The sequence below is a fragment of the Gordonia sp. CNJ-863 genome (genome assembly GCF_001942325.1).
Taxonomy (GTDB): Bacteria; Actinomycetota; Actinomycetes; order Mycobacteriales; family Mycobacteriaceae; genus Gordonia; species Gordonia alkanivorans.
Window position 1 is genome coordinate 57,672 of record NZ_MKKG01000009.1, and the last position, 53,329, is coordinate 111,000.

A 53,329-nucleotide genomic window follows, 5' to 3' on the forward strand; every position below is an offset into this window, starting at 1 on the left:
CCGCCCGAGCGTCGGAAGATGCTGGGCGAGTGAGATGTCGGGGTGGACGAGATCCGCGAAGTGTTCGGACAGCATCCCGGCCAGGCGATCGGTCAGCCCGATCAGGACCACCGACCGCGACGGCAGCAACGGCTCGCCGTCCGCACCCGGCAGCCACGCGACGTCGCGGAGCTGTACGCGCACGGCCTCGATCAGCCTGGCGTCGTCGCGATTTCGCGCGAGATGCAGCTCCGGCACGAGCTGTAGCCGACGAACCGGGTCGACGAGGAGCAGAAGGTCCACATAACCGGCTGCGGCATCGCCGATCTCGGCACCCGGGTGAAGGTGCCGACGGTCGGGGGTGAGCGCGAGGTCGGTGATGCACCGGCACGGCAGGCTCAGTTCGATGTCGGTGGGCGTGGGTGCGCGCAGCACATCGTGCTCAGGTGCGCGACCGCCGTCGGCGTCGACGAGCCAGCGCGTCCCGCCGCGGGTGACCTCCAGCCAGCGTTGGGTCGACACCGAACCGGAGCCGTCCACGGACACGGTGACGATCGCGGACGAGGCCTGATCGTCACCGATCTCGGGCCCGGCGGACCGCTCGACCGTGACCTCCACGCCGTCCACGGTGATCCGTTGCAATGCAGCGAGTTCCACGACAAGATCCGGCGCCTGGACGAGCATCGCGTCGATGAGCGGCCCGGACGGCTCACGCAGACTCAGGACCACCTCGGTGTCGAAGCCCGCTGTGCTGGAACCCACCCCCGCCCCCGGCACGGCATCGGTCGGCCACACAAGCCGTAGGACCGGAACGGTGTCCGCCGAGAGCCCGGCATCGTCGACGGCTTCGGCGGTGGCGGCGCGGTCGAAGACGATCGACCCGGTACGAGACCGGACCTCGACGCGGTCGGCGACCGTTGCGGTGGCGGTGAATCCGACGCCGAATCGTCCGATCTGACCGTCGGTGGGCGCCTTCGCCGACACCCGCAGCGCGGCCAGCGATCGGACGCCGTCGACACTCAGCGGCTCACCGGTGTTCGCGACATGTAGCTCGTCACCGTCGACCCAGACGGCGAGCTCCCCCGCGATCCCCGCCGCGGCCGCGGCATCGGCGGCATTCGCGGCGAGTTCGGTGAGCAGCCGATCGCGGTATCCGACGGTCACCAGATCCGACTCGGCAGCCGCGTCCTCGGCGAGACGGGTCGGCGAGGCCGTCCAGGCGTCGAGCGTCGACGACCGCAGTGCGGCGGTGCCAAACGGGTCCGGGCCGAACGGATCGGCGCTCATGGATGGTGGCGAGTCGTTCAGGAGCGGGCCGGTTCGGCGTCCCGGGTGACCGAGATGACCTCGAGGGCGCCGTCGTCGTAGGCGTCGTAGGCGGGTGAGCCCTCACCCTTGGGCGCCTGGACATCGGAGTGCGCTCCGCAGCCGTACTCGGCGGAGACCACCCGGCCGTCGGCTGCGTATTCGTTGGTGCAGGCACCGAATCCGGCGCGCAGCGCACCCGCGAGGGGCACATAGAAACCACAGGTGCAGCAGGGGAACGGGGCCGCCTGAGCCATCTCCGACGACGGACCGAAGTCGCCGTCGTACCAGCGCTGCGCGGCGTCGGCGCGACCGTCGTAGCTCAGCAGTCGGCGACGGCCGAGGCCGATCTCGCCGGCGATCTGACCGATGTCGTCGGGGTCCTCGGACTCGGAGTCGAAGCGGAACTCGTCGCCGGTGTCGATCTGGTTGGGCACCAGACGCGGATCGTCGGGTTCGGCGGCCAGCAGGTCACCGGGCGCGAGGTCGCCGGAGGCGACACGCTCGGCCCACGGCACCCACGGCGGTGCGAGCAACGAGCCGTCGCCCGGCAGCAGCACGACCTCACTGAGGGTGATCTCGTCGCTGCCCGGGGAACCGGCCAGCACGACGCACCACTGCCATCCGCGATAGCCTGCGAGCTCGGCGTCGAAGTAATGCGCAGCGGCCCACTCGCCCTCGGCGACGCTGCGCCGATGCGCGCCGGGCTGCTGTCCTTCGTCGACCAGCGCGGCTCGTGCGATGTCGACGGCCGCCAGCAGTCGTCCGCCCTCACTTACGTCAGTCACGCTTCCAGTGTGCAATATCGCCGACGTGTGCCACACAACGACCCGCTTCAAGCGGCACCGGCACGAGATGAGGAACAATCGGGGGCGTGATCCCACGGAGTTCCCGACACGACGATGGGCGCGGGGCCCCCAGGGGTCCGGCGAGCCAGCATTCTCGACCGCCGACAGACGATCGCGGCCGTCGCGCCGCGCAGCACCCCGGGTCGGCCAACTACCCGGCCGACGAGACCCGCCAGATGCGCGGCCGCCGGCCCGCACCCGGCTGGGGACCGCCACCCGGACCGGGTCCCGGCCGCAATGCCTACCTGCCCCCGCCCACCCACAATCCGCATCTGCCGCCGCTCGACGAGCGAGGTCAGCCGCAGTACGACGAGTCGGCGACCCGGGCGATGCCCGCCGACCACGGGCCGCGAACGCCCAAGAAGCTGACCGTGATGCGCGTCGCCGCGATGCGCAGCCGCGAGCTGACGGGCAAGGGCATCGGCAAGATCCACCGGGCCGCGACCGCCGACGGCGCCGACCAGTCCGGCCTCACTGCGCTCACCCTGCCGGTGATCGCGAACTTCGCCGCCGACGCCGCGATGGCCGTCGCGCTGGCCAACACCCTGTTCTTCGCCGCCGCGTCGGGTGAATCCAAGACCAACGTCGCGCTGTATCTGGCGCTGACGATCGCGCCGTTCGCACTCATCGCTCCCCTGATCGGTCCGCTGCTCGACCGACTCCAGCGCGGGCGTCGTATCGCGATGGCCACGACCTTCGGTCTGCGCGTCATCCTGGCGCTGCTGATCATGTCGAACGTCCAGTGGAACGACGCCACCCAGCAACTCGAGTACGACCCGTGGGTGCTCTATCCCTGCGCGCTGGGCCTGCTGGTGCTGTCGAAATCTTTCGGCGTGCTCAAATCGGCGGTCACCCCACGTGTGGTGCCCCCGACCATCGACCTGCCGCGGGTGAACTCCCGCCTGACCACCTTCGGCCTGATCGGCGGCACGATCGTCGGCGGTGCGGTGGCCGCGCTGATCGAGATGCTGCTCGGCAAACTGCTGCCGCTGCATCTGCCGGGAGCCATGGTGTGGCTGGCGATCGTCGCCGCGGCCGGCGCCTACCTGTGCATGCGCATCCCGTCGTGGGTCGAGTCGACCGAGGGCGAGATCCCCACGACCCTGACCTATCACGGCGAACCGGCCCGCTCGGCGATGCCCGAACACGAGCCGACCAGCGCTCGCGAGGGTGCCAAGATGCTCGCCGCGAAGATGCGTCAGCCGCTGGGCCGCACGGTGGTGGCCGGTCTGTGGGGCAACGGCACCATCCGCATCCTGACCGGCTTCCTGACGCTGTTCGTGGCCTTCTACGCCAAGGCCCAGCAGGGCGACGCATCGGACTGGACGCAGCTGCTGCTGCTCGGCGCCGTCGGTGCCGCCGCCGGCGTCGGCAACATGATCGGCAACGGCGTCGGCACCCGGCTGGAGCTGAAGAACCCGCCGGGCATCATCGTCTGGGCCACCGTGGCCTGCTTCGTCGTCGCGGTCCTCGCGGCGATCTTCGGCAACATCCTCTTCGCGGCGGTCGCCGCGCTGGTCGCCTCGGGCGCCAGCGCGATCGGCAAGGTGTGCCTCGACTCGTCGATCCAGGACGACCTGCCCGACGAGTCACGCGCCTCGGCCTTCGGCCGTTCGGAGACGGTCCTGCAGTTGTCGTGGGTGTTCGGCGCCTCACTCGGGGTGCTGCTGCCCCCGACCCTGTGGATCGGCTTCACCGTCGTCGCCGTGCTGCTCGGGCTGGGCCTGCTCCAGACCGTGATGACGACCCGCGGCACATCGCTGGTGCCGGGTCTGGGCGGTCGACGCCCCGACCACGCCGCACCGACTGTCGCCTTCCGGGCCGCCGGTTCGGACGATGCCGCACGCCGGACCGGACCGGGGTCGGCACCGACCCGGGCGCATTCCCAGCGGCCGACGACCACGCGGATGCCGTCGACGGCACCGTTCCCGAACTCCGGTCACCGGCCACCCGGTGACCGCTCCACCCCCGACGAGACAGGACAACGCCGACCGTGATCAGCAGTGGTGAGAAGAAGGCACTTTCGATCATCGCGATCGTCGTGGTGGCGTTCGTCGCAGTCGTCGGCGTCTCGGTGTTCCTGCTGACCCGCAACTCCACGCACGACGACCGGCCGTACGTGCACCTCGCCGTCGGCAAGAACCTCTACACCGTCGAACCGGTGCGGTGGTGCGACCTGATGCTCGACGAGTGCGACCCGCCGCTCGGCACGTCGCAGCGCGAGGCGCCCCGGGTTCCGGTGGCGGTCGGCGACACGGTGATGCTGTCGGTCTCCGGCGACATCGCGAAGGGACCCTGGAACCTCGCGGCCGTCTACTGGACGCCGAAGGGGCTCGTCGAAGACGAGCAGCCCCAGGCGTCGGGTGAGACGTACACGGTCACGCTGAAGACGGCACCCGAATTCGTCCTGCTGGGGGTCACCGTCTACCCGGCGTCGGCCCGGTTGACGCAGAACGACGAGATCATCCCGCGCGGAGTGCTGGCAGCACAGACCGCACCGGAGAATTTCCTGCAGTACCTCGGCTGACACCGCGGCGTCGAGGTCGGCGCTCGACGACCGGGGTTCAGCTCTCGAGTTCGCGGGCGACCGCGCGCACGACCTCGGAGATCCGCTGCGCGGTCTTGCGGTCGGGGTAGCGCCCCTTGCGCAGGTCCGGCTGCACCTTGCCCTCGAGCAGGGTGATCAGATCGGCGACCATGCCGTGCAGTTCATCGGGGGTGTGCCGCTTGGTGTCCTTGCGGGCGGCCTCGCGCACGTTCTTGGACACGCTCGGCGCGGGTTCGAGAACCTTGACGCTCAGTGCCTGCGGCCCGCGGCGACCGGCGGCCATGCCGAACTCCACCCGCTGCCCCGGCTTGAGGGCCTCCACCCCTTCGGGCAGGGCGGACGAACGGACGTAGACGTCCTCACCGCTCTCCTGAGCGAGGAAGCCGAAGCCCTTGTCCGCGTCGTACCACTTCACCTTGCCGGTCGGCACTGTGCTCACCCTCATCTGTACGTCGTAGATCTCTTGCGGATCTGCCTGTCACAACAAAAGACGCCGTCACCCATCACACGACCCACGGCGGAAAGTCCGTATGGGCCCAGACGGATGCAAGGCGCCTGCTGCGCCCCATGGTAGCCAACACCCCACCCCGCGGTCACACCATTACCTCAGCCCAACCCGTCACACCCTTGCGCGACGTCGCCCTCCCGGAGAGTGCACTACCGTAGACGGCATGCAGAAGACGACGTCCCCGCGGCTGCTGCAGGTGGCCATGGTGATCTTCGCGATCGGACTCATCGCCCTCGTGGCCTTGTTCGTGACCCCGCTGGTCACCGACGGCGACACGGCACCGACCTTCGTCTACCTGCTGACCATGTGCGCACCCCTGGGTTTTCTCCTCGGCCTGGTGTACGCACTCCGTGCCGGACGCCGAGCCAGGTGAGGACCCCGTGACAGCGACCATCGACACCACCCCAGACCTCGCCCCCGTCTCCGACGCCAAGGCTCTCCGGGCAGCGTTCAGCTGCTTCCCCAGCGGCGTCGTCGCGGTGTGTTGCCTACAGGGTGAGGGAGATTCGACCACGCTGATCGGAATGGCGGCGAGTTCTTTCACCACCGTCTCCCTCGACCCTCCGCTGGTGTCGGTGTGCGTTCAGAACACGTCGACGACGTGGCCGCAGATCCGTACCGCGCCGGCCATCGGGGTCAGCGTCTTCGCCGGCGACCAGACCGACGTCTGCAAACAGCTCGCCGGTCCGTCGGAGCGCCGTTTCGACGGCATCACACCGCTGCGCACCGACGCCGGGGCCGTCTTCGTCCCGAACGCCGCCGCCCATCTGTCGTGCACCATCCACAACGAGATCCAGGCCGGCGACCACACCGTCGTGCTGCTGGAGATCAGCACCCTGCGCGCCGATCCCGGCGTCGAGCCGCTTGTGTTCCACGCCAGCACCTTCCGTGCTCTCGAGGCCCGTAAAGACCCGAACGCCACGTGATCTGCAGGACAGCATGAGCACGGTCGGCCTCGGGATCCCCACGCCACGGTCGATGACGGCCGCGGCACCATCGGACGTGCCCACGCAGGGACCCCTGCGCGACACGTTCGGGCGGGTCGCGAAGGACCTGCGGGTCTCGGTGACCGACCGATGCAATCTGCGCTGTACCTACTGCATGCCGGCCGAGGGACTCGACTGGATGCCCAACGACGCGGTGCTGAGCGCCGACGAACTGATCCGTGTGCTGACGGTCGCGGTCCGGGATCTGGGGATAGAACGCATCCGCTTCACCGGCGGGGAGCCCCTGCTGCGCCGCGACCTCGAGCAGGTCATCGGCGCCGTCGCCGCCCTGCCCCGGCGACCCGAGATCGCGATCACCACCAACGGTCTGGGTCTCACGCGGCGGATCGACGGTCTCGTCGCCGCCGGGCTCAGCCGCATCAACATCTCCCTCGACACCGTCGACCGGGAACGGTTCGCCCAGATCACCCGGCGCGATCGGCTCGACGACGTGTTGGCCGGTCTCGCCGCCGCCAAACGCGCGGGTCTCGACCCCGTCAAGGTCAACGCCGTGCTCCCCGACCGCGCCGACCTCGACGCCATCCCCGACCTGCTCGCCTACTGCCTGGAACAGGGCTACGAACTCCGCATCATCGAACAGATGCCCCTCGACGCCGACCACGCCTGGCAACGGGCCCGGATGGTGACCGCCGACGAGATCCTGGCGACGCTTCGCACACGGTTCGATCTGCTGCCCGATCCGGCACCGCGCGGCAGCGCCCCGGCGGCCACCTGGATCGTCGACGGCCATCGGACGTCACGGGGCCCGGCCAAGGTCGGGGTGATCGCCTCGGTCACCCGCCCGTTCTGCGGCGACTGCGACCGCACCCGGCTCACCGCCGACGGGTCGCTGCGCAACTGCCTGTTCGCGTCGTCGGAGACCGATCTGCGCGCTGTGCTGCGCACGCTGCCCGACGACGAGGTCGACGCCGCCATCGCGGCGCTGTGGCGCACCGACATGTGGCAGAAGGCTCCCGGACACGAGGTGAACGCGGCCGGCTTCGTGCAGCCGACGCGGCCCATGTCCGCCATCGGCGGATAGGCTCGCCCCGATGAACCTCACCGTCCGCTTCTTCGCCGCTGCTCGCGCCGCCGCCGGCACCGAGTCGCGCGTCGTCGACATCGAGCCCGCGGCCACCCTCGGAGACCTCGAGTCGACGCTGTCCGCCGGCAACCCCGAATTGGCGACGGTCCTCGAGCGGTGTTCCTACCTCCGCGACGAAACGGCCTTCACTGACCGTTCACTACAGCTCGGCATCTGCTCGACACTCGACGTCCTCCCCCCGTTCGCCGGTGGTTGACACCACAGCCGCCCTGTGACCTTTCTCACATAACGGAGCGGTAACGAGATGGCCACGGGACCGCATCCGGCGCGATGAACTGCGAGGACGCCGAAAGTTGGTCGGGAGACCAGGTTCTGGAGAAAAAATAAGTTGTGGACAAGCAGGTGAATCGGCCGATCGAAGGACGTACTGTACGAAGCGACCTTCTCGAAGGTCACGGTAAGGAAACAGAACATACGTCCCGCCGGCCGCGCCGAGCCTCGCTCCGCCGGTGGGAACGACCGCACGAAATCTAGGAGCGAGGACGGGGGACCCAACCTCATCCCCTGAGACCGGGCACCACACACGGTGTCCTCGGGGTTAAGTCCCAGGCGCAGAACCGTGGTTAACAAATCATGGTGACGCACTGGGGCCGAGCAGCCTCTCGCTCGAACCCGACAGCTGACTTCGTAGGCGCGTGGAGAGAGGAATTCGATCTATGTCCGGACGTCACCGCAAGCAGACGACCAACTCGACCACCAAGACCATCACCAAGGTCGCCCTCACCGGCGCCGTCCTCGGTGGCGGAGCCGCACTCCTGGGCACCGGTACCGCGAATGCCGCGACCGACGCCGAGTGGAACCAGGTCGCCCAGTGCGAGTCCGGCGGTAACTGGGCCATCAACACCGGCAACGGCTACCACGGCGGCCTGCAGTTCTCGCCGAGCACCTGGAGCGGCCACGGCGGCGGCGAGTTCGCCCCGACCGCCGAGCAGGCCACCCGCGAGGAGCAGATCGTCGTCGCCGAGCGCGTGCTCGCCTCGCAGGGCAAGGGCGCATGGCCCACCTGTGGCGTCGGCCTGTCGGGCCACACCCCGCGCACCGCGCCGAGCGATGTCCCGGCCCCGATCGTCAAGAAGCTCCAGGACGGCAACGGCAGCTTCAGCCTCGTCAAGGCCCCTGAGGCCAGGACCACCGACGACGTCGCCAAGCAGGTCACCTCGGTTCTCACCGATGCCGGTGTGAGCCCCGAGGTCGAGAACCTCTGGAACGCGGCCAAGAACAGCGGTGTCTCGCTGAGCCCCGATCAGATCAAGATGTTCAACGACAACAAGCACCTGCTGCCCAACCCCTGACGAGTAGCAACCCTTACCTGTAGCAGCTCGGACACAATCCGCAGCGCACAGAGGGACCCAGACGAAGGGCCCCGCACGATGACTGATCCGTGCGGGGCCCTTTTCCAATTCTCAGCTGGTTTCCGACAACCCCGCAGCGTCGGATCCCAGAATCTGCAGTAGAGCGAGTGCCTCGGCGTCCGCCGAACCCGCCGGCGCACTGTAGAGAACCAGGTGCTGGTCCCGTTCGGCGAGCTCCAGCGAATCGCAGTCGACCGTGATCTTCCCGACGACCGGATGCTGCAGACTCTTCCGGAGCGTCGGCGCGGCCGCGACGTCGTGCTGGTCCCACAGCCGCGCGAACTGTTCGCTGCCCGCCCGGAGGTCCTCGACGAGACCGACGACCGCCGGGTCCGACGGATAGCGGGTCGACGCGAGCCGCAACCTGGCGACGACGTGATGCCGGAACTCCGCGCCGTCGGAGATTCCGTACAGCGCTGCCGATGCGCCGTCCCCGAGGAACGCGCGACGCGCGAGATTCCGTTCGTCCGGGCCGAGTTCGGCGAAATCCTCCATGAGCGCGGCGGCCAGGTCGTTCCACGCGAGAACCTCGAAGATCGCCGACATCACGAATCCCGCGGTCTGCGGCATGCGGTCCAGCAGTGCGACGATGCTCGGACGCACATCACGCCGGTGGAGGGCGGTCCGGGGTGGGGCTGTCCCGGCGAGCATGTGCAGGTGATCGGACTCCTCATCGGTGAGCAGCAGCGCACCGGCGATGCCGACGAGTACCTCCGCCGACGGCCGGGGCGCGCGGCCCTGCTCGAGCCGCACGTAGTACTCGGTCGAGATGTGCGCGAGCACCGCGACCTCCTCCCGCCTGAGCCCGGGAGTCCGACGCCGGGTACCGGCCGGCAGACCGACGTCCTCCGGCTGCAAACGCTCACGTCGACTCCGCAGAAACGAGGCGAGTCCGTGCTTGTCCATACGTCGAGTGTGCGTGCAATCGGCCGGCGGAGAGTAGTACAGCCTGTGCCTGAATGAGCTCGGCGGCCGCAGCAACGCTGGGGTCATGACCCACAACACCGACACCCGGTCCACCCCGTCCACCGGCCTGCTCACCGGCAAGGTCATCTTCATCAGCGGCGCCAGCCGCGGGATCGGCGCGGCTGCCGCGCATCTTTTCGCCGATGAAGGCGCCTCGGTCGTGCTCTGCGCACGCGGCGTCGACGCCCTCGATCGAATCGTCGACGACATCCGGCAGACGGGCGGCACCGCTCACGCGGTCGCCCTCGACCTGGCCGACGATGCGAGTGTGCACGCCGCGGTCGCCCGCGCCGGGGAGCTCCACGGCCGCCTCGACGGCGCGTTCAACAACGGCGCCGTCGTCCAGGAGGAACCCGGTCCGCTGCAGAACACCACGGAAACCGACATCGAGCGGCAGTTCACGGTGAACTTCCGCGCGCACTGGATCGCGATGAACGCCCAGGCGGCGCTGATGCGGCGCAACGGCGGCGGCGCGATCGTGAACACCTCGAGCATCGGGGCACGACGCGCCAACCCCGACCTTCCCGCCTACGGCGCGATGAAGCGCGCGCTGAACAGCATCACCGAGACCGCGGCCGTCAGCTGGGCCCGCGACGGTATCCGCGTCAACGGACTCACGCCCGGCGGCACCGCCACCGAGATGATCGACGAGTGGGAGGCGGCCAGCCCGGGCGTCACCCGATGGATCAGCGACACCACCCCGCTCGGCCGGATGGCCGCTCCGCGGGAGATCGCCGAGGTGGCCGCATTCCTGCTCAGCGACCGCGCCTCGTTCGTCACCGGCGCGATCGTGCCCGTCGACGGTGGCGCCGGGGCCTAAGCCGAGTTGATCCACTCCTCGGTGCCGTCGTCGTAGTACTGGTGCTTCCAGACCGGCAGGCGCGCCTTCACCTCGTCGACGAGCCGCGCGCACGTCTCGAAGGCCGCGCGACGATGGTCGGCGGCGACGGCGACCACGAAGGCGACATCACCGATCTCGAGCTCTCCGACGCGATGCGAGACGGCGACCGCGCGGACTCCGTCGACCGCCGACACCTCTTCGACGACCTCGGCGAGCACCTTCGGCGCCGTCGGATGGGCGGAGTAGTCCAGTTCGGCGACGGTCCGGCCGCCGTCGTGATCGCGGACCGCCCCGGCGAAACCGACGATCGCGCCGGCCTTGCCGTCCGAGGCGTCGGCGACCATCGCCTCGTGGTCGGCGAGCCCGATGGGCTTATCCGACACCGCGGTGTGTACGACTACGGTCATTCGTCGATCCTGTCTTGTCGCGGTGATCGGGGGACGATCAGTGATCCCCGCCGCGGATCTGATCGAGGGCGTGGTGCACGACGCCGGAGAGGACGCTCAGGCCGTCCCGCACGCCGCCGGTCGAGCCGGGCAGGTTGACCACCAGTGTGGTCCCGGCGACGCCGGCGAGGCCACGCGAGAGCACGGCGGTCGGCACGTCGGGCAGTCCGGCGGAGCGGATGGCGTCGGCCAGGCCGGGGATCTCGACGTCGAGCAGCGGCCGCGTCTCCTCGGGCGTGCGGTCGGTGGGTGACAGACCCGTTCCGCCGGTGGTGAGCACCAGGTCGACGCCGGCGTACACAGCGGCGCGGATCGCGGCGCCCACCGGTGGACCGTCGGCCACCACATCGCGTTCGGCGACGCGGAAACCCTGCTCGGCGAGCCAGTCCTCGATGATCGGGCCGGTGCGGTCGGGATAGACCCCGGTGCTCGCCCGCGTCGAGGCCACGACGATCTGCGCGACGCGTTGCCGCGCGGGGTCGGGCGAGGGGTTCTCAGCCATCGGCGGGGTCGTCCCGCAGCCAATCGCCGGATTTGCCGCCGGTCTTCTCGAGCAGACGGATGCCGTCCATGTGCGCACGCTTGTCCACGGCCTTGACCATGTCGTGCAGCGTCAGCCCGGCGACGGCGACCGCGGTCAGTGCCTCCATCTCGACGCCCGTCTGGCCGGAGGTGGCTACGGTCGCGGTCACGTCGATGGAGTCGGTGCCGATGGTGAAGTCGACCTCCACCGACGACAACGCCAGCTGATGGCACAGCGGGATCAACTCATCGGTGCGCTTGGCCGCCATGATCCCGGCGATCCGGGCGGTCGCCAGCACATCGCCTTTGGGCAGCTTCGACTCACTGAGGAGACCGATCACCTCGGCCGTGGTGTGAAAGGTGCCGCCGGCGATCGCACGACGCTTCGTCGGCGCCTTGTGCCCGACGTCGACCATGCGCGCCGTGCCGCTGCTGTCGATGTGCGACAGGCGGCCGGCACCTTCCCTCGGAGATACCGACCCGCCGCTGTTGGTTCCGGTGGTCGGCATCGGCGTCAGCGGTTGACGACCGTCTTCGACTGCACGAACGGCAGGTCGTCGACCGGGAGCGGGAACTGGGTGTCACCGAACGGGGACAGCGCACCCGAGATGTGCGTCGCGAGCTCGGAGACCGCGTGGTCGGGATGGTTGCCGTCCTCGTCCTTCGGCCAGCCGTTGTCGACGTAGTGCTTCTTGTCGGCTTTGTCACCACTGTTGTTTGCCACGGGAGCATTGTGCCACGCCATTCGAATGAAAGAAGTGCGGTGTCCGGGCATGGCGGCCGGACCGGGGCTATCGTCGTCGCATCACAGGTCACGCCACCAGGAGGCGCTGATGGCCCACCACCCGGAAGAGGTCGCCGGCTACCGCGTGATCAGCCGCCTGGGCACGGGCGGCATGGGCACGGTCTACCTGGTGGAGAACCGGCCACTCCGACGCCGCGAGGCACTGAAGGTCATCTCGGTCGCCGAGACCGTCGACGAGGATTTCGTCCGCCGGTTCAGCCGGGAGGCACAGACCGCGGCATCCCTCGACCACCCGAACATCGTCACGATTTATCACTACGGCGTCACCGACGACGACCCGTGGTTCACCATGGCCTACCTCGACGGACGCGACCTGCGGAGCAGCTCGTTCCGGCCGGACGAGATCCTGACGATCGTCGACCGCGTCGCCGACGCCCTCGACTACGCGCACGCCCACGGCGTCGTGCACCGCGACATCAAGCCGGGCAACATCCTCGTCACCCGGCGGGCGATGGACGACGCTCTCGACCGGGTCGTGGTCCTCGACTTCGGGATCGCGAAACTGGCCACCGCCACCACGCTCACCGCACCGTCGTCGTTCGTGGGCACGCTGGTCTACGCCGCGCCGGAGATCCTCGACGGCAAACCGGCCGGTCCGGCGTCAGATCAGTACGCGCTCGCCTGCACCGCCTACGAGCTGTTGTCCGGCACGACGCCGTTCGAGGCCGACACCCAGACCCGGCACATCGTCGCGAAGCTGACGTCACCGCCGGAGCGGATCAGCCGGTACCGGCCCGACCTCGCCGCACTCGATCCCGTCTTCGACCGCGCCCTGGCCCGCGGGCCGCTGGACCGCTACCCCACGTGCACCGACTTCGCCGTGGAACTGCGGCGGGCACTCACCGCGGCCGGAGCCGGCACCGCGGCGACGCAGATCGTCCCACCGCCCTCCGGTCCGGAGACCCTGCCACCGGAGTCCCAGCAGCGGCGGCCGTATCCCGGTCCGCCGCCGCCTCTGTACGCGCAGGGCCCGCCGCCGGATACGCATCACCTCTCCGCACCGGGCTTCACTCCCCCGCTGCCCGCCCACTCCGCACCCACCCGGGCCGCGACGCCGGGCCGCCGACGCCGCCTGCCGTTGCTCGCCGGCGCGATCGGCGTGGTCGCGCTGCTGGCGGTGGTCGCGGCCGTCGTCCTGCTCACCCGCGGCGACGACAAAGGCGGCGACGGTGGTTCGAGCCCGCAGGCAGCCGCAACCGAGGAGATGCGACTCAGTGCCGGTCTCGGTGCCTCCTGTTCGATCCGGGACGGCACCGCCTGGTGCTGGGGTGACAACCAGGCCGGACAACTCGGCGACGGCACCACGACAAACCGCTGGACACCCACCCGCGTCGCCGACCTCACCGGCGTCACCTCGATCACCACCGGCGGCCCCAACACCTGCGCCATCGCCGAGAGCGTCGCCTACTGCTGGGGCAACAACGACTACGGACAGATCGGCGACGGCACGACGACCAGCCGCTGGAAGCCGGCCCGGGTGGCCGACCTCGCCGACGTCACCGCGATCTCCACCGCGAACTGGGCCACGTGCGCCATCGCGGCCGGAACCGCCTACTGTTGGGGCACAAACGATTTCGATCAGCTGGGCGATGGATCGACGGCCAACCAGTACCGTCCGGTGCGCGTCGCCGGGCTGGCGGACGTGACCTCGATCAGCGTCGGCGTCAACTTCGCGTGTGCGGTCGCCGGCGGCGACGCGTACTGCTGGGGACTCAACGACAACGGGCAGGTCGGTGACGGCACCACCTACAACCAGTCCAAGCCCACCCGCGTGGCCGACCTCGACGCCGCGACCTCGGTGTCGGCGGGCGATCAGGCTGCCTGCGCCGTCGCCGGCGGCAGCGCGTATTGCTGGGGCAACAACGCTTTCGGGCAACTCGGTGACGGCACCAAGGACTCCCGCACCTCCGCGACGCTCGTGTCCGGCGTCGACGACGTGACCGCGATCAGCACCGGAACCGGGCACACCACCTGCGCGATCGCCGGCGGCGTCGGCTGGTGCTGGGGCGCCAACGCCTGGGGGTCGGTCGGAGACGGCACCCTGGAGGACCGCCCGAATCCCACGCGGCTCAACGGGTTGTCCGATGTCACCGCGATCTCGACGGGCGAACGGACGACGTGCGCACTCGCGTCGTCGAACGTCTGGTGCTGGGGCTTCAACGCGACCGGTCAGCTCGGCATCGGCACCACCGACGACAAGCTCACACCCACGCAGATCGGGTACTAGACATGGCCGTCATCGGATCGGCAGTCATCCGGTTGAAGGGTGCCCCGCACCAACGCCGCTTGGGTATCGTCCCAGCGTACGTCCGCCAGGAGTCCGAGTTCTCCCCGTAAGTGATTCTCACCGTAAGAAAGAGGTGTCGCCGTGCCACTGAGTCCGGGCACCCACATCGCCGGCTACCGCGTGATCTCCCAGCTGGGTGCCGGTGGCATGGGCGAGGTGTATCTCGTCGAGAACCTGCAACTCGAACGGCGAGAGGCGTTGAAGGTCATCTCGACCGCCGTCAGCGCCCAGCCCGGGTTCAACCAGCGCTTCACCAACGAGGCGAAGACCACCGCGAAACTCGACCACCGCAGCATCATCACGATCCACCAGTACGGCATCGAGGACGGTTCGCCGTGGTTCTCGATGAGCTACGTGGAGGGCAAGGACCTCACCGAGGAGCGCCTGAAGCCGGCCGAGGTCTCGACGGTCGTCACCCAGGTCGCCGACGCCCTCGACTACGCGCACCGTCATCAGGTGGTGCACCGGGACATCAAGCCCGCCAACATCCTCGTCACCCGCGACCCCGCCTCCGGCACGATCGACCGTGCCTGGTGCTCGACTTCGGCATCGCGAAACTCGCCGGCTCGGCCAACCTGACCGGCACCCACTCGTTCATCGGGACCGTCGCGTTCTCCGCACCGGAAACCCTCGAAGGTGCCGACGCCACAGCACGTTCCGACCAGTACTCGCTGGCGTGCACAGCCTATGCACTGCTCGCCGGACAACCGCCGTTCGTCGGGCAGTCCGAACCGTCGGTGATGCTCGGCCACATCCAGCGGCCGGTCCCCCACATCGGCCAGTTGCGCGGCGACCTCGCGCACCTCGACCCGGTCTTCCAGCGCGCACTCGCCAAGGACCCGGCGGCCCGCTACCCCGACTGCCGCAGCTTCGCCGCCGCCCTGAAGTCGGCGATCGAATCGCCGTCGGCACAGGGCAACACGATCGCGGCCGCACCGGTTCCCCCACCCACGCTCGTCGGCGGCAGCACCGGCGCACCGTCGGCACCGCAACCGCCGTACGGCCGGCCCTACGGGCAGTACACCCCGCCGCCGCAGCCGACGATGACCGGACCGTCCGGCCCACAGCCGCTGATGAACCACCCCTCGGGGCCCGGCGCGACCGCGAACATCTCCGGGCCGCAACCGCTTTACAGCTCACAGCCGCACGGCGCGATGCCACACGCGCCGGCCGGCCATCCGGGCGCAACGGGTACACCGCCGAAGAAGAAGCGCACCGGCCTGATCATCGCCGGCGTCCTGGGCGCCGTGCTGATCGTCGTCATCGGTGCGATCACCGGGCTGGTCCTCCTGAGCAGCACCGCCGACGATCCCGAAAAGGCCACCGTCGCACAACCGTTGGTCAGCACCAACTTCGGCACCAGCTGCGCGATCGTCAACGAGGCCGTGAACTGCTGGGGTGACAACACGACCGGCCAGCTCGGCGACGGGACGACCACTCCGCACAGTCGTCCGGCCACGGTCGGCGGTGTCACCGACGCGACGTCGGTCTCCGTCGGCGGCTACCTCACCGGTGAGAACAAGTACGTCGGCACGGCGTGCGCGGTCGCCGCCGGCGAGGCGTGGTGCTGGGGCAACAACCACTACGGCGAGGTCGGCAACGGCTCCGACGGCAACACCGTCGAGACCGCGACCAAGGTCGGCACCCTCTCCGACGTCAAGGCGATCACCACCGGCTGGGGCACCAGCTGCGCGGTCGCCGGGACCGACGCCTACTGCTGGGGCAACAACGAATACGGACAGCTGGGCACCGGCGGCACCGAGGCCGTCTCGGTCCCCGCCAAGGTCCCGGGCCTCGGAGTCGTCACCGAGATCACCACCGCCTACGGCACCACCTGCGCGGTGTCCGACGGTTCGGCGTTCTGCTGGGGCAACAACGACAGCGGCCAGATCGGCGACGGCAGCACCACCGAACGGTCGGCGCCGGTGAAGGTCGGCGGGCTGGGCGAGGTCACCGACATCTCCCTCGGCGGCTACCACGAGTCGGCCCCCGACGACGACAACGACCCGAGCACCAACACCAGCACGTACTTCCAGACGGCCTGCGCGATCGCCGGCGGAGACGCGTACTGCTGGGGCGCCAACGCCTACGGCCAGATCGGCAACGGCACCGCCGAACCGCGCAAGACACCCACCAAGGTGAACGACATCTCCAAGGCCTCGGCCATCTCCACCGACTGGGGGACCACCTGTGCGGTCGCCGACGGAAAGGCCTGGTGCTGGGGCGACAACGACCGCAGCCAGCTCGGCTCCAGCGGCGGCTCGGTGAAGATCCCCCGCGAGGTCAGCAGCCTGACCGACGTCACCTCGATCTCGACCGGCAACGGCACGTCGTGCGCGATGGCTTCCGGGTCGGTCTGGTGCTGGGGCTTCAACAACGACGGCCAGATCGGTGACGGCTCGAGCGGCGACTCGGCCAATCGCACGACGCCGACGAAGCTCACCATCTGACACCACCGCGCGATTCTGCGTCGGCTACGACTCCTTCGCGCCGACGAGGGCTTCGGAGATGGTCTCGGCCGCTGCTCGCAGGGCGCCGACCGCCCGCGTACGCAGGTCCTCGTCGAACCGGGCGACCGGCCCCGAGATGCCGACCGCCATGGGCGTCGGCGCACCGGGCACCGCGACGGCCATACCGCAGACCCCGACCTCGTACTCCTGTTCGTCGGTGGCGACACCCTCTGCGCGCACCTGTTCGACGGCCGCGAAGACGCCGGACAGCGAGGTGACGCTCCACTCGGTGGCGGGCGTGAGGCCGGCCTGGGTGACGTGCTTGAGGATTCGCGCGTCGTCGAGTTCGGCGAGGACCGCCTTGCCGACCGCGGTGTTGTGCATCGTCACCCGACGCCCGACCTCGTTGTTGGTGCGCATGCTGTGTGGCGACGGGACCTGCGCCACGTAGATGACCATGTCGCCGTCGAGCACGGCGAGACTCGCGGTTTCACTCAGTCCGGCGACGAGCGAGCCGAGTACGGGCGCGGCCACCGCGCCGAGTTGCCGGTTGGCCACCTCGCCGAGTCGGATGAGGCGCGGGCCCAGCGCATATGACCGGTTCGGCAGTTGCCGGACGTATCCGATGCCCACGAGAGTGCGCAGCAACCGGTGGATGGTCGGCGGCGGCAGCGGCGACTCCGACGACAGATGGCTCAGGGAGCACTCACCACCGGCGCGTCCGATGAGTTCGAGCAGCTCGAAAGCCCGCTCGACCGACTGGACACCACCCGAGTTCCCCGCCATTGCCACCTCCACAGTTCGGCGCAAGATTACGTTCCATGATGTGAAACCGCAATCGGAGTCCATGCCCACCTGCGACTGGCGACGTGGACTATTTAAGGTAAACTCCACTCTGCGGAATTATTTTTCCATCAGATCGACGGAGGACTCCTCATGAGCGTGCAGCCCGGCCGCCTCGGTGCGGCCTTCCTGGCCGAGGTCGAGGCAGCCCTCGCCCCGGCGGACGCCCTCCTGTCCGAGAGGTACCCCGGTGACGACGGCAGCCGGCAGCCGGTCCACACCGTCTACGTCCCCGCCGACCGGTATTCCGCGGACCTCGCCCGGGAGTGGGGCCGCACGGCGCTGGAGACGGCCGCCGAACACGGTGGCCTCGACGCGATCGCCCGCGCGACCGTCGCCCGAACCGATTCGACCGCAACCGAACTCGCGACTCTCGTCGAGGCGAAGCTGCGCACCGAGCCCATCGAGGATCTGCGCGTCGACTTCGAGGACGGTTACGGCGTCCGCGCCGACGACGAGGAGGACGCAGCCGTGGCGGCTGCCGTCGCCGCGATCCGCGACTCCGGCGACAGCTCGCCGCCGTTCCTCGGTATCCGCTTCAAGTGCTTCGAGGCCGATGTGCGAGCTCGTGGCCTGCGCACCCTCGACCTGTTCGTCTCCGGACTCGCCGACACCGGCGACCTCCCGGCCGGCCTGACGCTGACACTGCCGAAGGTGACCTCGACCGATCAGGTGGCCGCGATGGTCACCGTCGCCCGCGAGCTCGAGCGCGTCCATGGACTGCCGGACGGACGGATCGGGTTCGAGATCCAGGTGGAGACCCCGCAATCGGTGATGGGCATCGACGGTTCGGCGCCGGTCGCGAAGATGATCCACGCCGGCGAGGGTCGAGTGACCGCGCTGCACTACGGAACCTACGACTACTCCGCGTCCCTCGGCATCGCCGCCGCCTACCAGTCGATGGAACATCCGGCCGCCGATCACGCGAAGGCCGTGATGCAGCTGGCCGCAGCCGGCACCGGTGTGCGCCTGTCGGACGGATCGACCAACATCCTCCCGGTCGGCGACCGCGAGGCCGTCGAAGCCGGTTGGGCATTGCACTCGCGACTGGTCCGCCGCCACCTCGAACGCGGTTTCTATCAGGGCTGGGATCTCCACCCCGCCCAGCTGGTGACCCGCTTCCTGGCCACGTACGCCTTCTACCGTGACGGATTCGATTCCGCCGCAGAGCGTCTGCGCAACTACGCCCACCAGATCACGTCGTCGGTGCTCGACGAACCCGCGACCGCCCGCGCCCTCGCCGGCTTCATCCGCCGCGGTGAGGTGTGCGGCGCGCTGACCGTCGACGAGGTGGAGACCGCAACCGATCTGCCCATCGCGAAGGTGCGTGAACTCGCACTCCACCGGCCGCCAGCACCGAGTAACTGAGCCGAGACCAACAGCCCGACATGACCATTGACCCATCCATCGAGAAGGACACCCCGATGACCGCGTCGCCGTACCACACCCCCGCGGGCGGACTCCCGCCGCAGACCGATCTGCTCTCCGACCGCGCAGTGGTCACCGAGGCCTACACCGTGATCCCGCGCGGCGTGCTCCGCGACATCGTCACCTCGGTCTTCCCCGAGTGGACCGGCACCCGCGCGTGGGTGCTCAACAGCCCGGTACCCGGTGGCGCGCAGACCTTCTCGCAGTCGATCGTCGAGGTCGCGCCGGGCGGCGGATCGGAGGCACCGGAGCCGCAGCCGGAGGTCGAAGGATTCCTCTTCGTCACCGCGGGCACGCTGACCGTCTCCGTCGACGGCGTGGAACACACACTGACAGAGGGCGGGTTCGCCTTCCTGCCCGCGGGCACCGCATGGTCGGCGCACAACCGCAGCGACGCCACCACGACCTTCCACTGGATCCGCAAGCGCTATCAGCCGATCGCGGGCCACGCCCCGGCCCCGAAGTTCGGCAACGAGCGCGACATCGAACCCTCCCCGATGCCCGACACCGACGCGTGGAGCACCACCCGGATGCTCGACCCGCAGGATCTCGCGTACGACATGCACGTCAACGTCGTCACCTTCAAGCCCGGCGGCTCGATTCCCTTCGCCGAGACCCACGTGATGGAGCACGGCCTGTACGTCCTCGAGGGCAAGGCCGTCTACCGGCTCAACGAGGACTGGGTCGAGGTCCAGGCCGGCGACTACATGTCGCTGCGCGCCTTCTGCCCGCAGGCCTGCTACGCCGGCGGGCCGTCGAACTTCCGCTACCTGCTCTACAAGGACGTGAATCGGCAGATCGTGCTCTGAGTCAGGCGATTGAAGAACAATGAGGCGCCCCGGTGTGGGTCGACGGCCAGATCGTCGCGGTGGGCGAGGTCACGGTAGTCGCGCTCGGTGTCGAGGGCCTGGCGAGCGTGTTCCCGGGGTCGTTCACGACGTTCTCCCCTTCGTTTAGGTATGCAGCGCCACAGTCAGTCAGGTGCGATATGCGTGGGCACGGTGGTCGATTCTGACGACGACGATGGTGTGGTTGGGGTCGTCGATGCGCAGCAGGACCCGGTAGTCACCGCGGCGGGCGCTGTGGAGGCCTCCGAGGTCGTCGCGCAGCGGTTTGCTGAGCCGGTGCGGGTTCTCGGCGAGGGGTCCGGAGATGAACTCGATGACGGCGTGGACGATCCGGGATGGAAGGCGTTGAAGGTCGCGGCGAGCTGGGGATGCGACCTCGACCCGGTAGGGGGCGGGCGAGTCTGTCGGAGCGTCGTTCATTTCGGCGGCAGGCCGTGTTCGGCGCGCAGGTCGTCGATGGAGACGGTGTGGCCGGCGGCGTACTCGGCGTCGGCGGTGGCGACGTCGTCGCGGAGACCGGCACGTGAGAGCCAGTAGATCGTCTCGTGCAACGATTCGAGGTCGTCGGCCGACATCAGCACCGCGGCGGGTTTGCCGTGCTTGGTGATCGTGATGATGTCGTGCGTGGTCTCGGCGCTGTCGATGAGCGCGGAGAGCTTGTCCTTGGCCTCGCCGAGTGGCACTGTAGTCATGGTTACAGTGTAGCCGCGATACTGGCCTTCCATTAGCCAGACTTTTAGCCGGGCGGTGCGGCGTGTGGCTGGCGGCGAGCGGCGGCCGCCGCGCCCACCTGTGACAACAACAGTTCGCGGCGCATCGGTCCGAACTCATGCGCATGAGGGATCTCACCGACGAACCCCACTTCGTGGTCGTCAGGATCGGCGGTTTGGACCGACACCGTTATCGAGCTCCCGTAGAGGATGTCGAGAGCGTTGGATCGTCTCGCGCAGCGATTCGAGGTCGTCGGCCGACATCAGCACTGCGGCCGGTTTGCCGTGCTTGCTGATCGTGATGATGTCGTGGGTGGTCTCGGCGCTGTCGATGAGCGCTGAGAACTTGTCCCTGCTTCGCCGAGTGGCTGTGTCGTCATGGCTACAGATGGCTTGTCTCGAGAGACAACGACAGCGCCCGGTTTCGGCCACCGGGGCGCTGTCGTGTTCAGATGTCCGTCAGATCTTGAACGGCCACCCCGTGACCTTCTTCTCCCGCGGCTTCGCGTAGGTCCGGACCTTCGACGTCGAGAGTCCCATCCGGACAAGCCCTTCGGCGATCGTGACGGCCGAGCGCACACCGTCGACGATCGGGACGCCGGTCGCGGCGCGGACCTGCTCCTCGAGCTCGGCCATGCCGCCGCAGCCGAGGCAGATCACCTCGGCCTTGTCGTCGGCGACCGCCTGCCTTGACTGTTCGACGATCGCCTCGACCGCCCGCACGGGATCCGACTCGAGTTCCAGCACACCGAGTCCCGACGCCCGGACCGACGCACATCGCGCATCGAGGCCGGCGAGCTTGAGCCTGTCCTCGATCAGCGGGACCGTGCGGTCCAGCGTCGTCACGACCGAGAACCGGTGTCCCAGATACATCGCCGTCGACGCCGCAGCCTCGGTGATGTCGACGACCGGGACCTCGAGGAGTTCTTGCAGACCTTCCCGACCGTGTTCGCCGTACCCGGCCTGGATGACGGCGTCGTACGGCTCGGGGTAGGCGAGGATCGCGTCCATCACCGCGATCGCCGCGAGATAGGACTCGAAGTTGCCCTCGCACGAGTCGGCGCCGAATCGCGGTGTGATGCCGACGATCTCAGTACCCGGTGAAGCGACCGAACGAGCCGAGGCGGCGATCGCCTCGGTCATCGACTCGGTCGTGTTGACGTTGGCGACGAGAATGCGCATCGGGATCTACCTCCTGGCGATCAGTGGGTGCTGGCGACGGAGATCGGCTCGCCCGACACCTCGGCGAACGGTCCGCGACGGTCGGCGACCAGCAGGTAGACGACCGCGCCGAGACCGGCACCGATGAACCAGGAGAACTCCGAGACCACTTCGAAGGCCGGAACGAAAGCCATCACCAGGGCGAAGGCTGCCGTCGGGACCAGCGCGACGATGGCCCGCAGGTTCACGCCGTTCCGGTAATGGTAGGCGGCGTCGGGCGCTTCGGAGAACAACGCGGGCACGTCGATCCGCGAACGGCGGACGAGCCAGTAGTCGGCCATGACGATGCCGAACAGCGGTCCGAGCAGCGCACCCAGCCCGCCGAGGAAGTAGTTGATCACCGCAGGCGAGTTGTAGAGATTCCACGGCAGGATGACCAGCCCGATGATGGCGGTCACGAGCGCCGCGCGGCGGAAGTCCAGGTAGCGCGGGAACAGGTTGGACAGTGCGTAGATCGGCGCGACGAAGTTGGCCATCAGGTTCACCGCGACCGTGAGGATCAGCAGCGCCAGGCAGGCCAGCACCAGCAGGAAGGTGTTGGGCACGGTCTGGACGATGTCCGACGGCGACTCGATGACCCGGCCGTCGATCCGGAACTGCGCGCCGGCCAGCACGACCACGATGCCGCCGAAGAGCAGCATGTTGAGCGGGATGCCCCAGAAGTTGCCGCGCACGATGGCTTTTCGCGATTCCGCGTTGCGGGTGAAGTCACAGAAGTTCAGGACGAAGGTGCCGTAGATGGCGACCCACAGGCTCGCGCCGCCGATGATCTGCAGCCACATGTCCACGCCGGTCAGCGAGTCGGGAGTGGTCCACGCGATGGTCCAGTCCGCGTTGCTGAGCATCCAGATGGCCAGCGCCACCATCGTGAACAGGATGACCGGGCCGGCGAAGGCCTCGTACCGACGGATCATCTCCATGCCGTAGCTGACGATGATCACCTGGATGACCCACAGCGAGACGAAGGAGATCCAGCCCAGGGTCGAGAGGCCGAGGAAGCGGTTGGCGTCCAGGTCCTCCGCGCCGGGGAACAGCGCGACCAGCATGATCCGGAGGACGACCGACGCGAGGTAGGTCTGGATGCCGAACCACGCGATCGCCACGCCACCGCGGATGAGGGCGGGGATCTGCGCGCCGCGGATGCCGAACGAGATGCGACTCATCACCGGGAACGGGACACCCGTCTTCTCGCCCATGAAGCCGGACAGGTTGAGCAGCAGGAAGAGGAAGACACCGCCGAGCACCAGCGCCGTCAGGATCTGCCAGCCGCCCAACCCGAGGGCGAAGAGTCCGATGGCGAAGGCGTAGTTGCCCAGGCTGTGGACGTCGTTGGCCCACAGCGTGAAGATGTTGTAGCTCTTCCAGCGACGACCTTCGCGGCTCGTGGGCGCCAGGTCGTCGTTGTACAGCTTGGGACTCAATCCGGCCGGGACGGTTCCGGTCACGCCGTGGCTCTCCTCGCCGGCGGACACGCCGATCGTGGACGTCATCGGCGTCGCCTCGTCACGTTGGATCGTGGGCGGTTCAGTGCTCATCTCTGCACTTTCGTCGGACGGTCATCGATGACCGCGCTCCTACACTCGTGGAACTTCCGTGATGTGGAATCAGGGTTCCGCGTTGGTGAAGGTTAGCGCCCGCGTGCGGGGCGTTGTCAATAGCATCGCTCAGCGCTACTCGCGAGTCACGTTTCCGAAATCGCGACGCGACATTCCACGATGAGGAATCTGCTGGGTTAGTCTCTGGAACGAACCCAGGACACGGCGATCAGCAAGGAGTCCCGCCCCATGACCTCAGAAACCGGTGCCCCGGCCCCTCTCTCCGACGCCGCCACGGACTCGACCGCTGCGCCGTTCGACCTGGTCGTCCGCGGTGAACAGACCCTGACGACCGCGGGCATCGTGGCGCGCGAGATCGGAATCCGCGACGGCCGCGTGGTCGCCATCGAGCCGCTCGGCAGCGGGCTCGTCGGCACCGAGGTCATCGAACTGGCCGACGACCAGGTGATGATCCCCGGATTGGTGGACACCCATGTCCACGTCAACGAGCCCGGCCGCACCGAATGGGAGGGCTTCGACTCGGCCACCCGCGCGGCCGCCGCCGGTGGCGTCACCACGCTCATCGACATGCCGCTCAACTCGATCCCGCCGACCGTCAACGTCGACGCCCTCGCCGAGAAGCGCGCCGCCGCGCAGGGCAAGACCCACATCGACGTCGGCTTCTGGGGTGGCGCCATCCCCGGCAACGAGGACGACCTGCGCGGCCTGCACGACGCGGGCGTGTTCGGCTTCAAGTGCTTCCTGCTGCATTCGGGCGTCGACGAGTTCCCGCACCTGACGGCCGACGAGATGGAAGCCGACATGGCCGAGCTCGCCGAGTTCGACTCGCTGATGATCGTCCACGCCGAGGACTCCCGCGCCATCGACCACGCGCCGTCCCCCGAGGGCGACGAGTACGCCCGCTTCCTCGCCTCACGCCCGCGCGGCGCCGAGAACCTGGCCATCGCCGAGGTCATCGAGCGTGCCCGCTGGACCGGCGTCCGCGCACACGTGCTGCACCTGTCGTCGTCGGATGCCCTGCCGATGCTGGCCAGCGCCAAGCGCGACGGCGTGAAGATCACGGTCGAGACCTGCCCGCACTACCTCACCCTGCTGGCCGAAGAGGTCCCCAACGGCGCGACCGCCTTCAAGTGCTGCCCGCCCATCCGCGAGGCCGGCAACCGTGAGTTGCTGTGGGAGGGACTGCTCGACGGCACGATCGACTGCATCGTCTCCGACCACTCGCCGTCGACCATCGACCTCAAGGACCCCGAGAACGGTGACTTCGGCGTCGCCTGGGGCGGGGTGGCCTCACTGCAGCTCGGACTGTCGCTGATCTGGTCGGAGGCCAAGAAGCGCGGCATCGGCCTGCCGCAGGTCATCGAGTGGATGGCGTCGAAGCCCGCTGATCTCGCCGGCCTGCCGACCAAGGGCCGCATCGCCCTCGGCTGCGACGCCGACTTCGCCGTCTTCGAGCCGGAGTCCGCGCAGATCGTCGACGTCAACCGACTGCACCACAAGAACGCGATCAGTCCGTACGACGGCCGCGCACTGGCCGGCGTGGTCAAGGGGACCTGGGTTCGCGGGCAGAAGGTGGACTTCGAAACGGCTCGCGGCCGGATGCTGCGCCGCGGCGACGTCTGAGGGCTGCCGCACCGGAGGTGGCGATTACACACCGACCGGTAAAGTCGATCGAATGAGTTCGGATGACCAGCACGCCGGCCTGGCCGAGGAGTTGGCCGCGCGTTCCGACGACGAGCTCACCGAGCTGCTGATCGAACGCCCCGACCTCGCCTCCCCCACCCCGCAGGGCACGCGTGTGCTGGCGCAGCGTGCGCTGTCCGCGGCGTCGCTGGCGCTGGCCGGTGAGGATCTCGACGTCTTGGCGATCGCCGTCCTCGAGCAGGCGATCGCCCTGGGCAGCCGCAAGGCCACGAAGACCAAGCGCCCGTCGGAAACCATGATCGTCAAGTCGTTGTCCGGGCGCGCCGCGGCCAAGGACGTCCGCGCCCGCATCGACCTCCTTCGACGCCGCGCGATCCTGTGGGGCGACAAGACCTCGCTCTGCGCGGGCGAGCACGTCGACTCCGCGATGCCCTGGCGGTCACCACATCTCACCGGACCGCTCGCGGGCCGGAGCGGCGAGGAGATCGCCGCGATGGTCGCCGACCTCGACGAGCGGCCGAAAGAACTCCTGGAGACCCTCGCCCGCGGTCCGGCGCTGGGCCGCAGCCGCGACGCCGATCCCGACGCCGACCCGAGCACACCCGTCGCGCAACTGATCTCGTCGGGTCTGCTGGCCCGCGTCGACAATCAGACCGTCGAACTCCCGCCGATGGTCGGCGCGGTGATCCGCGACGAACCCGCTTGGCGCACCGACGATCTCACTCCCCCACCGCTGCACGAGGCCGGCCTCAAGCCGCGTTTCCCGGCGAAAGCGGTCGACGCCGCGGCGGGCGGCGAGGCACTCGAACTCATCCGCCACCTCACCTCGCTGATCAACATCCTCGGCGCCACCCCCGCGACGGTCCTGCGGTCGGGGGCGCTCGGTGTCCGCGAACTCCGGCGCCTGTCGAAGCTCTCCGGCATCGAGACGCAGCGCGTCGCATTCCTGATCGAGCTCGCCGGCTACCTGCGGATCATCGACGCCGGGTTCCCGGAACCGCCGCCGCCCAACGACTCCGGCGAACAATCCTTCGCGCCGACCTCCACCGCGGACACCTGGCTGCACCAGCCACGTGAGCGTCAATGGTTGTCCCTCGCCGACGCCTGGCTGCACATGCCCCGACGCGCCTGGCAGGTCGGCGACCCCGACCGCGACGGCAACGCGATGGCCACCCTGTCCGCCGATCTCCACGACGCGTACGCGCCGATCCAGCGGCAGCTCATCCTGTCGACGCTGGCCCACGCCGACCCCGCGGTCGCGGTGACGCCCGACGCCGTGCTGGCGAGCCTGCACTGGCACCGTCCCCGCCAGATCCGACGCTTCAGCAAACGCCTCGTCGCCGAAACCCTGCGTGAGGCACGCGAGATCGGGCTCGTCGCACACGATGCGCTGACCACCGTCGGCCGGGCATACACCGTCGATCCGCCGGACGATGCCGATCCCGCCGACGCCGACGCAGCGGTGCTGGCGGCGATGCGCGCCGTGCTGCCCGAACCGGTGGACCACTTCCTCACCCAGGCCGACCTGACCCTCACCGTGCCGGGTCCGATGACGCCCGAACTCGCGGAGCAGGTCGAACTCGTCGCCGACCTCGAATCCGGCGGCGCCGCATCGGTGTACCGGATCACCCCGGAGAGCGTTCGACGCGCCCTCGACGCCGGACGCAGCAGCAACGAGCTGTTGTCGATGTTCACCACGCACTCGAGAACTCCGGTGCCGCAGTCGCTCTCGTACCTCATCGAGGACGTCGCCCGGAAACACGGGCAACTCCGCGTCGGCGTCGCGTCGGCGTTCATCCGCTGCGAGGACCCGACGGTCCTGGCCGCGGTGCTACGCAGCCCGGCCGCCGAGCCGCTCGCACTGCGGGCACTCGCCCCAACCGTGGCGATCTCACCGTCCGAGGTGCGCGAGGTCATCGACCAGTTGCGTGCCGCGGGTTTCGCTCCGGCAGGCGAGGATTCGACAGGCGCCGTCGTCGACCTCCGCGAACGCGGCAGCCGCGTCACCGTGTCGCGGGCCCGCCGCCAGGCCCAGCCGCGTCGCAGCGCGCCGTCGGAGGAACAACTCCGGTCCGTGGTCGGCCGCATCCGTTCGACCGACCGCGCCGCCGCGGCCACCCCGGTTCGCAGCACCTCGGCGTCGACGCCGGTGCGCGCCACCGGCAGCGGCGAGTCGGCCACCGCACTCATCCAGCTCGCACTGCGCGCCAAGCGCCGGCTCCGCGTCGGCTATGTCGACGCCCAGGGGTCGGCCAGCCGCCACGTCGTGACCCCGAAGGTCCTCGGCGCCGGTCAGCTCGTCGCCGTCGAAGAGGGCAGCGACACCGAGCAGCGATTCTCGCTCCACCGCCTGACCAGCGTCGAACTGCTCGACGCCTAGCCTCCGAGGGCCGATCCTCACCCGCTGCCCACCCAACCACCGGTCGACTTCAACCCGACCTGCAGACTTCGATCGACGTCCACCGGTCGAGTTGAGGTTCGGCAGTCGGGATCCCCACCGCAATGACACGACCTGTGACATCCGTCTCACAATCTTGGTAGGCTCGCGGATACTCAGCGCCGAGGAAAGCTGGCCCGTCATGACCGCTGTACGCCACCTCACCGACGCCTCCGCCGGGGTACTGGACACCTACCAGCACGATCTCGTACATCGGATCAAGCCACCGTCACGACGCCGCCGCGTGAAACGTCCGGTCGACCTCGTCACCGTCATCGGTCCGACGCTCTCCGTCGCGAACGTGATCATGCAGCTGTCCAACCCTAAGGTCGGGTACGGCGTGCACGAGAGCCGCGTTCCGCAGGGCAACGCCATCAAGCGCCCGGTCAAGCGGGCCCGCACCACCGGTACGTACCTGGCCGTCGCGCTGGTGGGCAGCGACTCCGACAAGGAGTACATCCACAACTGCGTCGGCCGTGTGCACGACCAGGTGTATTCGACCGGGACCAGCCCGGTTCGCTACAGCGCCAACGACTCGCGCCTGCAGCTGTGGGTGGCGGTGTGCCTGCTCAAGTACTTCATCGACCAGTACGAGCTGATCTACGGACCGCTCTCCGCCGCCGAACGGCACATGGTCCTCACCGAGGCGCATCCGCTCGGCACCGCGCTCAACGTGCCCCGGGACAAGTGGCCGGCCACCTACGACGAGCTCCTCGTCTACTGGAACAGCCAGCTGGCCGAACTCCGGATCGACGAGCCGGTGCGGCAGGAACTGCAGAGCCTCGCCGACCTCTCGTTCCTCGAGTTCCGCGCCGGCGTCGTCGGCACCATCGCCCACAAGACCCTCGGTGGTTTCCTCACCTATGCCATCAACGCCGGGCTCCCACCGGAGTTCCGGTCGATGATGGGCTGGACGTGGACCGAGGACGACGCCCGTCGCTACCAGGCACTTCTCTCCGCACTGCGCGTCGTCGACCCGGTCGTGGCGCCGGTATTGCGCGGCATCTTCCGGCTGAACATCGTCGACCTGCGGGTGCGCCGCCGCCTCGGCATCCCCGTGTTCTGACCCACAAAGAGGCCCGTCGCTGACAATCACCGCTCCTATCTGGACAATGGAGCGGGTGACCGATGGACCCCTGATCGTGCAATCCGACAAGACCCTGCTGCTCGAGGTCGACCACCCCGATGCGCAGGCGGCTCGTCAGGCGATCGCACCTTTCGCCGAACTCGAACGTGCCCCCGAGCACGTCCACACCTACCGGGTCACCCCGCTCGCGCTGTGGAACGCCCGCGCCGCCGGTCACGACGCCGAACAGGTCGTCGACGCGCTGGTCACCTTCTCGCGCTACGCCGTCCCGCAGCCGCTGCTGATGGACGTCGTCGACACGATGGGACGCTTCGGCCGGCTGCAGCTGGTCAAGCATCCCGCGCACGGACTGACCCTCGTCAGCCTCGACCGTGCCGTGCTGCTCGAGGTCATGAGGCACAAGAAGGTCGCCCCGATGCTCGGTGCGCAGATCGACGACGACACGGTCATCGTGCATCCGTCCGAGCGCGGACGCCTCAAACAGGTCCTGTTGAAGGTCGGCTGGCCGGCCGAGGACCTCGCCGGGTACGTCGACGGCGAGGCGCACCCCATCGAGCTGGACCAGGACGACTGGCACCTGCGCGACTACCAGGAGATGGCGGCCGACTCGTTCTGGGCCGGCGGCTCCGGTGTCGTCGTGCTGCCGTGTGGTGCGGGTAAGACGATGGTCGGCGCGGCCGCGATGGCCAAGGCCGGTGCCACCACCCTCATCCTGGTGACCAACACCGTCGCCGGCCGGCAGTGGAAGCGCGAGCTCATCGCGCGGACCACGCTGACCGAGGAGGAGATCGGCGAGTACTCCGGCGAGCGCAAGGAGATCCGTCCGGTCACCATCGCGACCTATCAGGTGATGACGCGAAAGTCGAAGGGCGAGTATCGGAATCTCGACCTCTTCGACTCCCGCGACTGGGGCCTGATCATCTACGACGAGGTGCACCTGCTGCCCGCACCGGTCTTCCGGATGACCGCCGACCTGCAGTCGCGCCGACGCCTCGGCCTCACCGCAACGCTCGTTCGTGAGGACGGCCGCGAGGGTGACGTCTTCTCCCTCATCGGCCCCAAGCGCTACGACGCCCCGTGGAAGGACATCGAAGCGCAGGGCTGGATCGCACCGGCCGAGTGCATCGAGGTCCGGGTGACCCTCACCGACGAGGAGCGTCTGCAGTACGCGGTCGCCGAGCCGGAGGAGAAGTACAAGCTCTGCTCCACCGCGCACACCAAGGTCAACGTCGTGAAGGCGATCCTGAACAAGCACAAGGGTCAGCAGACGCTGGTCATCGGCGCCTACATCGACCAGCTCGAAGAGCTCGGCCGCGAACTCGACTGCCCGGTCATCCAGGGGTCGACGAAGAACAAGGAGCGCGAGATCCTGTTCGACCGCTTCCGTTCCGGCGAGCTGCAGACCCTCGTCGTGTCGAAGGTCGCCAACTTCTCCATCGACCTGCCCGAGGCGTCCGTTGCCGTCCAGGTGTCGGGCACGTTCGGCTCGCGCCAAGAGGAGGCCCAGCGCCTCGGTCGCCTGCTGCGGCCGAAACACGATGGCGGACAGGCACACTTCTACTCGGTGGTCTCTCGCGACACCCTCGACGCCGACTACGCCGCCCACCGGCAGCGCTTCCTCGCCGAACAGGGCTACGCGTACCGCATCACCGACGCCGACGACCTCCTCGGCCCGACCATCGGCGACACCACCCCGGCGGACTGACCGGGGTTCCCCCTCCCTGACCTGCTGAAACACGCCCCTGGGAACCACCCTGCACAGGCGGGCCGGTGACATGGTGCGCCGGGTCGCCTGCGCAGGGCGGATCCTGGGGGCGCTTTTCGGTGGCCCCTCACACCTCCATCAAGCAGTACCCGATCGACTCGGGCTGGAAGAACGTCCAGCGGGCCTCGCCGGCAGCGCAGGTGACGGTCGACGCGCCTCGCCTGGTCACCTGCGCGAGCACCGTCCGCAACGCGGGTGCACTCGTGCACGGGACCTCGCGATAATCGGCCAGCGATCCGTCCTCATTCGGGATCAGGTAGCAGAGTCCTTCGTAGAAGTTCGGGGTGAGGCACAGCTTCCGGGTGCTGTTCGGGAAGGTCAGCGTCGAATTCTGTTCGCTGGCACAGGGAGTCGCGGTGGCGATGATCGACGCGGTGTAGAAGTTCATGCCCGACGAGTCGCAGTCCACCTCCGATGCGAGCACCGTCGCCGACGACCCAGCCTGCATGGCGATGGTGACGCACTCGCCGACCTGAACGTCGTCGGGACCCGTGACCGACAGCGGCGTCGTGTCGGTGGTGCGCGCCGCGGGGCTCTGGCTCGGAGTGGTCGCGGTGGTCACCACCGGCGCCGAAGCGGTCGTCGACGTCCCGGCGGCTTCCGGTGCGGACGACACCTTGGTCGCCACGTAGACGACGCCGGCGACGATCGCGAGCACGAGGACCAGCGCCAGCGCACCGAGCGCGATCAGCACCCCCGACCCCTTCTTCTCGGGCGGCGGCGGGTAGCCGGGTTGCGACGAATAGCCCTGGTAGCCGCCGGGATACGTGCCCGGCGGTGGTTGCCCGGGCGGAGTGCCCTGCGTACCCGGTGGAGTGCCCTGCGTACCCGGTGGAGAGGCGGCGTACGACGGCTGCCCCGCATACGGCGGGTGCGATGGCCGCGCGGGTGGGGGTGGCTGCTGAATGCCCGGCTGCCGATAGGGAGCGCCCGGCGGTGGTGGTGCCGGTTCGCGGGTGGTCAGTGCATTCTCGAGTGCGACGCCGAACTCCCGGCACGACGGGTAGCGACGCTCGGGCTCCTTGGCCAACGCGCGACTGAACACCGCGTCGGCGGCGGGTGAGATCCCGGGACGCAGGCTCGACAGTCGCGGGGGCATCGACTGCAGGTGGTGGGCGATGATCGACGCCGTGCTCGCGCCCTGGAACGGCGGCCGGCCGGTGAGGAGTTCGAAGACGGTGGCGGCGAGCGCGTACTGGTCGGCGCGGGCGTCGACCGCGTCGCCCAGTAGTTGCTCCGGCGCCGCGTAAGCCACGGTGCCGAGGAAGACGTTCGTCGACGTCAGGTGGCTGACGTCCTGCTCGGACTTGGCGATCCCGAAGTCCGCGAGCAACACTCGCGGTTCCGGACCGTCGAGGCCCTGCAGCAGGATGTTGGCGGGTTTGACGTCGCGGTGCAGCAGACCGGTCGCGTGGGCACGGTCGAGGGCGGCGCCGACGGACCGGACGATGGCGATCACGATCTGGGGATCGAGGCCCTGCGGGGTCTTCCGCAGCAGTTTGAGGGCGTCGATACCGTCGATGAACTCCATCGCGATCCACAGATGACCGTCGTACTCACCGGAGTTGAAGATCGTGACGATCGACGGATGCACGACGCTCGACGCATGTTCGGCCTCTTTGACGAAGCGCTGCCGGTACATCGGGTCGCGGCTGAGTTCTGCGGGAAGGACCTTCAGCGCCTCGTTGCGCGGCAGATGCGGGTGCCGGGCCAAGTAGATCTCGCCCATACCGCCTCGACCGATGAGTCGGATGATCGTGTAACCGGCGAAGTGCTCGCCGGGATTCCGCGGCATCGCCCCTCCTCATCCTCCTCGGGCAGGTTCGCTCAGTCTGCACCGCCAGATCGTGCGCGGCGACCACAATGCGTCCCGACGTCACGCAACGCCCACCACCCCGGGCCGCCGGCTTCAGACGGCGACGGCGTCAGGCACCCGAGAGCGACGCCAGGCAGAACACGCACGGTTCGGGCTTGTCATAGGTGGCCTTGACCTGGCCTTCGGCGCATTCGAGGGAGCCGTCGCCGTCCGTCTCGACGCGATAGATCACCGCTTCCGAGCCGGCATCGGCGTTGCAGTCGACCTCCTTGAAGTCGACCAGCGAGCCACCTGCCGACTGCGGGATCTCGTAGCACTGGCCCTCCACGAAGTTCGGCATCAAACAGAGGCGATCGGAGGTGTCCGGGAAGGTCAGGTAGTTCTCGAACTCGCCGCACTCGCCGGGCACGACCTGCGACGCGATGAAGGTCATCCCGTCGGCGTCACACTCCGCCTTCGTCGCCTCGACGTTCGACTTGTCTCCATCGGTCGATCTGACCTGCACACATTGCCCGATCGCCACATCCGTGGGCTTGGAGACGTTGTTGGTCACGCGGTCGACCGAGGAACACGCGCCCACGAGGAACAGCGCGGCACACGCCACGATCGCGATGACGGTACGTCCCGCACGACCATGCTGGTGACCCACTACCGGCGCTGCCATGCGAGGGATCGTACGCTGCAGCGACGTTGCAAAGCGCAGAAATCGGGCAGGTCGGATCGAGTCCCGATTCTGCGCCCCGGCCGATGTGCCACCCTGGACCCATGTCATTCGAGAGCAGGACCGCAACCCGCTTGCGGCCGTTCATGACCACGATCTTCGCCGAGATGTCGGCCCTCGCCGTGGAGCACGGCGCCATCAATCTGGGGCAGGGCTTCCCCGACACCGACGGGCCGGAGTCGATGCTCGAGGCCGCCCGCCGCGCCATCACCGACGGCCACAACCAGTATCCGCCCGGGATCGGCGTCCCGGAGCTGCGGCATGCGGTCGCGCGCCATCAGCGCGAGCAGTACGGCCTCGACTACGACCCCGACCGCGAGGTGCTCATCACCGTCGGGGCCACCGAGGCGATTGCCGGCGCCGTCGTCGGGCTCATCGAACCGGGCGACGAGGTCATCATGATCGAGCCCTACTACGACGCCTACGCGGCGACCGCGGCAATGGCCGTAGGTGTTCGACGCGTCGTGCCACTCATCCCCGACGGCGACGGTTTCCGTCTGGACCGCGAACGCCTCGCGGATGCCTTCGGACCGAAAAGCGCGGTGTTCATGCTGAATACACCGCACAACCCGACCGGCACCGTGCTCTCCGACGACGATCTCGCCGAGATCGCGCGACTCTGCATCGAATTCGACGTGATCGTGGTGGCCGACGAGGTGTACGAACACCTGGTGTTCGACGGCCGCATCCACACGCCGATCGCGACACTGCCCGGAATGAAGGAGCGGACGCTCCGGATCTCGAGCGCCGCCAAGACATTCAACTGCACCGGCTGGAAGGTCGGCTGGATCAGCGGACCACCCGAGCTGATCGCCGCGACGAAAACGGCCAAGCAGTACATGTCCTACGTCGGGTCCGGGCCGTTCCAGCCGGCCGTTGCGCACGCCCTCGACAACGAACTCGGTTGGGTCCGGGCGTCGGCCGCCGCGCTGCAGAGCAAGCGCGACATGATCACCGCCGCCCTCCTCGACGCCGGTTTCGACGTCCATCGCAGCGAGGCAACGTATTTCGTTTGCGCCGACCCACGCCCCCTCGGTGTCGACAACGGCATCGAGTTCTGTCGGTCCCTACCGGAACGGATCGGCGTCGCCGCGGTCCCGGTCAGCGTGTTCGCCGACGACCGCGAGCCCTGGCACCACCTCGTCCGCTTCGCCTTCGCCAAACGCGACGACGTCATCGCCGACGCCGCGGAGCGGTTGCGCAAGCTGTGAAGCCTGCTCCTCTGGTAGAGAGCCCCCACTGCTCCTTGAGTAGCGAGCTTGCGAGCGTATCGAAAGGGAGCGACACGGCCCCCGCTCCCTGAGGTGCGAGGAGCGCAAGCGACGAGCCTCGAAGCGCCGGTGAGACACCGTCGCCCACCCAACCACCGGTCGACGTCAACCCGACCCGCAGACTTCGATCGACGTCTGCCGGTCGAGTTGAGGTTCGGCAGTCGGGGCTCCGGACGTCCCAGCTCACCGCAACGCGGGCACCACGTGCTCCTCGAACAACTCGAGGTCCTCGCGGTCGTGGGCGATGTTCGGGAAGTAGAAGATCCCGTAGGTCATACCGGCTGCCCTGAGCCCACGAAGGTTGTCCGCGACCTGCTCCGGGGTCCCGACCGCAGGCATCCCGCGAAACGCGCCCATGCTGCCCGACGCCGCTTCCGGCCCGACGATCTTCGCCATCCCCGCCTCGAGGTCGGCGAGCTTACGCTCGACGTCGGCATCGGTCTCACCGAGTATGACGTTGTAGTTCGACGACCGGACGATCGAATCGAAGTCGCGTCCGAGGTCGGCGCAATGCTGTTGCAGCACCGACGATTTGTGGGCGAATCCTTCGGGAGTGCCGTCGAAGTTGGTGTAATCGGCATACTGCGCCGCGATCCGCAGCGTCTTCTTCTCACCACCGCCGGCGATCCACAGCGGCAGCTTCCCGGCGGTCGGTTGCGGCTGACAGATCGCGTCGTTGACGGTGTAGTGCTTGCCGTCGAGGGTGGCGCGGCCGGTTTCCCACGCCTGCTTCATGATCTGCACGCCCTCGTCGAGCCGGGCGAGACGCTCACCGGCCGAAGGGAATCCATATCCGTAGGCGCGCCATTCGTGTTCGTACCAGCCGCCGCCGATGCCCATCTGCACGCGTCCACCGGAGATCAGGTCCGCGGTGGCGGCGACCTTCGCCAGGTACATCGGGTTGCGGTAGCTCATCGCGGTGCACATCTGTCCGATGTCGACGCGACTCGTGGTCGCGGCCAGCGCGGAAACGAGCGTCCACGCCTCATGCGTGGCCTCGTCGGTCGGCAGCGGGACGGTGTGGAAGTGGTCGTAGACCCAGACCGAGTCCCAGCCGGCGGATTCAGCACGGTTCGCCACCGACGACATCACCTCCCACTGGTTCGCCGGGTCGATGCCCACGAGATCAAGCCGCCAGCCCTGGGGAATGAAGAGTCCGAATCGCATGCCGTCGAACCTACCCCGCCCCCTCTGCCCCTCCAGGTCAGCGACAACGTGCCACATTTACAAGCAGTCCGGACTGTTTGTGTGTTACGCTCACCACTGTGACCGAGCCCACCAGCACCCCGCGACGGCGTACCCAGGCCGAGCGCACCGCGGCGACCCGCACCCGGGTCCTCGACGCCGCGGTCGAAGCACTGGTCGAGGTCGGCTATGCGGCCACCACCACCCAGGAGGTCAACCGGCGTGCGGGCGTCTCCCGCGGCGCGCTGCTGCACCACTTCCCCACCCGGGAATCCCTCGTCGTCGCGGCCGTCGGGCACCTCGTCGACCGCCGCCTCGAAGAAGTCCTGTCTCGCCCGCGCACCGGCGACGAGGGACTCGAGGTCCTGATCGAGTCGTTCAGCGGACCGCTGTTCGACGCCGCACTCGAACTCTGGGTGGCCGCACGCTGCGACGTCGAGCTGCGCACCGCGCTGATCCCGCTCGAACAGCGGGTGTCCGACGCCCTGGCCGTGGGTTGCGCCGAACTGTTCGGCGACCGCTACACCCCGGCCGAACTCGAACTCTCCATCGAACTCGCACGCGGCCTCGCGGTGTCGCGCATCCTGCGATCCCCCGACGCCGACCGCGAATACCTCGACCGACTTCTGCCCATCTGGAAGGACCTGTTGAACCATGGCTGACATCAGTTCGCTGCCCGAACACGTCGACGTTCTCGTCGTCGGCGTCGGATTCGGCGGCCTCTCCGCACTTCACCGGCTGCGCAAGGACCATCCCGGCCTGACGACCCTCGCGATCGAGCGCGCCGAGGGCGCCGGCGGGGTCTGGCGCGAGAACGACTACCCGGGTGCGGCCTGCGACGTCCCGACCTCGCTCTACTCGCTGTCCTTCGCCCCGAACCCGGACTGGTCGCACACCTACGGTCGACGCCACGAGATCCACAACTACCTGCGTTCCGTCGCCGCCGATTACGACGATCAGATCCGCTACAACTGCGCCCTGACCGCCGCCTGTTGGGACGGCGCCGCGCAGGAGTGGGTCGTCGACACGACGCAGGGTCAGATCCGGACCCGCTTTCTCGTCGCCGCGCCGGGCGCACTGTCCGAGCCGGGCCTGCCCGAGGTTCCGGGTGCCGACGAGTTCACCGGCACGATGTTCCACTCCGCCAAGTGGGATCACACCCACGACCTGCGCGGACGCAAGGTCGCCATCGTCGGCACCGGGGCGTCGGCGATCCAGATCGTGCCCGAGATCGTCGACACCGTCGAACATCTCACCGTCTTCCAGCGCACCCCCGCCTGGGTGGTGCCACGCCTCGACCGCAACATCGGCCCGATGGAACGCGCCCTCTACAAGCGCGTCCCCGGCGTCCACCGCCTGGTCCGCAAGATGGTGTGGGCCTACCGCGAGGCCTACGTGCTGATGATGGCACGCAACCCCAAGCTGCTGCCGATCGCGAAAACCCTTGCCCTGGCGCAGCTGCGGGTCCAGGTCCGCGACCGCGCCCTGCGCAAGCGTCTCACCCCCGAGTACACGATCGGCTGCAAGCGGATGCTGTTGACCAACAAGTGGTTCCCCGCCCTGCAGCGCGACAACGCCACCGTGACCGGCGCCATCACCCGCCTCACCGCGAACGGCGCCGTCGACGATCAGGGTCGTGAGCACGAGGTCGACACCGTCGTCTTCGCCACCGGGTTCACCCCCACCCAGCCGCCCATCGCGAAGGCCGTCACCGGTCGCGACGGACGTACCCTGGCCGAGGCCTGGCAGGGATCGCCGCGCGCCTACCGCGGTGTCGAGGTCCACGGCTTCCCGAATCTGTTCTTCCTGTACGGCCCCAACACCAACCTGGGCCACAGCTCGATCGTGCTGATGCTCGAGCCGCAGGCGTACTACATGTCGAAGACGATCGCCGAGGTCATCGGCTCCGGACACTCGACGTTCGAGGTCACCCAGGCCGCCCAGGACGCCTACAACGCCGACCTCGACCCCGAACTGGAACGCACCGTGTGGAATTCGGGCGGCTGCTCGAGCTGGTACCTCGACTCCACCGGCCGCAACTCGGTGATGTGGCCCAAGTTCACCAGCGACTTCCGCCGCCAGATGGCGTCCTTCGTGGCCGCCGACCACCGCTTCGACGACGCCATCCCGGCCGTCGCCGACACCGTCGAGACCACCGCCACCGACACCGATCCCGAAAGGACCCTCGCCCAGTGACCAGGACCGCGCGCACTGACGCCGACCACTACGACGCCATCGTCATCGGTTCCGGTTTCGGCGGCTCGGTGGCCGCCCTCCGGTTGACCGAGAAGGGATACCGAGTCGCGGTCGTCGAGTCGGGCCGTCGTTTCACCGACGCCGACCTGCCCAAGACCAGTTGGCGCCTCAAGGATTACGTGTGGGCGCCGGCGCTGGGCATGTTCGGTGTGCAGCGCATGCACCTGCTGCGCGACGTGCTGGTCATGGCCGGCGCGGGTGTCGGCGGCGGGTCGCTCAACTACGCGAACACGCTCTACCGGCCGCTCCCCGCATTCTTCGACGACCCGCACTGGGGTCGGATCACCGACTGGGCCGCCGAACTCGACCCCTACTACGACCAGGCATCGCGCATGCTCGGCGTGACCACCTACCCGAAGGTCACCCCCGCCGACCGCGTCATGCGTAAGGTCGCCGAGGACATGGGCGCCGGCGACACCTTCGTCCACACCCCCGTCGGGGTCTTCTTCGGCGAGCCGGGCAAGACCGTCGAAGACCCGTTCTTCGGCGGTGCCGGTCCCGCCCGCACCGGTTGTACCGACTGCGGCGCGTGCATGACCGGCTGCCCGGTCGGCGCGAAGAACACGCTGGTCAAGAACTATCTGTATCTCGCCGAACAGGCCGGTGCGACCGTCATCCCGATGACGACCGTCGACACCGTCCGCCCGCTGTCGGAGGGTGGGTACACGGTCGGATCGCATCGAACCGGTCGACGCTGGTCGCGTCGAGGACGCCGTTCGTTCACCGCCGATCACGTGGTGTTCGCGGCCGGCACGTACGGCACCAACAAGTTGCTGCTGGACATGCAGCAGAGCGGCAACCTGCCCGGCCTCTCGTCGCGCCTGGGCAAGGTGGTGCGCACCAACTCCGAGGCCGTCCTGGCCGCGACGGCCACCGACCTGAAGGTCGACTACACCGAGGGTGTGGCGATCACGTCGTCGTTCCACCCGAACGAGCACACCCATATCGAGCCGGTGCGATACGGCAAGGGCAGCAACCTGATCGGTCTGTTGCAGGCGATGCTCATCGACGGTGACAGTCGCCTGCCCCGACCGCTGGCGGCGATCGTGGAGATGATCCGGCACCCGCTGGTCACCCTGCGCGGGCTCTCGGTTCGACGCTGGTCGGAACGGACGATCATCGCCCTGGTGATGCAGACCGCCGACAACTCCCTCGAACTGTTCGCCCGTCGGGGCCGTTTCGGTCCGATGCTGCGCAGTAGGCAGGGTGCCGGCGATCCCCCGCCGACCTGGATCCCGGTCGGCCACGACGCCGTCCGCAAGATGGCCGACGAGATCGGCGGCGACGCCGGCGGTTCCATCGTCGACTGGTTGAACATCCCGATGACCGCACACTTCCTGGGCGGTTGCTCGATCGGCCGGTCCGCCGCGGACGGCGTCGTCGACCCGTATCACCGCGTGTTCAACCACCCCGGCCTGCACATCGTCGACGGTTCGACGGTGTCGGCGAACCTGGGCGTGAACCCGTCGCTGACGATCACCGCTCAGGCCGAACGCGCACTCGCGATGTGGCCGAATGCCGGTGAAGCCGACCCCCGTCCGGAGCTCGGTGCGTCGTACCAGCCGATCGCCCCGGTGCCACCGGTCCACCCGACGGTGCCCGAATACGCACCCGCCGCGCTGAGATTGCCGATCACGCCGATCTCCAACGCCGGCTGAGGTTCTCGTAGAAGTTGTGGGCGTATGACGTCCACAACTTCTACAAAGCCCAGTAAGTCACCACACCCCCGGCGGCCGCAGCTGGATGCTGATCCGGGCGCCGACGCCGCGCACCTTGGGAACCGCGTGTTCCCAGGTGCGTTGGCAGCTGCCACCCATGACGAGCAGGTCACCGGTCGACAGGGTGAACTTCAACGACTTCCCGCCGCCACGCGGCCGCAGCATCAGCGGTCGTGGGGCGCCGAGGGAGATGATCGCGACCATCGTGTCGTGCGTCGACGCCCGCCCGATGCGGTCCCCGTGCCATGCCACTGAATCGTTGCCGTCGCGGTAGAGGCTGATCCCGGCGGTCGCGAATCCTTCGGGCAACTCCTCGCGGTAATGCCGCGACAGCGATGACCGCATCTTGGTGATCAGCGCATCCGGAAACGGGTCGTCCTTCTGGTAGATCGACACGAGCCGCGGGACGTCGACGACGCGGTCGTACATCTGACGCCGCTCGGCCCGCCACGGGACGTCGCGTCGAAGCCGATCGAAGAGTTCGTCCGGCCCGCTGATCCAGCCTGGGCACAGGTCCACCCACGCGCCGTCGGTGAGCGGACGCCGCGTCGTCGAGGTCGACAGGTCCGACAGCGCCGGCTCCGCGGCCATCTCGGCGAACAACGATCCCTGGATGCCTATGGACATACACCCCACCGTACACCCGGATCGAACGCCTGTTCGACGGACGGCATGTCCGTGCCGTTCGCGCCCACCCTTCGAACGTGAGCGGAAACGGATCGAGAGAGCGGGTAAGGACCTACGGGACCCCCGTCCGCGCACGAGGCGTCCCTCACATTTTCGAGTAATGCTCGGACCATCGTCGACGCAGCTCAAGCAGCCCCTGGCCCGACGCGGCAGTGACGAAGCGCACATTCGGCTCACCACGAAAGGGCCGCGATGTGAGGTGGCCCACAGCACGGTCGCCGGGTCGATGCTTTAATCAATTCGTTATAAATCGTTACAAGGGGGAACTCGATGAAGCGCACCGGTATCGCCGGTCTGTTTGCTGCCGCCGCCATGCTGATCCCGATCGCGCCGGCGACCGCCGATCCGGTCGGCGATCTGTTCGGTAGCGCCAGCGGCAGCCTCGACTCCGGAAGTTCCGCGTTCGGGTCGTCGGGCGACAAGGTCACCCACTACGGCAAGCTCGGCCGCGCGGGCGCACGCAACGGCGTGAAGTCCATCAACGTCTGGGTCTACAACCCGAAGGGCGCCCGGGAGATCACTCCGGGAACCTTCGGCAAGAACTCGCGACTCGGCGTGCGCTGGAACTCCATCATCGACGCCGGCCCCATCGTCGACGGCAACGAGTGCCGCATGGAGGTCCGCCTCGCCGGACCGAAGGTGCCCAAGGAAGCCGCGCTGTACAAGACGCAGGACTGCACCGCGGTGAAGTCCTACTTCTTCAAGGGCGGCGGCAACTTCACCATCCGCGTCACCGACCTGGTCTCCGGCGCGTCGAACAGCATCGCGTTCTCGGTCCAGTAGTCACGCGAACCGCAGACACGAAGTGCGGGATGGATGCCGGTTTCCGGCACTCATCCCGCACTTTCGTCGTCAGGCGGTCAGCTCCCTGACACGTCGAACTTCTCCCCGGTCAGCTTCTCCGACTCCGCCCAGAGCGCCGCACGGAAGTCGGCGTCGTCGGCCGCCTTCTTGTACTTGTTCCGTCCGGGCGCGCCGTGCAGCCCGAAGAATTTCGTCGGTCCGTAGTAGGTGCCGGACGGCAGACCCGACATCGTCGCGGCGTACAGCTGCGGCAGGGCTCCGTCGGCGGCCGGCTGCGCGATGGGCAGCTTGTTCGACAGCTTCGCCAGGACATCCATGAAGTTCTCGCTCCGACCCTGCAATTCCGTTGCGGCATAACCGGGGTGGGCGATGAACGACTGCTTCGACGACCCGGCCTCCGCCAACCGCTTGGCGAGTTCGAGGCCGAACATGAGGTTGGCCATCTTGGAGTCCCCGTAGGCCTGCCAGCGGCGATAGCGGCGCTTCTCCCAGTTGAGGTCGTCGAGCGCGATGTTCCCGATCTGGTGCACGCCCGACGACACGGTGACGACGCGGTCGGTGATCTTCGGCAGCAGCAACGCGGTGAGCGCGAAGTGGCCGAGATGGTTGGTGCCGATCTGCATCTCGAAGCCGTCGGCGGTGCGTCGCAGCGGTACGGCCATCAGTCCGGCGTTGTTGATGAGGACGTCGGCGCCGGTGAAACTCGACGCGAACGAGCGAACCGACGCGAGATCCGCGAGGTCGAGTTGGGCAACGGTCGCGTTGGGTCCCAGTTTCGACGCCACGGCGTCGGCCTTGGCGGTGTTGCGGCACGCCAGGATGACGTTGGCGCCGGCACCGACGAGCGCTTTCGCCGTCTCGGCACCGAGGCCGCTGTTCGCGCCGGTCACCACGAAGGTGCGACCCGTCTGATCCGGAATGTTCGCTGACGTCCAACCGTTCATCGCAGCCCCCAGGGATGGTGTGTCGGTCCGACGTCCTCGCCGCGACCCTGCGGCCCACGCTATTGACGACCCCGGACGGCGTCAACGATTCGTCTCGGGCAGCCGACTTCGGTGGCGCGGTCCTCAGCCGCCGAAGAACGTCGTGAGCCGCAGCGGGCTGGCGCCGACGATGCGTCGGGCCGGGCGTAGCAGTTCGGCGATCAGGTTGCGCGACGACCCGAGCCGTTCGACGAGGTCGGACGGGGCGTAGAACTCGGTCGGGGCCGACCGGCCGCGCATGATGCGGCTGCCGAGGAGTTCCCATTCGTCGGCCTCGGCGCCGGCGGAGTCGATCGCGGCGCCGCTGGCGAGGGCGGGGACGCGACCGGTCTTGGCCATGTCGGACAGTCGGGCGCATTCGTTGACCGGGTCGCCGATGACGGTGTACTCGTAGCGCCGTTCGGCGCCGATGTTGCCGGCGAAGACCTCACCGAAGGAGACGCCGATCCCCCACCGGATGTCGAGGCTCTTGGCGAGCCGGTCGGCGAGGTCGCGGGCGGCGGCGAGCGCGTGTCCGGCCGGGTCGTCGAGTTCGACGGGCGCCCCGAAGACGGCCAGCGCGGCGTCGCCCTCGAACTTGTTGACGAAGCCGGAATGCTGGTCGACGACGTCGAAGACGATGCTGAAGAACGCGTTGAGGAGTTCGGCGACGTCGTCGGGACTCCGGTCCTGGGACAGTCGCGTGGAGCCGACGATGTCGACGAACAGCACACCCACCTCGGTGTTGGTGCCGTGCATGCCGACGCCGTCGGAGAGGGCGAGGTCGGCGACGGTGTCGCCGACGTGCCGGGCGAAGATCTCACGCATGCGGTCACGTTCGGCGAGTCCTTGCACCATCACGTTGAAACCGTGTTGCAGCACACCGAGTTCCGACGAGTCATAGACGGGGACGCGGGCGTTGAAGTCGCCGTGGTCGACGCGGTGGACGGCACGACGCATCTCGGTCAGCGGATCGGTGATGGCCTGCCCGACCAGGACGATCACGCGTGCGCCGGCGGCGAGTCCGACGACGGTGAGAATGACGGTGGTCCAATCGACCGCGCCGTAGACGTCGGGCAGCATCCCGGTGAAACGACCGGCGTTCACGGTCAGCAGGCCGATCATCGGCACCGCCGAACTCACCGCCCACACCGCGAGCAGGCGGATGCGGACGCCGTTCATCACGTGGTTGGCCGGGAAGTCCTCGAGGACCACGATCGCCAGCGGGCGGGCGGCGCGTTCGACGAACAGATAGGTCAGACACGCGCTCGACAGACCGGCCAGCGTGAACGCCACCGCGACACCGGCGACGGTCGCGACGCTCAAGTCGTCGGCGACGAAGACGTAGAACAACGCCGCGCTGCACCAGGCGCCCACGGTGACGAGGAGCTCGAAGGCGGGCAGGCGTTGCACGGCACGTCGTCGGGCATGGTCGGCGGGTCGGCAGCTGACGAACCAGTCCAGCTGGGGCCGGAAGACGAGCAGGCCGAGCAGCAGATTCACCAGGATGCCGGTGACGATCGCGCCGACGACGGCCGGGAAGTTGGGGGCGCCGAGGGTCTCGGCGAAGGTGAGCTGGCCGCCGTTGAACGCGAGCTGCACGAGCAGGAAGGTCTCGACACCGACCAGCGCGTTGCTGGCGACGACAGCGGTCATCGCCGTGACGGTCGCGTGGCGGGCGATCCGGTTCCGCATGTCCGGGCCGACTCGCGCCCACGCCCTCGGGCTCGGCACCGTGGGCAGGCCCCACAGCATCCCGGCGGTGCGGCGTCTCAATCGCATCCACGGCACGACACGGCGGGTGCGACGCCTGCGTCCCATGGGCCTCTCCTGCCTGAAGGCGATACCCGCAGACTACCGAACCGGTTGTTACCGAGGACACGTCGAAAGTCCCTGTACCGGCGGCACCGCTCTCTGGATCAGGAGCGGCGTCGGAAGAACACGACCGGCGCGTGGTCCGATCGAGCGAATTCCGCCCCACAACTCCGTTTCCACACCGCCTCTGAGCTGGGCCGATGTTTCAATAGCTCGTCCGGATCGGAAGGAGCGCCCACATGCGTCGGTTCGCCGTCGTCCTCATCGCTGTCGCCTTGTCGGTGTCGGCGTGTTCGCTGTTCTCATCGCCCGACGACGACACCTCACCACGTCTCGAGTCCGGGCCGGTGACGGAACAGACCGTCGATGTCGCGCCCGACACCACGACCGAGGTCGCGGTCTCCGACAACTGGGCCATCTCGATCCCCCCGGGCGCAGCAACGCCGGGTTCGTCGTTCACCGTCCGGCCGGCCGAACAGTCGACTGCTGCCGGCAAGTCGGTGACCCCCGTCGCGGGCGCCGATCTGACGCTGTCGTCGGGGCAGCCGGTGGCCCCGCTGACCTTCCGGTACGAGTTGGACGAACCGCTGCCGGAGGGCACCGACCTGTATCTCGTCGGGAAGGAGGCCGATGCGCCGGGTTCGGCAGCTCCCGCCACCCCGATCGCTGCTGCGATCGATGGCGACCGCCGGGTCGCCACCGCCCAGGTGCCGCATCTGAGCACCTGGGAGTGGTTGGCGGTGGAGGCCAATCATTTCGTGACGTCGACGCTGGGATTGCGGGGCGGCGCACCACAATGCCCGACGCAGCCACGACCCGGATGGTTGGACGAAGCGGTGTTCCTCGACAGCAAGGAAGCGCCGATGCGCGTCTGCACAGGCGCTGATCCTGCGGACAAGAACATCGCGGTGGTGAAGATCCGTAACAACCGCGGGATCGCCATGATCGTCACCGCTCCGGTGACTCCGCGGTGGGCGCACCTCGATGTGTTCGCCGGTCAGCCGACGAATGTGGCTGCGGAGATCGAGAGCGCCACCATCTCGATGCTGGGAGTTCCGACGAGCGTTCGGTCCAGGACGTGGGTTCTGCCACCCGGCGGCGGCGTCGACATCGGTTTCACCGCGAGTTCACTACCTGTGATATCGAAGATCACCGCAACCGCGACCGTGTCCACGGTCCTCTACGGCGTCCTCTGGACTCAGCTCGGAGACCTGGTCGACGACCCGTTGACCCTGAGCGCGATGGAACTCGGCTTCATGGCCGCCTGTTTCGGCCAAGCGGTGGACTCGGGCCTCGCCGGAATGTCGGACTCGCAGGTCAGGGCCGCGGCGACCAGCATGACAGCGGTCGGCATGTGCTTGGCGCAGAAGGCGCCCGATGTGGTCGGGGAGATCGCCGGACATCTGTCGGAGCAGGCGTTCGAACAAATGCAGAACCGCAAGATCGCCGAGAAGGTGGGCCGAACCTACGCTCGCTACCTGCCGCTGCTCAACACGGTGACCACCGGACTCGTCGTCGCCGATGCGGTAGCGAGCGTCAACCTCGGTGCCGGGGCATGGGAGATCAGCCTGTTCAAGAAGATCGATCCGGAGTATTCGCTGAACGCCGCGTGCGGCCGCATCGACGATCGTCGCACAGTCGATCACCCTTCGCTGGGCACGGTCACCATCGGGTTGCGGCGCGGGGAGAACAGTCTTGCCGGAGAGGGGTGCATCGTCGCGGTGGACTCCAAGGGCAAACGGCTTCTCGTGCAGACCGTTTCGGTGTACGGCAACGCACTCGACTTCGCCGACCCCGCCACGGATACGACCGAGAACGTTTTCATCACGTACAACCCGGGCCGGTACGACGGCGTGATCACGCTTGTCCCCACTGCCACCGGGTATGCAGACATCGGTTGGGAGAAGGGCGGGTTGGCGTACCAGAGCACAACGCACGCCTACTACTTCGCCGAGGTCGTGGGTCCTGGTAGCGACGGCCGCTATGCGATAAAGACCTTCGACAACAACTGCGAACCGGACTGCGCCGGCGGCACTGTCACCACCAAGATCCTTCGCTGGAACGGCCAGCGCTACGTCTAGGAGCGCACACCAGACCGGCACCCACGCGGGGGATGCGCAGGTGCCGGTCGGTGAACCGTCCGGACTCTGGGGTGTCGAGTCCGGTCGGAGGGTATGCGGGAGATCAGGCCTGCAGAGCCTCGATCTCGAGCGTGATGGTGATCTTGTCGCCGACGACGACGCCGCCACCCTCGAGCGGCATCTCGATGTCGATGCCGAAGTCCTTGCGGTTGATGACGGTCTTCGCGTCGAATCCGGCGACCGCGCCCTGGCCCATGCCCGGGCTGGTGCCGTTGTACTCGAGCTCGAGGCTGACCGGCTTGGTGACGCCCTTGAGGGTGAAGTCGCCGTCGAGGACGTAGTCGTCACCGTTCTGGCGGACGCCGGTGGAGACGAAGGTGGCCTTGGGGAACTGCTCGGCGTCGAAGAAGTCGGCCGACTTGATGTGGCCGTCGCGCTGCTCGTTCTTGGTGTTGATGGAGGTCACGTCAATCTCGGCCTGCACGGCGGGGGTGCCGTCCTCGGTGACTGTGATGGTGCCGGAGAAGTTGTCGAAGGTGCCGCGCACCTTGCTGACCATGAGGTGCTTGACGGAGAAGCCGACGGCCGAGTGAACGGTGTCGATGGTCCAGGTGCCGGCGGGGATCGGTGCCTTGACGGTGGTGGCTGCGGTCATGATTGCGTCCTTCCAGACGAGGTCGAGGTGGTCTCGGATTCTCGTGGGTCTTCGCGACCCATCGATACTGTAAACGGACCGCGGTCCGGATTCATTCCCCGGAACAGACTTTCCCGTGTGATCCGCACCACAGACCCCGATGGGCCCTCAGTGGAGGACCCCACCCCACCGACCTGTGGAGTTCACCGGGACCGGCCTTTCGGTCAGCCTCGCCCGATGATGAGCGCGGCCACCATGAAGGCGATCACGACGAGCGAGATCGCACAGCCCAGCAACACCTGCTTGCGCGTGGACATCGGCGCGTAAGGATCGTTGTACTCGTAGCGGTACACGATCGCAGCCGGTTCGATCGCCGGCTGCCGCGGCGTCGACGCCGGGGCCGCAGCCCGATGAGGTGAGCGACCTCCGGCCGACGAATCCGCCGCCGACTCCGACGAATTGGCATTGTTCACACCGGTAATCATGCCCAACCGGCGAGTGACCTGCCAGACAAATCAGTGTCATTTGTTCGATGGAAATCCATGTCGCAGAGCATATCTGAGAACATCGAAGTTTAGATGGGACGATCGTACAGGTCGGTCAAACCACCCGAATCGTGCCTATTTCCAGGCGAAGACGGGCTGCTCGAACTCGTCGACCCGGGTGTGGCGATCCCGCAGTACGACCTCGGCGAACTGGTAGATCACCGCCGCTGTCGGCGCATGGACCAGCGAGTCGACGATGGGCAGCTGGATCACCGGACGTTCCGACTGCGGGATCGTCAGGAACCGCGGCGCGACCGCCAGCTCCTCGAAGGTCACGAAGAACAGCTGCGACACCTCGGCCGGATTCGGGGTCGGTTCCTGAAAGTCCTCCGCCCAGCAGACGATCGGGGTGATCACGAAGCCCGACCGGGTCGGATAGTCGTCGAGCGTCCCCAGCACCGAACGGGGAGACAGTTGCACACCGAGCTCTTCGTCGAGCTCCCGCAGCCCCGCGGTGATGTGGTCCTCGCCCGGGTCGAGCCGACCACCGGGAAGGGCGAATTGCGCCGCGTGGCGTCGCATGGTGGGTGGTCGTTTGCACAACCAGATGCCCTGTCGTCCGTCCTTCTCCGCCACTGCCAGTACGACGGCCGCGGCCGCCGCTCCGGGAACGTCGACCGTCCGGTGCTCGAACCGTTGGACGCGTTCGGCCGCCACTGCCCGCTCGAGGTGAGTCACACCCTCAGTTGATCATGTCTGCCGTTCGACGCCGTGACGGCCTGGCCGAGGTGGTAGCTGACCACGCTCAGCGCGAACAGCCCGATCGCGAGGTTCAGCAGGGCGCCGAAGCCTTCCATCGCGAAGTCGACGAGGGCGTTGCTGAGGAGGAACACCAGCGAAGCGATGCGCAGTGTCCGCAGCGGCCACAGCCCGGCGGTCCCCCGCCGGCGGGCGAGCATGGCGGGCAACGCCAGTGCCAGCGTCGCGATCGCGCTCAGGAACAGGATCCAGGTGGCTATGCGGTTGTCGGCGAGCTCGACGTAGATGTCGAGGTCGTCGAAACGGTCCTTGGTGAACACGAAGCTGAGTGCTCCGACGACGACACCGGCGGCCGAGGCCACCACGAGGAACCATCCCACGATCGGCACCCAGCGCGGGCTGCGCAGGAAGTCTGGGATGAGGCGCACGGCCCGGTCCCGCAGGATCATCAGCCGGTCGGGGGTGTCCTTGCTCGATTCCAGCAGTGCCCGCACATTCGCGATGGTGTCGGCGTCGAAGCCGTTGTGGGCGGCGGACGCGAGGCACTCCTCGGCCTGTCGTCGTCGACGGTCCGGCAGCCCGTGCGCCACGCCGTCGGCGGCGATCGACGCCGCGTTCGCGAGCGCCTCGGCACCCGTGGGCGGGTTGAGGTCCCGGACGATGCGACTGGCCAGCAGCACCAGGACCACGAGGATGTACATGATCTCGGGCGCCGGGCCGTAGAAGTAGTCGTTGTCGCGGGTGACGAACTTGCCGACCTCGTCGAGGAACAGACCGAAACCGATGCCGCCCACCACCACGGCGCTCACCCGCGCGGTGGCGCCGAGGAACAGCCAGCCGGTGACGAGCGCGACCATCATGAGCGCACCGCCCCACAGGGCGTGGGCGATGTGGAGGGTGCCGCCACCGACCTGGGGGTAGCCGGTCAGTTGCAGGTACAGCCGGGTGATGAGGATCGTGGCGATCGCGATGATGAGGAACCACTCGACGGCCGCGGTCCCGTAGGTGCTCCGGACGATCACCGAGGTGGCGCGATTTCTCATGGGGAGAGTATTACGGGTCGACGACCCTCTACCGCGGCAATCACCGCGAGCGGCACGAAACAGCCGACACCGCACCGCGATGAGCCGACCCTCTCGGGGGCTCGTCGTGGTGCGGGTCGTCGATCTCTCAGGCCTCGAACAGGTCCGGGTCGGGGTCGCGCCCGCCGGCCGGGCTGCCGATGCCCCGGACACCGACACCGGTGTCCCCAGAGGCAGTCACGACCGAGTCAGGAAGCGCCTCGTCGTCCGATACCACGTGCCCGACCCGACGATTCGGCCGACCGGATCGACTCGGGCGTCACCGGCGACGGCCGCGAATCCGCTGTGGGCGTGCCGATCTCGTCCGCCGACCGCGCACGGCGGCGCGGGTGGTCGGCAACCACAGCACGCACCGCAGTTCTCCGTGGGACTCCCCCGGCGGGAACCGCGCGCCCTCCGCATGCGTCTCAGTGTGGACAGACCGCCCACCCACGACGGGTAAGGAGGGATCCCCATCCCCGCAGACCTGACCCCCAGCCGGCCCCGATGAGCGTCACCAAGTACCGGACGGCCGCGGGAGCACCGCGCTGGCGGGTGACCTGGCGGCTGCCCGACGGGCGCAGCCGCAGCAAGGTGTTCGGCACGCTGCGCGAGGCCCGGGCCTTCGAGGCCGAGGCGATCACCGCGCGCACCCGGGGCGTGGTGTTCGACCCGCGGCGCGGCGACGCGGTCACCGTCGCGTCGGTCTATGCGTCGTGGCTGGCCACCCGCCAGGATGTGACGCCCAAATCCCGGCGCGGCTTCGAGGACAACTGGCGGCTGCACGTGCAACCGGAGTTCGGGGCGTGGCCGGTGACCAAGGTCGACCGCGAGTCCATCCAGACGTGGGTGAACGCGATGGACTGCTCGCCGCGGACCAAACGCTGGCGGCACTCGCTGCTGCGGATGATCCTGGCCCACGCCGTCGCCGACGGTCTGCTGCTGAAGAACCCGGCCGAGCGCACGGTGTTCCCGCCGCTGGATCTGGCCGAGCACCTCTACCTCACCCACGCCGAGGTCGACGAGCTGGCCAGACGCTGCGGCCCGCAGGGCGACATCGTGCGCATCCTCGCCTACACGGGGCTGCGCTGGGGTGAGCTGACCGGACTGAACGTCGCCGACGTGGACCTGGCGCGCCGGCGGATCTCGGTCCGCCGCTCGATGACCCAGGTCGGCGGCACGCTGATGACCGGAAAACCCAAGAGCCGGGCCGGGATTCGCACGGTGCCGCTCCCCCGGTCGCTGGTCGCGGTGCTGGCGGCCCGCGTCGAGGGCCGGGCCCGCACCGCGCCCGCGGTCACCTCACCCAAAGGGGCGCGGCTGAGCCGGGAGAACTGGGTGCGCGCGGTGCGGTGGCGGGAGCAGGTCACCGCGCTGGGCTATCCGACGCTGCGGGTGCACGATCTGCGTCACACCTATGCGAGTCTGGCCCGCGCCGCCGGCGCGGATCTGCGGCTGCTGCAGGTGGCGATGGGGCATGCGTCGATCACGGTGACCGCCCACACCTACGCGGACCTGTTCGACGGGGAGCTCGACGCAGTGGCCGCGGCACTCGATGCGCGCCCCACCGGGATCGACTAGACCCGGCAGAGTCGGGATCGAACCGACGACCTTCCGCTGTTCCGAGGACGCGGATCGTCCTCGCCGAACACGAAGCTGCAAACGGCGAACTATCCGCGGGCTGCCACGACCTTCTTGGCTGCCTCGAGCAGGGGCTCCGCCGCGCGGCCCATCTTCGTCAACTCCGCGGCGGTGAGGTCCTGATGTGTGTAGGCCGCTTTGTTCTTCCGGCTCAGGAGGGTGTTCAGGTGCCGTTCGGATCCGCTGTCTGCCCGCTTGAGCAGGGCGACGGCCTCGCTGTGGTTACCGGTGTTGGAGTGCACGCCGAGCCGCGCGCAGCAGATGACGTCCGAGGCTGCGATACCCGCATCCACGTAGAGGTCCCCGGCAGCGTTGGGCATCTCCCGTCCGAGATGGTCGGCGGCATCGAGAAACTCGGTCGCCTTGGACATGCGCCCGGCGGCGACCGCGGCGTCACATTTGCGCTGCCCCGCCATCACGAGCTCCTCGCCGGGCGCAGTTGCGCGGTGAACCAGGCCCGTGTCCCCGCAACGGTGAGGCCCTGGGTCGACACGTCGCCGAGCAGCGGCTCGCCGGCGGCGACCGCGGCGCGCAACTCGTCCTCGGTGTACTCGACGATCCGGCCGTCGTTGCCGGTCCACGCGGTGATCAGTCGAGCGAGTCCGGTGACCCGCTGGTCCCACGCGTCGTCCTCGGAATCGGTTGCGCGCACCAGGAACACGTCGATGTCGCTGTCGGGCCTCATCCGCCCCGTCGCCGCCGACCCGAACACCGCGGCGTACCGCAGTGCGGTCTCCCACTCGGTGAAGTGCTCTTCGAGGCGCTGCAGGAAGGTGGAGTTCAGCCGGGAGAGCGCCATGATCGGCGGGGCCGCGAGATGCTCGGTGTTGAGGCGGTAGGTGTGCGTCCGACCTACTTCATCGTGCAGCACCACGCCCTGTGCACTGAGCCGGTTGAGGACCTTGCGGATGCCTTCCCCTGATGCGCTGCCGAGGATGCGCTGGACCTGGCTGATCGTGAATGTGAGGTCGGCGGCCGCCAGCACCGCGAGCACGTCGCCGTCGAGGGTCGGTGTCACCGTCGCGAACGGCTTGTTGAGCTGCATGGCGCACCCCTCTCCAACGAAAGTTGGAGTAACACAACTATAGTTGGAGAACGGCTGGAGGACGACGCGCTCGCCCCTGCGCGGACTGCGCATCAGCAGCGCCCGCCGGTAAGACGGCGACCGACGCACCGCGGGCGGGACAGACTGATCACCGTGAACCCACGACGACGGACAGGCCCCGTCGACCGCCCTCGACGCCCGACTGCTCGAGATTGAGTCGGGCCCCTGACACCGGGCCACTGACACCAGACCCCCTCCGACCACCAAAAAAACCTCCCGGATGAACCGGGAGGTTTTCATGGTGGCCAGAGTCGGGATCGAACCGACGACCTTCCGCTTTTCAGGCGGACGCTCGTACCAACTGAGCTACCTGGCCCTAAGACAACCGGCGCATCCGGTAGAACCGAATGCGCCGGTCATCTCTGGCGACCCTGACGGGACTCGAACCCGCGACCTCCGCCGTGACAGGGCGGCGCGCTAACCAACTGCGCCACAGGGCCTTGTTTAATTGTTCTGTCCGACTCTCGTTGCCGAGTGCCGTCCAGGCGTACCCCCTACGGGATTCGAACCCGCGCTACCGCCTTGAAAGGGCGGCGTCCTAGGCCGCTAGACGAAGGGGGCCGGTCTCGCTTCTCCGCTGGGAGCTCGCATAGCTTATGACAGGTTTCGAGCAAACCACAAATCGTGTGGTCAGGGGCCTAAAACGGCCATTTCTGACGCATCTGCGCAGGACACGTGGAGAACCCCGTTCGGGACGTCGCGAGCAGCTGCATGACCGACGTCCCGGGAGCTGGTTGAGAACGGGACGCACTCTCCCGCGCACACGAGTAGGCCGCCGGCCCAGAGCGGCACGTGCACGTGCGCGACACACGTGTAGGCCCCCGCTCGGAGCACCGAGTGAAGCTGTAAACTCGTCGACGCCCGGCTCGCCGGGTACGCCCCTATAGCTCAGTTGGTAGAGCTACGGACTTTTAATCCGCAGGTCCCAGGTTCGAGCCCTGGTGGGGGCACCACCCTCTTCAGGCGGACATCGAAAGATTGGTCACCTGAATTGCTCTCACCGCCCTCGCTGGTCATCAGCTGGTCGCGATGTGTAGTCGTGGTCACGGCAGCCCGTTCTACGGACCACCGCTGCCTCCTTGACCGATTGCGCACCAACTCCATCAAGAAGGTGAGGGTAGGTGTCCGAGGCGATGGAGATCGACCAACGCTCCTGCCTCTCGGGAGCAACCGCGATCGACAAATTCACGGCGAGCATGAGTGACACTTACAACTGGCACCAAAGACCACATGACTTAATACGTCGAGGTTCAACCTCGTCCACCAGTTCGTGTAAGCGTGCGGTCGCGCCACGCATCTGCGGCTCAGCAGCATGACGGCGATCCGCACACTACCGTTACACAATCGAGATTCAGATCGCCAGACACCGGCATTACGACGTAATCATCACGAGGATCTGACCGATGGTTTACATAGGTCTCGACTAGACAACGCTTCGAGCTTCGAGGCGGTGTGCGCTGGCGGACGCAACAACCTTCACTCAGTTGGTGCCACTCGACTGTTGTGCGCGCGCCCCGGTTCAACACGACTGGCAACGTCGTCACCACCGCAGAACCCACAACACTAACCTTGGCGCCAGTTTCCGCACGGAGAGGTAGCGGAGGAGTCCGGTTGCGACATCTGAGTCGAGTTCGACGTCTCCAGAACGGGCGGTACCGGCCAAACCGAGATGGGCACCGATGTCACCACCATCCACCAGGATGTGAGCTCGATGTGAGGTGGGCCCTTCGTAGTGGTCCAGTTGTTGTGCGACTCTGTTGCCCGAGTGTTTGGGCAGGAAGAATCGACGACGACATGGCAGGTAGCAAGCGCCGGCGGCATACGCCGGATCAGATCATCCG

The 53,329-nt window shown here is 68.1% G+C and carries 47 protein-coding genes, 4 tRNA genes, 2 pseudogenes and 1 riboswitch (1 of these 54 running past the window's edge); of the genes and pseudogenes, 24 read left to right on the plus strand and 29 right to left on the minus strand.

Going from position 1 to position 53,329, the window contains the following annotated elements; translation table 11 throughout:
• Positions 1 to 1,266 carry the 5' portion of a sacsin N-terminal ATP-binding-like domain-containing protein gene (locus BJF87_RS05085; RefSeq protein WP_075862756.1) on the minus strand. The gene continues 1,521 nt to the left of window position 1, outside the view, so only the first 1,266 of its 2,787 coding nucleotides appear in the window; the start codon lies at positions 1,264 to 1,266; the stop codon falls past the left edge of the window.
• Positions 1,267 to 1,283: 17 nt separating this feature from the next.
• Positions 1,284 to 2,072 carry a DUF3027 domain-containing protein gene (locus tag BJF87_RS05090; protein WP_006360650.1) on the minus strand — a complete coding sequence of 263 codons (789 nt, stop codon included), beginning with the start codon at positions 2,070 to 2,072 and terminating at the stop codon, positions 1,284 to 1,286.
• Between the two features lie 236 nt (positions 2,073 to 2,308).
• Here BJF87_RS05090 and BJF87_RS05095 point away from each other — a divergent pair, with 236 nt between their 5' ends.
• The gene (locus tag BJF87_RS05095; RefSeq protein WP_006360649.1) at positions 2,309 to 4,129 is read left to right on the plus strand and encodes an MFS transporter; all 1,821 of its coding nucleotides are present in this window, start codon (positions 2,309 to 2,311) and stop codon (positions 4,127 to 4,129) included.
• The gene (locus tag BJF87_RS05100; protein WP_035753124.1) at positions 4,126 to 4,659 is read left to right on the plus strand and encodes a DUF2771 family protein; all 534 of its coding nucleotides are present in this window, start codon (positions 4,126 to 4,128) and stop codon (positions 4,657 to 4,659) included. Before BJF87_RS05095 ends, BJF87_RS05100 begins: the two co-directional genes overlap by 4 nt.
• A 37-nt stretch (positions 4,660 to 4,696) precedes the next feature.
• Here the strand turns inward: BJF87_RS05100 and BJF87_RS05105 are convergent, their stop codons facing one another.
• Positions 4,697 to 5,110: a cold-shock protein gene (locus tag BJF87_RS05105; protein ID WP_006360647.1), complete on the minus strand. Its 414-nt coding sequence runs from the start codon at positions 5,108 to 5,110 to the stop codon at positions 4,697 to 4,699.
• A 241-nt stretch (positions 5,111 to 5,351) separates the two neighbouring features.
• On the opposite strand from BJF87_RS05105, the gene BJF87_RS05110 reads away from it, so the two are divergent.
• The 5 genes from BJF87_RS05110 (at position 5,352) to BJF87_RS05130 (ending at position 8,571) form a co-directional block, all read left to right on the plus strand.
• The gene (locus tag BJF87_RS05110; protein WP_006360646.1) at positions 5,352 to 5,561 is read left to right on the plus strand and encodes a hypothetical protein; all 210 of its coding nucleotides are present in this window, start codon (positions 5,352 to 5,354) and stop codon (positions 5,559 to 5,561) included.
• A 7-nt stretch (positions 5,562 to 5,568) separates the two neighbouring features.
• A complete protein-coding gene (locus tag BJF87_RS05115; protein WP_035753382.1) occupies positions 5,569 to 6,114 on the plus strand; it encodes a flavin reductase family protein in 546 nt (181 codons plus the stop codon).
• A 13-nt stretch (positions 6,115 to 6,127) separates the two neighbouring features.
• Positions 6,128 to 7,216 (plus strand): GTP 3',8-cyclase MoaA, encoded by a 1,089-nt coding sequence (gene moaA, locus BJF87_RS05120; protein WP_035753126.1) that lies wholly within the window; start codon positions 6,128 to 6,130, stop codon positions 7,214 to 7,216.
• A gap of 10 nt (positions 7,217 to 7,226) precedes the next feature.
• Positions 7,227 to 7,475 carry a MoaD/ThiS family protein gene (locus BJF87_RS05125; RefSeq protein ID WP_035753127.1) on the plus strand — a complete coding sequence of 83 codons (249 nt, stop codon included), beginning with the start codon at positions 7,227 to 7,229 and terminating at the stop codon, positions 7,473 to 7,475.
• A 256-nt stretch (positions 7,476 to 7,731) separates the two neighbouring features.
• Positions 7,732 to 7,929: riboswitch (cyclic di-AMP (ydaO/yuaA leader) on the plus strand.
• A 6-nt stretch (positions 7,930 to 7,935) separates the two neighbouring features.
• The gene (locus BJF87_RS05130; protein ID WP_006360642.1) at positions 7,936 to 8,571 is read left to right on the plus strand and encodes a transglycosylase family protein; all 636 of its coding nucleotides are present in this window, start codon (positions 7,936 to 7,938) and stop codon (positions 8,569 to 8,571) included.
• Between the two features lie 111 nt (positions 8,572 to 8,682).
• Here BJF87_RS05130 and BJF87_RS05135 read toward each other — a convergent pair whose 3' ends face one another.
• Complete coding sequence (locus BJF87_RS05135) at positions 8,683 to 9,537, minus strand: helix-turn-helix transcriptional regulator (protein ID WP_075862757.1); 855 nt, start codon at positions 9,535 to 9,537, stop codon at positions 8,683 to 8,685.
• Between the two features lie 85 nt (positions 9,538 to 9,622).
• Here BJF87_RS05135 and BJF87_RS05140 point away from each other — a divergent pair, with 85 nt between their 5' ends.
• Positions 9,623 to 10,417 (plus strand): SDR family NAD(P)-dependent oxidoreductase, encoded by a 795-nt coding sequence (locus BJF87_RS05140; RefSeq protein ID WP_075862758.1) that lies wholly within the window; start codon positions 9,623 to 9,625, stop codon positions 10,415 to 10,417.
• On the opposite strand, the gene BJF87_RS05145 is transcribed toward BJF87_RS05140, so the two are convergent.
• From BJF87_RS05145 to BJF87_RS05160, 4 genes are read right to left on the minus strand one after another with little or no spacing between them, the layout of a single operon-like run.
• A complete protein-coding gene (locus BJF87_RS05145; protein WP_075862759.1) occupies positions 10,414 to 10,845 on the minus strand; it encodes a molybdenum cofactor biosynthesis protein MoaE in 432 nt (143 codons plus the stop codon). The genes BJF87_RS05140 and BJF87_RS05145 overlap by 4 nt on opposite strands.
• Positions 10,846 to 10,882: 37 nt before the next feature.
• Complete coding sequence (locus tag BJF87_RS05150; RefSeq protein WP_075862760.1) at positions 10,883 to 11,386, minus strand: molybdenum cofactor biosynthesis protein B; 504 nt, start codon at positions 11,384 to 11,386, stop codon at positions 10,883 to 10,885.
• A complete protein-coding gene (gene moaC, locus BJF87_RS05155) occupies positions 11,379 to 11,915 on the minus strand; it encodes a cyclic pyranopterin monophosphate synthase MoaC (protein ID WP_075862761.1) in 537 nt (178 codons plus the stop codon). Before moaC ends, BJF87_RS05150 begins: the two co-directional genes overlap by 8 nt.
• 5 nt (positions 11,916 to 11,920) lie before the next feature.
• A complete protein-coding gene (locus BJF87_RS05160) occupies positions 11,921 to 12,151 on the minus strand; it encodes a hypothetical protein (protein WP_006360636.1) in 231 nt (76 codons plus the stop codon).
• 88 nt (positions 12,152 to 12,239) lie between these two features.
• Between BJF87_RS05160 and BJF87_RS05165 the strand changes: the two genes are divergently transcribed.
• Complete coding sequence (locus BJF87_RS05165; protein WP_075862762.1) at positions 12,240 to 14,438, plus strand: protein kinase domain-containing protein; 2,199 nt, start codon at positions 12,240 to 12,242, stop codon at positions 14,436 to 14,438.
• Positions 14,439 to 14,579: 141 nt separating this feature from the next.
• Positions 14,580 to 16,948: pseudogene (locus tag BJF87_RS05170) on the plus strand (protein kinase).
• Positions 16,949 to 16,972: 24 nt separating this feature from the next.
• On the opposite strand, the gene BJF87_RS05175 reads toward BJF87_RS05170, so the two are convergent.
• Complete coding sequence (locus BJF87_RS05175) at positions 16,973 to 17,734, minus strand: IclR family transcriptional regulator (protein ID WP_035753140.1); 762 nt, start codon at positions 17,732 to 17,734, stop codon at positions 16,973 to 16,975.
• A gap of 150 nt (positions 17,735 to 17,884) precedes the next feature.
• On the opposite strand from BJF87_RS05175, the gene BJF87_RS05180 reads away from it, so the two are divergent.
• Both BJF87_RS05180 and BJF87_RS05185 read left to right on the plus strand, forming a co-directional pair.
• Positions 17,885 to 19,159 carry a DUF6986 family protein gene (locus BJF87_RS05180; protein WP_035753142.1) on the plus strand — a complete coding sequence of 425 codons (1,275 nt, stop codon included), beginning with the start codon at positions 17,885 to 17,887 and terminating at the stop codon, positions 19,157 to 19,159.
• Between the two features lie 56 nt (positions 19,160 to 19,215).
• Positions 19,216 to 20,028 (plus strand): bifunctional allantoicase/(S)-ureidoglycine aminohydrolase, encoded by an 813-nt coding sequence (locus BJF87_RS05185; protein ID WP_035753387.1) that lies wholly within the window; start codon positions 19,216 to 19,218, stop codon positions 20,026 to 20,028.
• A 168-nt stretch (positions 20,029 to 20,196) separates the two neighbouring features.
• Here the strand turns inward: BJF87_RS05185 and BJF87_RS05190 are convergent, their stop codons facing one another.
• From BJF87_RS05190 to BJF87_RS05210, 5 genes and pseudogenes are all read right to left on the minus strand, one after another.
• Positions 20,197 to 20,487 (minus strand): type II toxin-antitoxin system RelE/ParE family toxin, encoded by a 291-nt coding sequence (locus BJF87_RS05190; RefSeq protein WP_006360630.1) that lies wholly within the window; start codon positions 20,485 to 20,487, stop codon positions 20,197 to 20,199.
• Positions 20,484 to 20,759: a type II toxin-antitoxin system Phd/YefM family antitoxin gene (locus tag BJF87_RS05195; protein ID WP_035753144.1), complete on the minus strand. Its 276-nt coding sequence runs from the start codon at positions 20,757 to 20,759 to the stop codon at positions 20,484 to 20,486. The genes BJF87_RS05190 and BJF87_RS05195 overlap by 4 nt, the downstream gene beginning before the upstream one ends.
• Before the next feature lie 228 nt (positions 20,760 to 20,987).
• A pseudogene (locus BJF87_RS05200) lies at positions 20,988 to 21,157 on the minus strand (type II toxin-antitoxin system Phd/YefM family antitoxin); the annotation flags it as partial.
• Between the two features lie 79 nt (positions 21,158 to 21,236).
• On the minus strand, positions 21,237 to 21,959 hold the full coding sequence (locus tag BJF87_RS05205; RefSeq protein WP_035753146.1) for an aspartate/glutamate racemase family protein: 723 nt from the start codon (positions 21,957 to 21,959) through the stop codon (positions 21,237 to 21,239).
• 20 nt (positions 21,960 to 21,979) lie between these two features.
• Positions 21,980 to 23,533, minus strand: a complete 1,554-nt coding sequence (locus tag BJF87_RS05210) for an NCS1 family nucleobase:cation symporter-1 (protein ID WP_035753147.1) — start codon at positions 23,531 to 23,533, stop codon at positions 21,980 to 21,982.
• Between the two features lie 249 nt (positions 23,534 to 23,782).
• Between BJF87_RS05210 and allB the strand changes: the two genes are divergently transcribed.
• The 4 genes from allB (at position 23,783) to BJF87_RS05230 (ending at position 30,427) form a co-directional block, all read left to right on the plus strand.
• Entirely contained in the window at positions 23,783 to 25,177 is a 1,395-nt protein-coding gene (gene allB, locus BJF87_RS05215; RefSeq protein WP_075862763.1) for an allantoinase AllB, read from the plus strand.
• A gap of 52 nt (positions 25,178 to 25,229) precedes the next feature.
• Positions 25,230 to 27,578, plus strand: a complete 2,349-nt coding sequence (locus tag BJF87_RS05220) for a helicase-associated domain-containing protein (RefSeq protein WP_075862764.1) — start codon at positions 25,230 to 25,232, stop codon at positions 27,576 to 27,578.
• A 199-nt stretch (positions 27,579 to 27,777) separates the two neighbouring features.
• Positions 27,778 to 28,701, plus strand: coding sequence for an oxygenase MpaB family protein (locus BJF87_RS05225; protein ID WP_075862765.1), 924 nt, complete (start codon positions 27,778 to 27,780; stop codon positions 28,699 to 28,701).
• A gap of 55 nt (positions 28,702 to 28,756) precedes the next feature.
• Positions 28,757 to 30,427: a DNA repair helicase XPB gene (locus BJF87_RS05230; protein WP_329602405.1), complete on the plus strand. Its 1,671-nt coding sequence runs from the start codon at positions 28,757 to 28,759 to the stop codon at positions 30,425 to 30,427.
• 127 nt (positions 30,428 to 30,554) lie between these two features.
• On the opposite strand, the gene BJF87_RS05235 is transcribed toward BJF87_RS05230, so the two are convergent.
• Both BJF87_RS05235 and BJF87_RS05240 read right to left on the minus strand, forming a co-directional pair.
• A complete protein-coding gene (locus BJF87_RS05235; RefSeq protein WP_035753156.1) occupies positions 30,555 to 32,282 on the minus strand; it encodes a serine/threonine-protein kinase in 1,728 nt (575 codons plus the stop codon).
• Positions 32,283 to 32,412: 130 nt separating this feature from the next.
• A complete protein-coding gene (locus BJF87_RS05240) occupies positions 32,413 to 32,967 on the minus strand; it encodes a pyridine nucleotide-disulfide oxidoreductase (protein WP_075862766.1) in 555 nt (184 codons plus the stop codon).
• A gap of 101 nt (positions 32,968 to 33,068) precedes the next feature.
• On the opposite strand from BJF87_RS05240, the gene BJF87_RS05245 reads away from it, so the two are divergent.
• Complete coding sequence (locus tag BJF87_RS05245) at positions 33,069 to 34,235, plus strand: pyridoxal phosphate-dependent aminotransferase (protein WP_035753159.1); 1,167 nt, start codon at positions 33,069 to 33,071, stop codon at positions 34,233 to 34,235.
• A 243-nt stretch (positions 34,236 to 34,478) separates the two neighbouring features.
• Here BJF87_RS05245 and BJF87_RS05250 read toward each other — a convergent pair whose 3' ends face one another.
• Positions 34,479 to 35,462: an LLM class F420-dependent oxidoreductase gene (locus BJF87_RS05250; protein WP_035753161.1), complete on the minus strand. Its 984-nt coding sequence runs from the start codon at positions 35,460 to 35,462 to the stop codon at positions 34,479 to 34,481.
• A 98-nt stretch (positions 35,463 to 35,560) separates the two neighbouring features.
• On the opposite strand from BJF87_RS05250, the gene BJF87_RS05255 reads away from it, so the two are divergent.
• Genes BJF87_RS05255 through BJF87_RS05265 form a run of 3 tightly spaced genes read left to right on the plus strand, consistent with a single transcriptional unit; the run spans position 35,561 to position 39,394 of the window.
• Positions 35,561 to 36,142: a TetR/AcrR family transcriptional regulator gene (locus BJF87_RS05255; protein WP_035753163.1), complete on the plus strand. Its 582-nt coding sequence runs from the start codon at positions 35,561 to 35,563 to the stop codon at positions 36,140 to 36,142.
• Positions 36,135 to 37,676, plus strand: coding sequence for an NAD(P)/FAD-dependent oxidoreductase (locus BJF87_RS05260; protein ID WP_075862767.1), 1,542 nt, complete (start codon positions 36,135 to 36,137; stop codon positions 37,674 to 37,676). The genes BJF87_RS05255 and BJF87_RS05260 overlap by 8 nt, the downstream gene beginning before the upstream one ends.
• A complete protein-coding gene (locus BJF87_RS05265; protein ID WP_075862768.1) occupies positions 37,673 to 39,394 on the plus strand; it encodes a GMC oxidoreductase in 1,722 nt (573 codons plus the stop codon). Before BJF87_RS05260 ends, BJF87_RS05265 begins: the two co-directional genes overlap by 4 nt.
• 57 nt (positions 39,395 to 39,451) lie before the next feature.
• Here the strand turns inward: BJF87_RS05265 and BJF87_RS05270 are convergent, their stop codons facing one another.
• Positions 39,452 to 40,081, minus strand: a complete 630-nt coding sequence (locus BJF87_RS05270; protein ID WP_006360613.1) for an alpha-ketoglutarate-dependent dioxygenase AlkB — start codon at positions 40,079 to 40,081, stop codon at positions 39,452 to 39,454.
• A 330-nt stretch (positions 40,082 to 40,411) separates the two neighbouring features.
• On the opposite strand from BJF87_RS05270, the gene BJF87_RS05275 reads away from it, so the two are divergent.
• Positions 40,412 to 40,924 carry a hypothetical protein gene (locus BJF87_RS05275; protein WP_006360612.1) on the plus strand — a complete coding sequence of 171 codons (513 nt, stop codon included), beginning with the start codon at positions 40,412 to 40,414 and terminating at the stop codon, positions 40,922 to 40,924.
• Positions 40,925 to 41,001: 77 nt separating this feature from the next.
• Here the strand turns inward: BJF87_RS05275 and BJF87_RS05280 are convergent, their stop codons facing one another.
• Together BJF87_RS05280 and BJF87_RS05285 are read right to left on the minus strand one after the other, a co-directional pair.
• Positions 41,002 to 41,889: an oxidoreductase gene (locus BJF87_RS05280; protein WP_075862769.1), complete on the minus strand. Its 888-nt coding sequence runs from the start codon at positions 41,887 to 41,889 to the stop codon at positions 41,002 to 41,004.
• Between the two features lie 123 nt (positions 41,890 to 42,012).
• Complete coding sequence (locus tag BJF87_RS05285) at positions 42,013 to 43,728, minus strand: adenylate/guanylate cyclase domain-containing protein (protein ID WP_075862770.1); 1,716 nt, start codon at positions 43,726 to 43,728, stop codon at positions 42,013 to 42,015.
• Positions 43,729 to 43,961: 233 nt separating this feature from the next.
• On the opposite strand from BJF87_RS05285, the gene BJF87_RS05290 reads away from it, so the two are divergent.
• On the plus strand, positions 43,962 to 45,803 hold the full coding sequence (locus tag BJF87_RS05290) for a hypothetical protein (RefSeq protein ID WP_075862771.1): 1,842 nt from the start codon (positions 43,962 to 43,964) through the stop codon (positions 45,801 to 45,803).
• A 103-nt stretch (positions 45,804 to 45,906) separates the two neighbouring features.
• On the opposite strand, the gene BJF87_RS05295 is transcribed toward BJF87_RS05290, so the two are convergent.
• The 4 genes from BJF87_RS05295 to BJF87_RS05310 all read right to left on the minus strand — a co-directional run bounded on the left by BJF87_RS05295 (position 45,907) and on the right by BJF87_RS05310 (position 48,703).
• Positions 45,907 to 46,458, minus strand: coding sequence for a YceI family protein (locus BJF87_RS05295; RefSeq protein WP_006360608.1), 552 nt, complete (start codon positions 46,456 to 46,458; stop codon positions 45,907 to 45,909).
• 203 nt (positions 46,459 to 46,661) lie between these two features.
• Entirely contained in the window at positions 46,662 to 46,910 is a 249-nt protein-coding gene (locus BJF87_RS05300; RefSeq protein ID WP_262338873.1) for a hypothetical protein, read from the minus strand.
• A 147-nt stretch (positions 46,911 to 47,057) separates the two neighbouring features.
• A complete protein-coding gene (locus tag BJF87_RS05305) occupies positions 47,058 to 47,660 on the minus strand; it encodes a CoA pyrophosphatase (RefSeq protein WP_035753180.1) in 603 nt (200 codons plus the stop codon).
• Positions 47,657 to 48,703: a hypothetical protein gene (locus BJF87_RS05310; RefSeq protein ID WP_075862776.1), complete on the minus strand. Its 1,047-nt coding sequence runs from the start codon at positions 48,701 to 48,703 to the stop codon at positions 47,657 to 47,659. The genes BJF87_RS05305 and BJF87_RS05310 overlap by 4 nt, the downstream gene beginning before the upstream one ends.
• A gap of 546 nt (positions 48,704 to 49,249) precedes the next feature.
• Here BJF87_RS05310 and BJF87_RS05315 point away from each other — a divergent pair.
• Positions 49,250 to 50,323 (plus strand): site-specific integrase, encoded by a 1,074-nt coding sequence (locus BJF87_RS05315; protein ID WP_075862773.1) that lies wholly within the window; start codon positions 49,250 to 49,252, stop codon positions 50,321 to 50,323.
• 89 nt (positions 50,324 to 50,412) lie between these two features.
• On the opposite strand, the gene BJF87_RS05320 is transcribed toward BJF87_RS05315, so the two are convergent.
• From BJF87_RS05320 to BJF87_RS05340, 5 genes are all read right to left on the minus strand, one after another.
• Positions 50,413 to 50,799 carry a hypothetical protein gene (locus tag BJF87_RS05320; RefSeq protein WP_075862774.1) on the minus strand — a complete coding sequence of 129 codons (387 nt, stop codon included), beginning with the start codon at positions 50,797 to 50,799 and terminating at the stop codon, positions 50,413 to 50,415.
• A complete protein-coding gene (locus BJF87_RS05325) occupies positions 50,799 to 51,428 on the minus strand; it encodes a nucleotidyltransferase domain-containing protein (RefSeq protein WP_006357356.1) in 630 nt (209 codons plus the stop codon). Before BJF87_RS05325 ends, BJF87_RS05320 begins: the two co-directional genes overlap by 1 nt.
• 299 nt (positions 51,429 to 51,727) lie before the next feature.
• Positions 51,728 to 51,804: transfer RNA gene (locus BJF87_RS05330), tRNA-Phe, on the minus strand.
• Between the two features lie 47 nt (positions 51,805 to 51,851).
• Positions 51,852 to 51,928 (minus strand) — tRNA-Asp (locus BJF87_RS05335).
• Between the two features lie 48 nt (positions 51,929 to 51,976).
• Positions 51,977 to 52,049, minus strand: a tRNA-Glu gene (locus BJF87_RS05340).
• A 316-nt stretch (positions 52,050 to 52,365) separates the two neighbouring features.
• On the opposite strand from BJF87_RS05340, the gene BJF87_RS05345 reads away from it, so the two are divergent.
• Positions 52,366 to 52,441, plus strand: a tRNA-Lys gene (locus BJF87_RS05345).
• Positions 52,442 to 53,329: the final 888 nt, after the last annotated feature.

What these genes read in the sequence shown, in the direction of transcription:
- BJF87_RS05095 (WP_006360649.1), top strand. Translation starts at nt 2,309, where the DNA reads ATGCGCGGCCGCCGGCCCGCACCCGGCTGGGGACCGCCACCCGGACCG.
- BJF87_RS05110 (WP_006360646.1), top strand. Translation starts at nt 5,352, where the DNA reads ATGCAGAAGACGACGTCCCCGCGGCTGCTGCAGGTGGCCATGGTGATC.
- moaA (WP_035753126.1), top strand. Translation starts at nt 6,128, where the DNA reads ATGAGCACGGTCGGCCTCGGGATCCCCACGCCACGGTCGATGACGGCC.
- BJF87_RS05125 (WP_035753127.1), top strand. Translation starts at nt 7,227, where the DNA reads ATGAACCTCACCGTCCGCTTCTTCGCCGCTGCTCGCGCCGCCGCCGGC.
- BJF87_RS05130 (WP_006360642.1), top strand. Translation starts at nt 7,936, where the DNA reads ATGTCCGGACGTCACCGCAAGCAGACGACCAACTCGACCACCAAGACC.
- BJF87_RS05135 (WP_075862757.1), bottom strand. Translation starts at nt 9,537, where the DNA reads ATGGACAAGCACGGACTCGCCTCGTTTCTGCGGAGTCGACGTGAGCGT.
- BJF87_RS05140 (WP_075862758.1), top strand. Translation starts at nt 9,623, where the DNA reads ATGACCCACAACACCGACACCCGGTCCACCCCGTCCACCGGCCTGCTC.
- BJF87_RS05145 (WP_075862759.1), bottom strand. Translation starts at nt 10,845, where the DNA reads ATGACCGTAGTCGTACACACCGCGGTGTCGGATAAGCCCATCGGGCTC.
- BJF87_RS05150 (WP_075862760.1), bottom strand. Translation starts at nt 11,386, where the DNA reads ATGGCTGAGAACCCCTCGCCCGACCCCGCGCGGCAACGCGTCGCGCAG.
- moaC (WP_075862761.1), bottom strand. Translation starts at nt 11,915, where the DNA reads ATGCCGACCACCGGAACCAACAGCGGCGGGTCGGTATCTCCGAGGGAA.
- BJF87_RS05160 (WP_006360636.1), bottom strand. Translation starts at nt 12,151, where the DNA reads ATGGCGTGGCACAATGCTCCCGTGGCAAACAACAGTGGTGACAAAGCC.
- BJF87_RS05165 (WP_075862762.1), top strand. Translation starts at nt 12,240, where the DNA reads ATGGCCCACCACCCGGAAGAGGTCGCCGGCTACCGCGTGATCAGCCGC.
- BJF87_RS05175 (WP_035753140.1), bottom strand. Translation starts at nt 17,734, where the DNA reads ATGGCGGGGAACTCGGGTGGTGTCCAGTCGGTCGAGCGGGCTTTCGAG.
- BJF87_RS05180 (WP_035753142.1), top strand. Translation starts at nt 17,885, where the DNA reads ATGAGCGTGCAGCCCGGCCGCCTCGGTGCGGCCTTCCTGGCCGAGGTC.
- BJF87_RS05185 (WP_035753387.1), top strand. Translation starts at nt 19,216, where the DNA reads ATGACCGCGTCGCCGTACCACACCCCCGCGGGCGGACTCCCGCCGCAG.
- BJF87_RS05190 (WP_006360630.1), bottom strand. Translation starts at nt 20,487, where the DNA reads ATGAACGACGCTCCGACAGACTCGCCCGCCCCCTACCGGGTCGAGGTC.
- BJF87_RS05195 (WP_035753144.1), bottom strand. Translation starts at nt 20,759, where the DNA reads ATGACTACAGTGCCACTCGGCGAGGCCAAGGACAAGCTCTCCGCGCTC.
- BJF87_RS05205 (WP_035753146.1), bottom strand. Translation starts at nt 21,959, where the DNA reads ATGCGCATTCTCGTCGCCAACGTCAACACGACCGAGTCGATGACCGAG.
- BJF87_RS05210 (WP_035753147.1), bottom strand. Translation starts at nt 23,533, where the DNA reads ATGAGCACTGAACCGCCCACGATCCAACGTGACGAGGCGACGCCGATG.
- allB (WP_075862763.1), top strand. Translation starts at nt 23,783, where the DNA reads ATGACCTCAGAAACCGGTGCCCCGGCCCCTCTCTCCGACGCCGCCACG.
- BJF87_RS05220 (WP_075862764.1), top strand. Translation starts at nt 25,230, where the DNA reads ATGAGTTCGGATGACCAGCACGCCGGCCTGGCCGAGGAGTTGGCCGCG.
- BJF87_RS05225 (WP_075862765.1), top strand. Translation starts at nt 27,778, where the DNA reads ATGACCGCTGTACGCCACCTCACCGACGCCTCCGCCGGGGTACTGGAC.
- BJF87_RS05235 (WP_035753156.1), bottom strand. Translation starts at nt 32,282, where the DNA reads ATGCCGCGGAATCCCGGCGAGCACTTCGCCGGTTACACGATCATCCGA.
- BJF87_RS05240 (WP_075862766.1), bottom strand. Translation starts at nt 32,967, where the DNA reads ATGGCAGCGCCGGTAGTGGGTCACCAGCATGGTCGTGCGGGACGTACC.
- BJF87_RS05245 (WP_035753159.1), top strand. Translation starts at nt 33,069, where the DNA reads ATGTCATTCGAGAGCAGGACCGCAACCCGCTTGCGGCCGTTCATGACC.
- BJF87_RS05250 (WP_035753161.1), bottom strand. Translation starts at nt 35,462, where the DNA reads ATGCGATTCGGACTCTTCATTCCCCAGGGCTGGCGGCTTGATCTCGTG.
- BJF87_RS05260 (WP_075862767.1), top strand. Translation starts at nt 36,135, where the DNA reads ATGGCTGACATCAGTTCGCTGCCCGAACACGTCGACGTTCTCGTCGTC.
- BJF87_RS05270 (WP_006360613.1), bottom strand. Translation starts at nt 40,081, where the DNA reads ATGTCCATAGGCATCCAGGGATCGTTGTTCGCCGAGATGGCCGCGGAG.
- BJF87_RS05275 (WP_006360612.1), top strand. Translation starts at nt 40,412, where the DNA reads ATGAAGCGCACCGGTATCGCCGGTCTGTTTGCTGCCGCCGCCATGCTG.
- BJF87_RS05280 (WP_075862769.1), bottom strand. Translation starts at nt 41,889, where the DNA reads ATGAACGGTTGGACGTCAGCGAACATTCCGGATCAGACGGGTCGCACC.
- BJF87_RS05285 (WP_075862770.1), bottom strand. Translation starts at nt 43,728, where the DNA reads ATGGGACGCAGGCGTCGCACCCGCCGTGTCGTGCCGTGGATGCGATTG.
- BJF87_RS05290 (WP_075862771.1), top strand. Translation starts at nt 43,962, where the DNA reads ATGCGTCGGTTCGCCGTCGTCCTCATCGCTGTCGCCTTGTCGGTGTCG.
- BJF87_RS05295 (WP_006360608.1), bottom strand. Translation starts at nt 46,458, where the DNA reads ATGACCGCAGCCACCACCGTCAAGGCACCGATCCCCGCCGGCACCTGG.
- BJF87_RS05315 (WP_075862773.1), top strand. Translation starts at nt 49,250, where the DNA reads ATGAGCGTCACCAAGTACCGGACGGCCGCGGGAGCACCGCGCTGGCGG.
- BJF87_RS05320 (WP_075862774.1), bottom strand. Translation starts at nt 50,799, where the DNA reads ATGGCGGGGCAGCGCAAATGTGACGCCGCGGTCGCCGCCGGGCGCATG.
- BJF87_RS05325 (WP_006357356.1), bottom strand. Translation starts at nt 51,428, where the DNA reads ATGCAGCTCAACAAGCCGTTCGCGACGGTGACACCGACCCTCGACGGC.